Genomic DNA, 57671 nt, shown 5'->3' with positions numbered 1-57671 from the left:
TTTAATGTAATTATCGATTACAGTGCTTTTTACAATGTAAGATAATAAAACAGGGAGTATCACATAATACATTAATAGTACTTTAAAAATTGATGTACCCAAATCAAGGGTTCTATCCCAAAAACTGTCTATAATAAATAAATGACTGATTATACCTGTCAAATAGAGCATGGAGGATTGAAAATAAACAAAATCGTTCCTGATTTTGTTTATAAAAATCGTCTTTAACTGTTTTTCCAGTTTTTTAGAGTCCTCTTTAAAATCTCGAAAGAAAAAGAAAAATCCCAAATGGTAACGAATCTGCTTTTGAAGTATTACACGTAATAGATTCTCCAACGAAATCTGTGAATCAAGCTTTTCAAGAAATTGTTTTATTTCTTTTCTATTGTTATTTTTTCCAGCAAGATAATCAACCACTAAATCAATTTTGCTCATTTCAAAGAAATAATCCAGTAGCGGTTTTAAAATGGGTAGCAGTAGCTTTTGGTCATTTTCAGTCATAGTTGTACTATTTTATTTGGAATTTTTTTGAGCATGTAATGGCCACGGAGAGCATTATATGCTCATGAATGTGGGTTTTACAACTCCAAACCAATTTTTCGCATCACGCTATAGTCTATACTTATTTTAAGTTATTTTTACTGGTGTAGTGAACCTTGGTAAAACCTGACCTTTGTCGAGTAACACATTTTATGAATTGAGTGAGTTTTATTTATAAAAGGAATTTGTTTTTTACAAATTAGTATTTATTACAATGGATTTGATTAAACTCGAGTAAATGATTCGGAGAAGAGAATGGTCTTACAGTTTGATACCATCATTTTGGGTGGGGGTAAAGGTGGAAAAACGCTGGCCATGGATTTATCAAAAGAGGGTCAACGAGTAGCAATGGTAGAGAACAATCAAATTGGTGGTACTTGCATTAATGTAGCATGCATACCTACCAAGACACTTGTCCAGTCAGCCAAAATTGCTCATTACTGTCACAAAGCGAAGGATTATGGTTTAAATGTGACATTGGGTCCAATTGATTTTAAATCAGTTCGAACACGTAAAGATGTTGTAGTTCAAAGTATGCGTGAAGCCAATTTAAAGCAATTTTTAGATTCAGGCATGAGTCTCATGTTAGGACATGGCTGTTTTATTGGACCTAAAATGATTGAGGTTGCTCTTTCCTCGCCGCAGGATGGCCAAAAAACTCTGCAAATAACAGCTGATAAAATTATTATTAATACAGGCGCTCTGCCGTTTATTCCTCCAATTAGCGGACTCGATAAAATAAACTATTTCACCAATGATAGCTTAATGAAAGTAGACACAGTTCCAAAGCATTTAGTAGTCATTGGTGGTGGTTATATTGGTTTAGAGTTTGCTCAAATGTTTCGCCGCTTCGGTGCTGAAGTTACGGTAATCGAAGCCAGTAGTGAATTTCTTAATCGCGAGGACAAAGATATTGCTGAACAAGTTTTTCAGACCTTATCCAGCGAAGGCATTCAATTGGCTATCGATACAAAGATTAATGCTATACGCCAAGAGGATGCTGAAGTTATTATTGAAACAAGCCGACAAGGTAAATCAGAGTTTATCCGTGGTACAGCTATTTTAGTTGCAGTTGGACGTATAGCAAATACCGCAGGATTGAATTTGGACAAAACAGGTGTTGAGCTTGATGAACGCGGGTTTGTCAAAGTAAACGAGTACCTGGAAACAACTGCTGCAGGGATTTGGGCTTTGGGAGATATAAAAGGAGGAGCACAGTTTACCCATTTATCTCTCGATGATTATCGACTGGTGAAGTACAACTTACAAAACCCACAGAATAAACACTCTTCCAAAGACAGGCTTATTCCTTATACTGTTTTTCTCGATCCAGAGTTAGCACGCATCGGGCTTACTGAAGCTCAGGCTAAAGCGCAAGGCCACAAAATTAAAATAGCCAAAATTCCAGCGGCTGTTATTCCACGCGCCAAGACTCAGGGAGAAACAACAGGTGTTTTGAAGGCAGTAATTGACGCTGAAACTGATTTAATTTTGGGAGTTTCAATTTTCTGCGCAGAGGCTGGAGAAATATTAGGTGTCGTCCAATTAGCAATGGCATTAGAGATGCCTTATCAAAAATTGCGTGATGTGATGTTTGCCCATCCTACTTTAGTTGAGGGAATTAATCTGTGGTTTGCTCAGATTTAGATACTAATGGTGTAGAGGTAGAATCGAATCGCTGACGCGAGTATTTTCAGTTACCCAATTAAAAAATAAGCATAGCATCGCCAAGATTATCCGCTATGTCGAAGTGCGCCGTGATTTTTGTGATGGAGTTCTTATTCCATCACCATGATTTAACCATGCTTATACGAAGTAGAGTGATCTTCATCAAGCGGCTGCTCAACCTCTTCCTGAATCAGTTCTGTTGACATTCTTACCTTGGCTGCTTCACCAATACCAGTGTTATTGATTATGGTTTCCTCAGGAATATCGTCTTGTTTTGTCCACAATTTACCAGAAGCTTCCCGCAATATTTCAGAGGGTGCCTTAACTTTCATATCATGAAACGCAGTAGAATATGAGTTATTGGGGTTGGCAACAATATCTAGCTTTGAATTCTCAGAGCTTGATTGTTTTTGTTCCTTCTTTTTTAGTCTTGAAACGGAATCACTTGTAAACATACTTGATAATATGTTTCTTAAAAACCTACCAATCCCTTCTTTTATTATTTCGCCAATGGTATTTAAAAATGAACCAATTTTTGAGAGCATATTTTCAATGAATGAAGGTTCCTTTTGTTTTATTGATGAAGATTTTTTCTCGTGTTTTTCTTGTTTTTGCGGCTGTTCTTCTCTCGCCTTTTTAATTTGTGATGGTTGAATCAACGAGTCTTTATTTTTAGCCGTGAATTGTCCTAATTCATCCATCATGGTTTTCTTTTTACTATAAGCATCACCTGCTTTGTCAAGATATCTAAATATATTCAGATTCATCTCTTGTTCTGCTTCTGTTCGTACATAAAAGAAATGAGCTTCAGGCAATCCTCTGGCGCCAACTTCTGGATGGAATTGTGTGGTTATAATTGGAACACCAAACTCTGATTCTGCCGCTTCAATGGATTCATTATCACTTGCAATACCTGTTTGTTGAAATCCGGTTCCCAGTTTACTAACTACTTGTTCATGTGCGCCAAAAAACTCAGTTTCATAATGAGGTGGGGTAGAGTTTTCTTCTAATCCTTTTTCTACATCATTCAAATTATTTCTTATAATTTGTAATTCATCTTTTAGTTGATCTAATTTTCCCAATTCTTCTACAAACTCTCTTAAATCAAATAACTCTTCTTTTACTTTTAATCCTGTTAGTTTTAATAAAGTTTGCACTTTCGATTTATCTAATGCTTCCAATTTTCCTAATTCATCTAATTTCCCTGTTTCTTTTAATACGTTTAATTTTTCTAATGTTTTTACTTTTTCTGACAATTTATTAAATTCATCCCTCATTTCATCAAAAGTCTTCCTGATTTTGTCCATGTCTTTCTGAAACTTTTTCCCACCAATAATTTGAGCTATCAATGAATTCTTATTCAGTTTTATTGTGTCATAATTCATGACTTGCTGTTTATCTAATTTGTCAGAGTGTAAGTCTGATACTTCTCCACCACCATATACTGCAACGACTTGATGTCCACCACATACACCCAAAATAGGCATACCTTTTTCTGTTGCTACGTGTACTAATGCGAGTTCGGCAATCGTTCTGGAAAAATCATATGTTTGGTCAGGATCTCTTGTTTGGTTAAAAAGCTCAGGATCAATCATGGCACTGTTACCTGATAATGCTAGAACGTCGACATCTTTAAGAAGCTCTATTGCTTTTGCTTTGGCATGTGCAAATAATATTTGTCGACCTTCTTCAGTGGAATACAACTTATCGAATTTTTCTTTAGGTATGTCTTCCATCATTTTTCTATAGTCGCCGTCAATGACTTCGGAACCTACCTGTGTAAATGATTCTTTCAAGGAAATAACACTACTTCCACCAACAATAGGGCTATAGGTAACAATTACTCTTGTCATGATCATAATTATTTACAATTAAACAGATTACATTATAAATGATCATTATTAAGGATTCCTTACCCATTCGTTAAAGAGATGTGATTAATAAAATATTTTGAATTTATTGATTTGGATCGTGTTTATTTAAAATTGTATATTGTTTTTTGAATCTAGGTTTACAGCGCTTACTGAATTGATAAATTTAATTTTTATCCATAAATCGGCAATTCTTATAGAATCTTAACAATTTTTTAACAATTACTTAACAATTCCTTAACATTTGTCTGCCATAATGCCTTCAGTTTAAACATGAGAACAAAATATAGGAGGTCTTGTCACTTATTTGAACTGATTAATGCAGTCCGTATTATCAGGCAGGAGCATCCCTCTACTGAATAATGCATCGATTCATATAAATAGTTTCAACATACAAGTTCGTTAATAATATAATTACTGAGGAGTCACGAGTCATGGCGTTATCAGAAATCGTTATCAATGATATGGTTCAATCTCAAACTAAAGCAGTCATTAGCGAATCAAATTACCACATTCTTCGTCAATATCTTCTGGAAAGAAAGCCCTTATTGAGAGGGCTCAATTCAATTAATGCACTGCTTTCTGAGCACTGTGATACAGATAAGCAAGTAATGATAAATCACTTAACTCAATTGGCTTGTGAATCCCAAAAAGAGTACGATCTTGAAGAAGCAATGAGTGATGAGCAAGAGAGAAGTAATGAAAATTCTCTGATGATCCGCTATAGGGAAGATCTGTCAGCTTTAGAAAACACATTGGAGCAGCTAGACACAAAATGCTTTCAGCAACAACGCCAATACAATCAAGTAAGTAGACAATTTAATGAGCTTAAAGTAAATCTTACTCAGATTAATCAAAACATTGATAAAATCCGCTATGAACGACAATTGCTTAATCAACATCAGAGTAGTCCATACTCAGATACTAACGTTCATACCCATCCTGTAACTACCCCCAGGTTGTATCCTGATCTTTCTCCATTTCAGGAACAACTCACTCAGGACAGATTCCTGCAGGAAGAAAATAGACTTATTGAGGAGCGTCAAAGACTGATGCATCTTATCAATTCAAAAGAATCTGAGAAAACCAGAGAAGAACATAGTTTAACCAGATTTCTTAAGGAGAAAAAAGAGGTTGAAGGACGTTACAGCGAAGTAAAACATCAAATAGACATCGTGCTACCGCATAATGAACAACAACGCCAAATCAGGAATCAAGAGCGTCTCGCCAGAGATAATGCCAGAAAAAGCTATGATCCGCATCTTTTGCAATTAACTCCTAAAAACCTGGAAGCGTTAAAACAACAAATCGAAACCCAAGCCCGTGAGCTGGATGCGCAACGTAACCAGTTAATAAGCGATGCGACTGAAATGAGTTATAAAATTTATTTAACTCAATTGGAACAAGCTTTGCAGGAATCGGAAAATGGTCCTCAAATTACGTTCAATGAAAATAATGCATTAAAGATGATTTTAGCCATGATGAAAAATATGGAAGAAATGGCGGAAAAGGAGAAAATTATTACTGGCTCACTTAATAGTGAACGGAAACATCTTCATTCTCTGCAAAGAAGCCTGGTGGAGTGTACCCGGCAATTAGAGCGCTATCTAACCTCAGAACCTCATTTGGTGAAACAAAACAAGGAGTTTAATGAGGAAAATGCCAAGTTACAGCTATATAGTGAATCAGCAGCTGGTTATAGAACAAAAGCACTCTATACGTCTCTTTTTAGTATTGGAAGTAGTTTAATAAGTATCGGAATATTGAATACCTTTATCATTAGCCCCATATTTTTTGCTATTCCCGGCGCTCTTGCTACGCTTGGTGTTGTTTCCCTGGTTATTGCTGTAGTCTCTCATTGCCAGAAATACTTTAATGATGCGCAAATGGAAAAAAATAATCAGAAGATTGAGAAAAATGAATTAGTGCTGCTGAAGCAATGGAAAAAGGCTAACGAATTAAGTTTAACTACCATTCCAAGTCTGAACACTAAAATAGAAAAATCTGAGAAAGATCTGGTTGAACTTGAGCAAAAATTACAAGATCAGCAACATGAAATGAGCCTGGTCTTGAATAAAGCCCAGAATGTCTCCAGAACTTACAGTGGGGGCAGCAACTTTTTTGGTAATACTACTGGAAAAGTGCTCTATTTTCCTTCAGCACCTTTTCAAGAGGAATCTCAACTCTACCCAGAGATTCACGATAAGCAAGTGAATTACGGCTACTAATCTAAAATGACTGGTCTTCAACTTGGTTTCAATTTGAAGACCAGTGTCTCTAGTCATCAAGATATTGTTGTTGACTTATATATATCCAGGAAACTCATAATTTATTAATTAAAATAACCATTTTTTAAGTCCGTTTCAAAATCATCAGGCCAATGTGTGCGGTATAATCCGTATCGTTTCTTTATGGTATTCCTTTCTATGGTTATCCATACCTGGATGCCTACTATTTGGTTTGGGTCATAGCTTGAACCATTTTCTACTGTTATTTTGAATTCATGTTCAGATAATCCATTTCTATGCAAAATGTTTTTAATATCTTCTTTTATTACGTCTTTTTCATTATACATGATGCTATTCCTCACACTCCTACTTAAAGGTAAGTATAGTCTGTCAATTCTTATAATTTTTTTGAAGTGGGTTATTGTAAATGAAATATCAATATGGACTCCCCTACCGGCATATTGTGCTATATTTTTACAGTAACAAGTCATTAAAGAGAAAATGACAATGAACGTCACAGAAAAGATAATCCAGGAGCACCTTCTTGAAGGAAAAATGGAACCCGGAAATGAAATCGCTTTAAAAATGGATCAAACATTGTGCCAGGATGCAACAGGAACTTTAGTGATGCTTGAATTGGAATCCTTTGGTTTGGAACGAACTAAAGCTGAAATTTCTGTTCAATATGTTGATCACAACTTAATTCAGGAAGATAACAAAAACCCAGATGATCATCTCTTTCTTGCAAGTGCGGCAAAGCGTTTTGGAATTTATTTTAGCCGACCTGGAAATGGAATTAGTCATGCGGTACATATGCAACATTTTGGTAAACCAGGCAACACATTAACCGGGTCAGATAGTCATACCTGCGCTGCTGGATCTCTGGGAATGATTGCCATTGGTTCTGGTGGCTTAGAAGTTGCAATGGCTATTGCAGGTTATCCGCTTTACATAAAAATGCCTAAAATTTTAGGTATTCATTTAACCGGAAAATTATCCAGGTGGGTGAGTGCCAAAGACATCATCCTGGAAATGTTGCGTCGTTATGATGTCAAAGGCGGAGTAGGTTATGTCATTGAATATTATGGGGATGGCTTAAAGCATTTAAGCGCAATGGATCGCCATGTAATCGCCAATATGGGTGCAGAATTAGGAGCGACAACGACAGTATTTCCTTCAGATGAAATCACAAAAGAATTTTTGCGATCTCAAGGGCGCGAAAAAGATTGGCTGGAAATAAAATCAGATAAGAATGACTCTTATGATAAATATGATGAAATTGATTTATCTAAACTTGAGCCACTCATTGCAAAACCAACTAGCCCAGGCAATGTTGTACCGGTTGACAAAGTGGCTGGCGAAGAAATTTATCAGGCTTATATCGGTTCATCAGCTAACCCAGGCTACCGTGATTTTGCAATAGCTGCCGAGATGGTGAAGGGGCGAACTGTTCACTCCAATGTTTCATTTGATATTAATCCAACGTCTCGAACTATTTTAGAAGAGTTAATTCGAGATGGCCATTTAGGGAACCTGGTTCATGCAGGTGCTCGTATTCATCAGGCGGGATGTAATGGGTGTATAGGTATGGGACAAGCTCCAGCTACTGATAAAAACAGTTTACGAACCGTACCAAGAAATTTTCCGGGTCGTTCAGGAACTAATGAAGATAAAGTTTTTCTTTGCAGTCCTGAAACAGCGGCAGCCTCTGCATTAACTGGTGTCATTACAGATCCCCGAACTTTGGATATACCCTATCCCGATATAAAGTTGCCACAAAAAAGAATTTTGAATCCTGCAAATTTTGAAAAACCTTTACCATTGGAAGAAGCCAAAAAAATCAAATTGATAAAAGGACCGAATATTGTTTCATTACCTGAATTTGAGCCAATGCCCAATTCATTGAACATTCCTGTATTACTCAAAGTAGAAGACAATATTTCCACTGATGAAATTTCACCAGCAGGAGCAAAAGTTCTTCCATTTCGCAGTAACATTCCGCAAATTAGCCAGTTTACTTATATACACGTCGACCCTGATTATGTGAGTCGTACCAAAAAATATACTGAAGGTCATGTGATTATCGGTGGAGAAAACTATGGTCAAGGCTCCAGTCGAGAGCATGCTGCTTTAGCCCCTCGTTATTTAGGTTTAAGAGTTGTTATTGCAAAGAGTTTTGCTCGTATTCATTGGCAAAATTTAATTAATTTTGGAATTTTACCGTTGGTTTTTAAAAATCCAAATGACTATGATGCAATTCACTTAAATGATGTGGTGGAAATCAGTGATTTACCGGATATCCTTGACAAAAAATCTTTCAAAATAAAAATAAATGACAAAGAATTGGAAGTACAACAAACCGTGTCCAAACGCCAAAAAGAATTACTTATCAATGGGGGCTTAATTAATTGGGTTAAAAAGGATCTGAAAAAGAAGAAAAAATAAATAATCTGTCTTGTTAAATCTCTAATCCAAGCCACTGTTGGTAATTGAAAAATGTATCCCATCCTATGCGAGTTTGTTTTAGTATATGGCCTATAAATGAAGTTGATTATTAAAGCTATCCTTCCTTCAGGTAAAGGCCATAATTGTTCTGCAGTAAATAGTATCCAAATCTCTGAAGAGGAATGGTCAGCCTTCCTTGACACCCTTTTCAATACGTTCGCCAATTTGCTGGTCGATGTTTTTCCAGTATTTGAAAGCTCTTTCCAGGACCGCTTCGGTGACGCCGTTTTTCAAGTGACCGACGACATTGCTGACTAGCCTGTTACGGGCTTCATCATTCATTACCTTGCGTACAAGTGTATTTGCCTGTCCGAAGTCATTGTCATCCTTGCGGAGTGTATAGGCCTGACGTACAAAATCTCCATGTACTTCCCATGTTGCCAATTCGGGGTTTCTCGAGCTGTCTGCCTTTGGACCTTCCTTGGAGTTGGGTGCGTAAACAGGATCCGAGACATTCTCAACGCGCATTGCACCGTCCTTACTATAGCTGTGAACAGGGCATTTGGGTTTATTAACTGGTATCTGCTTATAGTTCACACCCAATCTTGCACGATGAGCATCAGCGTAGGAGAACACTCTTGCAAGAAGCATCTTGTCAGGACTGATCCCGGTTCCGGGTACCATGTTGTTAGGCTCAAATGCAGCCTGCTCGATTTCAGTGTGATAATCAGTCGGATTGCGATTTAGAAGCAGCTTGCCTACTTTGACTAGAGGATAGTCCGCGTGTGGCCATACCTTTGTGAGGTCAAATGGGTTGATATGGTATGTCTCAGCCTCTTTGAACGGCATAATCTGCATGTACAGTGTCCATCCTGGATAGTCGCCGCGCTCTATTGCTTCGTACAGATCACGGGTATGGTAGTCACCGTCTGTGCCTGCCAGGTGATCTGCTTCTTGCTGTGTCAGAAATTCAATTCCCTGGTCTGTCTTGAAGTGATACTTTACCCAGAATTTCTCACCACGGGCATTCACCCACATGTAAGTATGACTTGAATAACCATTCATGTGGCGCCAGGTTTTGGGGATACCGCGGTCGCCCATCAGCCAGGTCACTTGATGCGCAGACTCTGGTGAAAGAGTCCAGAAATCCCACTGCATATCATGGTCACGCAGGTTGTTATTGGCTCGACGCTTCTGGGAGCGGATAAAGTGCTGGAATTTCATTGGATCGCGCACAAAGAAAACAGGAGTATTATTCCCGACCAAGTCGAAGTTACCCTCGCTAGTATAGAACTTCACTGCGAATCCGCGTGGGTCGCGCCAGGTGTCGGGGCTTCCACGCTCACCCGCCACAGTTGAAAAACGGATAACGACATCCGTCTTTGTTCCAGGCTGGAACACTGCTGCTTTGGTGTATTGACTTACGTTTTCCGTTACTTCAAAGTGTCCGAATGCTCCGCCGCCTTTTGCGTGTGGTTGACGTTCAGGGATTTTTTCACGGTTAAAATTGGCCATCTGCTCGATCAAGTAGTGATCATGTAAAACGATTGGGCCGTTTGCTCCAATGGTCAGAGAGTATTCATCACTTGGTACTGGTATTCCCGAATCAGTTGTTGAGAATTTTTGATTATTGTCCTTGTCCGCCATTCAACTATCTCCCTTAATATTGAAGTCATGAATAGTTATTTTAAGAATAACTGGTGTGACTTATTGTTACTAATTATATCTGTGTAACTTCAGATTACCAGTTTTATAGTAAGTGTCTTGGGGCAAGATCCAATGAGATCACCAAAAAGTAGTAGAACAGGCAGGCACTAATTTAGAAAAAATCCTTTTATCTATGATGAAAAATGGGGTTTCATTAGGCCTCTTGCATAACCTGAATATTTTGCTTTAGTGCAAGGCGTAAAGGTTTCGAGGAGCGGAGTTTACATAGAGTAAAAGAGCACCGCAGAAATCTTTACAACACAGCAATAAAATAAAAGAGGCAGGTTATGCAAGAGGTCTATTATACACCTGAAATCAGGTAGAGCAGACTTCGTATATCCCAAAAAGATCAACTAATAAGGGGAGTAGTTGGTTTGTTGATCATTTAATGCTGCCATCAGATTATCCCTATAAGCTTGAATAAGTCTCGATAAACGTTGCATCTCTTCCTGTCCAGTCTTTTGCGATATAGAGCCTTCCTTCAATTGGCGTACTACCAATTCGCTTTGTGCATTTAAATTTTGAATGATCTTCTGTAATTCTTGAGGTGTTATATGAGGATTTGATTGTTTAAAAAACATAATGGACTCTATTTGAAGTCAATGCAGGTATACTACCTCTAGTTCCTTTCAAGATCAATCTGCCTTCGCTCACCATGTGCTATTGGGAAACGTCCCTGAAATTTTTATTTCCTAATTTCAAACCGATTAATAGCAAACAAGAGTTGAATCAGAGATATGATCAAGATTTTCAAAGTTTTGTTGATCGCTTGATACATTAATCCAAGGTCACACCCAATAATATTCTTAAAGAATCTGATTGTAAATTTTTAGAGTCTGAGTTTTGCGATACAATAAAAACTTGGATTTGGCTGTGTTTCATTTAAGGCTATGCTTGTTCACTTCTGTTTCGTCTGAGTTGTCGGTTTTAGCTTGTAGCCTTTCGGTAAGTAGTAACTGCCAGTCCTCTATAAATTCTTTTATCACATTATTATCTAATTTATGTTGATTAAACTCAAAGGGTAAATAATGAACAAGACCTTCATCCGAGTCATAATAACAGCTTCGCAGTGATGTAGGAATTTCACTGGCAAGGTAAATCTTTTTAAGATAAGAATCCAATATAAAGGCTTCTTTATTCCATTCAGTATAATCATCGGAAGGGGTGTCTAAATCACGATTAATGACCAGGAATATATGATTGTTTTTTTGCCCTTTAACTCTAAAGAGTTCACTTTTAACGTTTTTTTCTAACAAAAATTGCGTATAAAACGCAAATTCATAACAATTACCAGCTCCTTGCGCTTTAATTGCGATATTAAGAATTTTCAATAATAACTTTTCTTTTATTTTATTCCAATCACTCAATTTTGAGTACATAAATTGATTAACTGCTTTACGCGAGCTCTCTACAGATTTAGCATTTTGTTCATATCCTGGAAGTGCTGAAGTCGTTGTTATTATCTCATGTACATCATCTATTGTTGAAATACAAAGTTGTAATAGTTCGGCTAATATTTGCTTTGATGCTAACTCACTAATAACTATATGCTCTTTCTTTCGGGGAGCATCAGACATTAAAAGTGAAACCATTCGACAATTAGATGAATACATAATAATTTTTTTTAAAAACCAAGTGATTTATATTAACACAATTCGATGTATTTTGAAGCATGAGGGGGTGAGGTCATGCAGATGATGGAGATTTGGTTGTCTTACATGGGAAATTTTAAAAATAGCAATAGTTAATTCTTCATGCCGTCATTAATAAATCCTTAATAATAAAATATTAGCCAGCTAAAAAGATTATATTAGTAATTACAAGTCTCTTGCTTTTCTAGTATTTCTATTTTATTTTCAAATACTCATAAAATAATGAGTATCTCCATGAACCATAAAAAGTATCTAGTTCAGATATCACTGTTACTTCTTTTGTTGTTCTCTTTTTTTTCTCAAGCTGCTGAAACGGTATCACAAGCGGATTCCGATGCAGCGAGAATACAAATGCTGGAAAAAGCGCTCGCTCCTGAAACGCCCAAAGCAGTGGCCAGTCTATTTGCCAAAGCTAATAAAACACGAAATGGTGCAGTGCAATTTATGATGTTTTCTGACCCATTAAAAACCAAATATAAAAATGAATGGCCTTATTGGGTATCGGGAACGTCTAGCCCTTGGATCACTTCCTACACGATAGATACAATTGCTCAAAAAACCAATGTCTGGCAATTCAAAATCACTTACCAATGGGCTACAGCGTCAGGGCCTTTTCAACCCCCTATGCTACAAATTATAACTGTTGAACCGGTTTCTAAAGGCAGCAATTCGTCACAAAAATTTTGGATTACTCATTTGGAATAGCGGATCCCCATCAAGTCTGTGTTTACTGAATTACACCTAGAACTTATATTTAGTGATCCTTATTTTTTTACAATTTAGAAGCTATACTAATTTATAAGGGTTTTATCTTTTAGGTTTCAATCCTGTGTTCGAGTTACTAGAAAAACCTAGTAAATACGAGAAAGATAAAAATAAGAAGTTATTTGATAGGTTCAACAAAAAATTAGAGGAATATAATTCCTTAGTTAACCAAAATGCGCCTGACAATTTAAAGATAGCCTTATTACAAGAAATTGATTTTTTTCTGCAAAATTTACAACTTAAAATAGCTGATCCGAATCTAAGGATTTCAGATACCCCGTGTTTAAGAGAAATAATGGCATGGGATATGTCTAAGGCATTAGAGCAGTTAAATATTTCAAGTCTCCCCGGGTTACCTAGAGAAAAGCAATTGTTTGATAAAACAACAGATGCTGGCTCATTGATGACAGAAAAAGAATGGCTAGAAGCTTTAAAAGATTACAAAGTGGAAATAGTTAAGGCTGTAGGCATGGATTTAAAAAATCACACACAACTAACTGATAATATTGACAAGTATTATTCTTTAAAACAGATTCAAACAAAATTGCTAACTGCTATTAATGAACAAGAACTTGATAAAGACGAACTGGAGACCTTCAGAAAGCTATCACTGCAAATCAATACCGAGCTCAGTAAGATAATTAAGCATTCACCCGAACTTAATAAAAGATATGAAGAACATGCCTTTTTAGCTGATGACCTAAGAGAGCAGGTAAAAAAACTTCTTACCAGTAAAGAAGAACTGGCTTTAGCTTTAGAAAAATACGGTAAAGAAGGCAGAGTTAATGAGGAGGATCTGAGACAGAATTTAGAAAAAATACGTGATGGGGAAAAGGAGCTAATTAACATAATAGTACAATTCGGGATGGAAGTAGCCTTGCCTGGTCACTATCAAAGCACCCTCCTGAGTAAAGCAAACAATATGACCTGGAAAATAACGGATAAACGAACAAATGAAGACTTCACTATACGAATAGAAAAACCACTGAGGTATCCATTGCTGGTCAATAAATTAAGTCAATCGGATGTTAATGAATATTTTTCTCAAGATTATACAACCTATTTTTCAACGAATAATATTGTTGTTTCAGAATATGCCGTAAAAAAAGATATGCGTTCCAATCGAAAGGATAGTATTGGTGCTTCAAATAACGACCTCATCAAAGGAGCCACTAAAGATTTAGGGCAAATTGTAGATTTGTCTAAAAAGTTACTGGAAAACGGTGCGATGCATTCTGATATAAAATTATCGAACTTCCTATTGCATGGTGATGGAAGCATGTTCATAACTGATAAAAAAGCACTAATTCCAATAAGCCCTGATGGGAAAATAAACACCAGGGACATCAATACAACAATGGATTATGCGCCACCTGAATATCGTCAAATTGTAGAGAAAGATATTATAGAAGATAAGGATATTAATGCTGAGCAATTTATGAGTTATCAAATTGGATTGGCTTTATACGAGCATTTGGTTTTCCCGGAAGCCGAGGATAAGCCTGGAGTAAAGTTCTGGACGGAACAACCATTAGACTTTAGCGCAGAAGTATTTAAATCCCCATTGGGTTTAAAAATGCAACAATTAATTGAGAAAGCGACGAAAGAGAACCCTGAAGAAAGAATAGGGTTAAAAGATTTTCATAGAGAACTGGAGAAAATTAAACTGCAATCTCAGCAAGAGCAATTACAAGAACAATTAGAAACGAGCATAAACAATTTAGCAGAGTACAAAAAAGATTACGAACAAAGATATAAGAAAAAATATGGCGAAACACAAGAGCCTGAAAGCATTAAGGGCCAAAAAATAAATTTGGCGACAACGTTATTTTCCATAATTCAGTCATCCAATAGTTACTTGGAAAAAGCTAAAGCATTAGAAGATTTTATTAAGGCAGCTCCTCAAGAATTAAAACATAAAAATATTCTTCATAGGCTTATGGGTGGTAGTGAATTTACATTGGTAAAAATGGCCAAAGAGATGCTCGACGTAGTTACCAAATTGCATGAAGCTGAGGCTTCTCTAAGCACCTTAGAAAAACAAGAGAAAGAGGTGAGTGTGCAGCAAGAACCAGAATTTTTAACACCAGAGCAGGATTTGCTTCTAAGTCTCGATGAAATTTCACCGGAAGATTTAGAAAAATATCCTGTTCATGGAAATGAACAACCTGTTTCAGATTCAAGTCTAGGGCATGATAGTAAACCTGAAGAACCTCCAATCGAAAAGCACGAGGAGACCGATAAAAGCTTAATTCTTAATCTAAGTGACGATGAGATAAGTCAATTTAAACAAAAATGTAAATGCTTTAAAGAAAGATTGACCGTTCATAAAAAAGGTAAGGAACTTGAAGAGGTTGATGAGACAGAGAACCTGAGACAGTCGAGATTATAGAAAAATATATCCAAATTAGCCTAAAATAGAAATGAGTCAAATATCATTAATAATTAATAGGTTATTGTCATATAACATGTAAATGCTCAAGCAGAATTATCATGCTCTCTTGTTCTCGGGATCCAGTAATAATAGTCCTCTTCCATAACCTGTTTCTTTAGTTTTATTGCTGCGTTGCAAACGTTTCTGCCGTGTTAAACTCCGCTCCTCAAAACGTTTGCGCCTTGCCTTAAAGCGAAATAATCAGGTTATGCAAGAGGTCTAATGGAAGCTTCATAGATGACTCGAATAAGCTTCAGAACATGGAAAAAAGAAAGGCTACCGCTAATACAAATAGCCTGAAATATGCAATCTACCATTTTGAATTGAATTGACGACTTGTTTCATTGTGATCATCGTCTTTAAAATTTAAGCTCATATCTAATAATTCCTCAGTATACTGCCAAAGCATAGCAGATAAATTTTTATCGTTTGAACTTTGAGAGCCATTTACTAACGCCGGATAACCGGTCAACTCAAACAAACCACCAGGTCCAAAAAACTCGCCTCCAACAATATCTGGATCAAGGCATGCCTTTACAGAACATTGGGCTCCCTCCTTTGCCGTTTGCCCAATTAATTTTTCTCCAGTAGAGAAAAAAAGATATTGCAGGCTAAAAAAATTATTTTTTTTGAGCATATTTGTTTGAACTGATCCAGGGTGCACCGCAATACTTTTTATCGAGGAGCCAGTAGCCCGTAGGCGTCTATCGAGTTCTCGACTAAATAATAAATTAGCCAATTTGGAGTTAAAATACGCTTGGAAAGGGTTATAACTGGAAGAGGGGGGGAAATTATCTGGTTCATGATGTTGTAAAAAAGGGTCGTCAAATGAAATAATACCGGAATGATGACCATAGCTAGTTACAGTGATAACCCTGCCATTACCATTTTTTTCCAATAATGGTAATAAATGTTGAGTTAGGTAAAAATGTCCCAAATAATTTACCTGGAAGGTTGATTCAAAACCGTCTTCAGTAAGGACAAAAGGAGCGTTATTTATGCCAGCATTATTAATTAATAATGATATATCATTATATTGATTTATAATTTTTTCCGTAAATGTTCTAACTGAGGATAAGCTTCCAAGATCGAGGTATTCTATAATTAGTTGTGCTTCTGGTATTTGTTCCAGAATTTTTTTTTGAGCTTCTTGAGCGCCTGAGATATTAAGGCATGCCATCACGACAATATATCCAGCCTTTGCAAGTTCAATAGTGGTTTCATAACCAATCCCACTATTTGCTCCGGTTATTACAGCTATTTTCATTGAAATCCTCTCTGTTTAATCCTAAAAAAAAAATCAATATGTTATCTTTAAAATCACAATAAGTCGCGCTGCAATCTATAGGCTCCTACAAAACATGTCAATAAAGACAAACCAAAGTTGATCTTTAATAGAGCAAACAATCATGAAACAGACATTGGGAAAAATATATTCTTTTATTGAACTATTTGTCTGTGTAGACGTTTGCGTATCCACCAACCTATAAAAATTAATAGTACAAAAGTAACCGTTTGACTGAACCGAAAATAAGAGATAGCTTGTGAAGTATAGGTAGAGCAAATAATTTGAGGAATAAAATAAAAAAATCAGGTATTAGAGAAATCTGAAATTTAATAGGGAGGTATTTTTATGCATTACAACCTGGATGATATTCTTAAATACACTAGAGAAATTCAAATAGCCTGTAATCGAACAGGAGTACCGGCAATTCTCCCGGATAAAGAAAAAAATTGGCTTTTCAATAAAACTTATGTTGAAAAATCTCTTAACGATCTTAATCAAAAACCAAGTAAATACGCTTTCGAAAAATACGCTCAGGCAGTTTGGTTTGCAGCCAAATGGTATCAAGTACTGGATGAAAAATCAGATGAACATACCCAGTTCTTCAACGAGCATATAAAAATTCTTAAAAATGGAGTACGTAGTTTTCTTCCTGATACAAAAATTTTTTCTCCCCAACCTCAATATACATCGGATCACCTAACTCCAGCTGCAATCATTTTTTTTAATAGTGAAGCATTCAAGCAACTTAAAGCCTATAAAGAAATTCTAAAAAACGATAAGAGGAATCATTTTTTTGGTATTCTGGTTGTTAAAGAGAAATATCAAGTTTTAGAAGAATTAATTAAAAATTTAGAATGCCAAAAATCAATGGATGGAATTCAAACTGTTCTTGAACATTTTTATTGGGAAACTGTCAGTAATGGAAAGTCAAGATATGAAATTTTAAATACAGGGCAAGATATTATTACTTTTATTTTGGGAATTTTGGGTCTTAAAAACACAACCACAATCACTTTATTAAACCAGCTAAGTGAGTTGTCCGATAATATTAATGAAAATCCTCCAAATAGTAACACCTTGCAAACTATTACTTGTTAGATTTGCGGCTAGCAAGAAATGACATTTGGGAGCTATTGGTGCGGGCTCAGAGGCCAATTTTAAGGGAAGCAATGGCATGAATTACGATCAGATATTATTCATTATGCTTATAATAACAGCGCTTGCTTTTTTTGTCTCTGGCATTATCCGCTATGATCTTGTGGCTGCCATAACCCTATTACTTGCAGTTGTTCTTGGCTTAGTGCCGATGAAGGAAAGTTTTATTGGCTTTAGTCATACCGCAGTAATTACTGTAGGAACTCTTTTTATTATTAGTCGCGCTGTGGAAAATACCGGTGTTCTTGGTGAGATTGCTTATTATCTTCGGTTAAGGCGTAAAAATATCCCCAAACAAATTTTGGTATTGAGTTCTGCGGTGGTATCGCTTTCGGCATTTATTAACAACGTTGCTGCTGTAGCTCTTATGATTCCGGTGACCCTGAAAATCGCACGAATAAGGAATATTCCCCGCCGAGCTTTGCTTATGCCTTTATCATTTAGCTCTCTCTTAGGGGGATTAATTACTCTTATAGGTACTACACCAAATATTATTGTTTCCGATTTTCGTAAAGATAAGTTGGGCAGTGCATTTCATTTCCTTGATTTTGCTCCAGTAGGCATTGGCGTTGCCATAGTAGGTCTTGTTTTTATTGCTTGGATAGGGTGGCGGTTAATCTCATTAACCACGGATAAGGATAATAAACCCCTTTTGGAAAAATTCACCTTTGAGTTTCGGGTCAAATCAGATTCACCTTTGGTAAACAGCAAAATGACACACCTTATCAAAGAATATCAGGACAGAGCAGAATTACTTGTTGTTTTCAGAGACGATGAAGTTATACGAAAAAATTTGAAATATCTTACAGTTAAAACGGATGATCTCTTGATCGTAGAAACAGACAAATGGACATCTGGAGAACTAACTAGTCAATACAGATTAGTTAGGGAGCCACAATATCAAAAAATGGAATCCATGGATTATTTTCTAACCGAAATTGTTCTTTTACCGCAATCGTTTTTAGAAGCCAAACCGATCAAAGACTTAAATCTGATTGATGCCTATGGCATTGAAATTATTGCCATTTCAAGAAGAAATGCGACATTTACAGAAAGTCTGAGAGAAATTACTCCACAAACAGGTGATGTATTATTGGTGAAATCCGATAGTAAGCTTACTCAGGAAAGATTGCATGCTTTAAATTGTATTGCTGCCAGTGAAAATCGTATTCGTCCTTTCTCAAAAAAAGCAACTATCAAAGTTTTTGGTATATTTTTTCTAGCTATTGCTGCGGTAATTTCGGGTTTTGTACGAACAGATGTGGCATTTTTCACTGCTTCGATCGCAATGATATTGACTGGATGTTTAAGTCTGGATGGAGCTTATCAAAGCATTAATTTACCTATTCTTGTTTTAATCGCTACTTTAATCCCCGTAGGTCAGGCAATGGAAACAACGGGTACAGCCAAACTCATTGCTCAAGGTTTTTATTATTATGGTCATGCACTACCGATTACTATGAATTTATTCATTTTGATTGCTATCTGCATGTTGTTTGCAAATTTTATAAACACCGCCGCAGTGGCATTAATTTTTTCTCCCATTGCTTTAATGATTGCTTCAGACTGGAGTGCCTCTCCTGATCCCTTTCTGATGGCAGTGGCTGTAGGGTCTTCTTGTACATTCATTACGCCAGTGGGGCATCAGGCAAATACCCTTGTTCTCGGCCCTGGTAATTACCAATTCTCCGATTATTGGCGAATAGGTTTGCCTTTAACTTTTATACTGGCAGTTACTGCGACTTTGTTAATTCGTTTGTTTTGGCCCTTTTAGCTTAGTTGCCTCATCTTAGATTGAAAGTGCTGCTCCTATTTCCAGACTCTCTGTTGGCTTTGCTATAATAACAAAATATATTGATCAGTTTGTTGAGAAATAGGGATGTTGATTATGAAATTATTAATAAAAAATATTTTTTTCATTCTAATACTGTTTCACTTTTTATCTACCCTACATGCCAGCAGTACTGACCGTGATTCTAAAGTAATTCAATGGGCTCAACAAACGCTAATAGATACCTTATCTGTGAGCTACACTACACAACCTCAAGATTTTGCACTTATTCGTGAACGTTATTCTGTTAATGCCTGGAATGGACTAACGGAGTTTCTTGGCGGGGCTATGAAGACTATACGTACCGAACAACTAACTCTTAATCCTGTTCTTCAGGGAGATCCTCAAATTCTAGCAACTGGAAATTTCTCAGGCATACATTATTGGGTCTTTAGACAATCCGTAGTCATAGAGGAAATGAAAGTAGAATTGTCATTTACTTTGACGATCCTGGAAAGAGATCCCTTAACAGGATACCCATATGTAGTTCAAAGTTTAAGTATTTTTTCAGATAATTTATAACTGAGAGTAGTTATACTAGACTGCAATTCACCTTGTGATGCAGCATACTGGGCTTTTAATTCCTTATAAGCTGGATCATTTTCAATTTCTTTCTTAATTGGTGGATGTGAAAATTCCTTTTGACAGACATAAAATCCTCTGGTTGATTCGTCGAAAAACCAATTAGTTCATGGCTTCGCATTCATTTTTGAATGGTAATGCTTTCAATGACCACAGGCGTTATCGGTCTATCTTGTGGGTCTGTGGGCATCTTGCTAATCTTATCCGCAACCTCTTGTCCAGAAATCACTTGACCAAAAACGTTGTAGTTGCCTTGTAATTCAGGTGTTGGCGCTACAGTAATAAAAAATTGGCTGCCATTTGTATTTGGCCCAGCGTTGGCCATTGCAAGTACTCCTGGTTTGTTAAAACTGGCATTAGTATTTTCATTAACAAATGTGTAACCGGGTCCACCGGTCCCATTTCCAAGAGGGTCGCCGCCTTGAATCATGAAACCCGCAATAACTCGATGAAAGGTTAAGCCATTATAAAAAGGGCGCTTAACCATTTCGCCTGTTTTTACATCTTTAAATTCTTTTGTTCCTGTTGCTAAACCTACAAAATTTGCGACGGTTTCGGGCGCTTCTTTTGTAAACAATTCACAAGTGATGCTACCTTCCGAGGTTTTAATAATCGCAGTTTCTGCGTGTGTTGATACGAGGCCTGTTGTTAACAATAAACTGACGAGTAAAAGGGCTATTTTTTTCATGTGAAGCTCTCCGCTGGTCGCTATGAAATGGCTGAGACCAGTATAGCAGCATTATGCCGCATTAAAATGGTTTTCAGCAAACGTAGGTTATATTATGCGAGATGTGCTGCGATATGAATACAGTAAGCAGGGAAATTTAAAAGCTAATGGAGTAAAGATAAAAATATAGCAAATACAATGTTATTATATAAATAGGATATACAATAATAGGGATAGATGTATGTATTCAAAAGCTCTTTCACGACTTGATAAGGCCGCTTCATTTTGTTGTCTTGACTCAGAAGCCTTAGAAAAACTAAAACACCCTAAACTCTGTCTGGAAATATCCCTCCCCGTTCGTATGGATAACGGAGCATTAAAAATCTTTTCAGCCTATCGAGTTCATCATAATGACAGTCGCGGCCCTATGAAAGGAGGTATTCGGTTTCACCCCAAATTAAATTTAGATGAGGTGAAAACACTCGCACTATGGATGACAATAAAATGCGCTGTCGTCGACATTCCCTTTGGTGGTGCAAAAGGAGGAATAATCGTTGATCCAAAACAATTATCCCGCATGGAGTTGGAGCGGTTAAGTCGAAGCTATATTGAGTTAATAGCGGATTTTATCGGGCCAGACAAAGACATTCCTGCACCAGATATGTATACCAATGAGATGATCATGGGGTGGATGATGGATGAATATGCCACAATCGTTCGGCAAAATAGTCCTGCAGTGATCACAGGTAAACCTATTCCTTTGGGGGGGAGTCTTGGACGTGAGAGTGCGACAGGTCTGGGTGCCTATTATTGTATTAAGATTCTTGAAAGAAAGAAAAAATGGAAGTCTTCAGAAAAACGGGTTGCTATTCAAGGATTTGGTAATGTGGGACAGAATATAGCTAAGCTACTTTACGACAACGACTATAAAATTATTGCAATAAGTGATTCAAAAGGAGGAATTTATAATAACGAAGGTATTGATATACCTCGTATGATTGAAATAAAAAAACGTTCGATAGAAGTACAATCCTTATATTACAAAGAGTCTATTTGTGATCTCGCAAAGGAGACTACAATCACCAATGAGGAACTCTTGGAGCTTGATGTCGATTTACTTATCCCAGCCGCTTCACAAGATCAAATTACCCAAAAAAACGCAGCAAAAATTAAGGCACCTATCATTATTGAAATCGCTAATGGCCCAACAACCACAGAGGCTGATGCAATATTACAGAAAAATGGAATGTTAATTGTACCCGATATACTAGCTAATGCAGGTGGTGTAATCGTAAGCTATTTTGAGTGGGTACAGAATAAATCAGGTTATTATTGGAGTTTAGAAAAAGTTCAAGAAGAATTACATGATATTATATCTTGCGAATTCAATAATATTTGGCAGCTGATGGAAAATCACCAAACAGATATGCGACAAGCGGCTTACATCCATGCCCTGAATCGATACGACAAAGCAGTTAAAGCCCAAGGTACTCGTGGATATTTTCTAAATTATAAAACCATTTAACTTGCAGGAAAAGAAGCAGTGGTGCTTGGGTAAAAAATCCTCAAACGATTAAGCTCTGTACCTAGACATAGAAAAGGGGATGTCTTTAGTGCAAAACCTGGAGAAAATGTTCCAGAAAAGGAAAAAACAACCAAAATTCAACAACGAGCAAGAAAAGAAAACATTAAAAAGCTCAAAAAGCCAGACATTACTAATTATTAAGGAGAATAATTATGCCTTGGACACAATCAGATTATCCTGATGCAATGAAGAATTTGGATATCTCTTTACGCAATAAAGCCATTAAAATTGCAAATCAATGGTTATGAAGAGGGAAGAGCCATTGCAATCGCAATTGATAGAGCAGAAAAGAACAAAAAATCCAATTAACTTCTTGATTAGTCGACCTAATTTGCTTGCCTCAATTTGAGCAAATGGGGAGTTGTTGAACTCCTTTTGGTCACATTTTTTAAACCCATTAATACTGCACAAAAGAAGTAAATCAAAGCCAGTTTTTTCTAACTACCATTTTATTTAGGGGCCGCGAAATAAGAGCAGAAGAATTAAAATCACTAGTAGTAAGCCTACACCACTACTCGGATAATAACCCCATCCTCTACTATATGGCCATCTGGGGAGAACAGCTAATAAAACGAGTATTAATATGATAAGAAGTAGAAGATCCATAATTATTCCTTAATTCCCTTAATGAAAATCCGTATTCTTTTTTAAGTATGGCAGAAAAAAATAACGATCAATTTTTTTACAGTTTCTTTAACTCTTATTTTAATGGATTTTTTGACTTCTCTTTAGAAAAATCAAATGGGCAGTAACTTTTTCTGTTTCAGTTAATGTTCCAGTGTCCTTGATATAAGACCTTATAAGGAATGTTAAAATGGAAAATTGAGAGATTACTTACAAAAATGGTTAAAACAAGAATTAGTCAATGAAACTCAACTTTAAGTGAAGTTTAAATATTTTAAACAAGATAACCTATACAATGAATAACAGTAAGTAAGCTTATCAGACCAGTATGCGCTTGAAACCCTATGAAATATCAGTATATTAGGAATGATATTCTTAAGTCTAAGGTCTCTATGTTCCGAAAAACCGCCCCCTGTTTTTTTGCAGTCGTTATTGATGCTTTAGGTTTTGGACTCGTCTACCCGGTGATGACAGCAATATTTACTGCAGATCATAGCCCTGTATTAAGTGCTGATGCCAGTGTGGCAGTGAAGCATTTTTATTTGGGATTAAGTTATATGCTCTATCCCTTATGTATGTTTTTTGGTGCCTCATTTATGGGCGATTTATCGGATGTTTGGGGGCGAAAAAAGGTACTGCTCTTGTGTATGTTGGGAATAACTATCAGTTTTCTGTTAATGGGAATTGGCGTTGCTTTTTCTTGCTTAAGTATACTACTTATTGGTCGAGCACTTTCCGGTTTAATGGCGGGTAGCCAACCAATAGCTCAAGCTTCTATTGCCGATTTGAGCACACCTGAAACCAAGGCATTAAATATGAGTCTGATTTCCATGAGCTTTAGTTTTGGTTCTGTTCTTGGCCCCTTGCTAGGTGGGGTCATGTCGGATCAACAATTATTGTCTTGGTTTACTTTCACGACTCCATTTTTGATGGCCGCATTGCTTGCATTTATTGCCTGGATTTGGATAGAACTTGGATATCAAGATACTGTTTTAACTTTAGCTCATAAGAAAATATCCATTTTTCGCCCAGTGCAAATTTTTATTGAAGCATTTGAGCATCAATCAGTCCGTATTCTGGCATTGGTGTTTTTATTGATGCAAATGGGGTTTAGTCTTTATTTTCAATTTATCATTGTGCATATGAAGACCGTTTACCATTACGCCAACTGGCAGTTGGGTGCAGTGCAAGGCATGATTGGTTTGGGTTTTGCCATTGGCATACTGATTGCAATGCCTTTCTGTGTGAATCGATATAAAGTATACCACATTACTTTATTCACACTCGTTCTCACAGGATTGGGACAATTGTTGGTTTATTTTATTTCCAATCCTTTATTACAATGGCCTTTAGCGGTAGTGATTGCTACTTTTGATATTATGGCGTTTGCGTGTTTATTAACTTTATTTTCTAATGCTGTAGATACTCAATCGCAAGGATGGGTGATGGGAATCTCCGGAGCCGTGATGGCTTTTGCCTGGATGGTTACGGGCTTTGGTTCCAATTTATTATCTATCCTGTCGAGTGCTGGCTTAATTGCTATTGGTGGGATGTTACTCATCACTTCGGCGCTGCTTTTATTAAAAAATAAAGCCAAATAGTTAATACACCAATCGAAGATGAGTTATAACATTTGTTAATAAGATACAAAGGGGCAAGTTAGCTTATGCAAACAAAAGTTGATGAGACTATTAAATGTACCGGCAATTCAGATATTAGAAATGATAAAATCTGGTGTAAACCAGAATATGTGCACGTGCACACCAATTTGCAAAGCGCACAACGTCCTAAGATTGATATTGCTGAAATAATGGCTTGTAACGGGATATACGGTCTCTGAAAGCCTCAATACCCCTCTATTCAACGTATCCAGTTGAACGCCTTGTGTACTTTGATACGATTGTAACCCTGGAAACAGAAGTTCAATGTGGTGAGGAATTTGATTTATATAAATACGTTGAGTACGTTCATAAGGAAATATCCAAAACTGATTTTAAATCATTTGAACAACAAATTAGAGAAACTGTTCAAAGTGCTATCATTTATACTCTACATTCATTAATGAATTGAGTAACAAAATGAGCATTAAAATATGCAAATTTTGCACAGTAGCCATACATCGCTGTAGCAAACAAATAGAGTTGTTAATGTCAGTGTCTATGGAGCAATTTTTTAAATTAACTGGAACTGCCATACGGACGAGTAATAATTTCGAGAAAATGACCATCTGGATCTAAAAAATAGCAACCACGACCGCCATCATTGTGGTTAATTTGCTGTGGTTTTGTGCGTCCCGGATCTGCCCAATACATCAATTGCTGTTGTGAAATCCGATTAAAAATTTCATCAAACTCTGATTCACTGACAAGAAATGCAAAATGCCGGGGTTTAATTTCACTTGATGTTGTTCTAAAGTCCAGACTGACCTCGTTACTGGTTTTGACGACAATGAAAGGACCAAAAGAGGTGGGAGATGGAAGGCCAAGAATTTCAGCCAAGAATTTAGCAGATGTTTTGGCATCTTTCGCTTGAATGATAGTGTGATTCAGCTGAATATTCATAGGGTTTGCTCCTCACTTTGATATTTCTGCGTAGAAACTGAAGTAGAAACCAGTCAACTGATTTGTTTATGCTAGAATTAATCTAACTTAATTATATACGCTTTAACTTAACCTGCCAGAGCGACAAAAATATTTTTTTGATAGCCTGGCTACCGGGTTTATGCCGGATAGAGATTATATAAACACGTATTACAAGAGAGAAGATATGGATATACGAAAGCCTAAACAGGTTATACAGGAAATGATTTTGCCACAAGGTCATTTTCCAGGAAATTCACGTTATCCATTGCTGATTTATAAACAAGTTTTCTCTGCAATTAATGAGTCACCGGAAACGATTCAAAGTGTGTTAAAACAAAATAATTGGATTCACTCATGGGTTGATAGTATCTATGATTTTCATCATTATCACAGCAATACGCATGAGGTGTTGGGGATTCTTTCAGGAAATTGCCAAGTTCAGTTCGGTGGCGAACAAGGTTCAATTTATACTGTAAATCAAGGTGATGTGGTCATATTACCGGCAGGTGTTGCACATAAAAGCTTGAATATGAGCACTGATTTTCGATGTATTGGCGCTTATCCATTGGATGTTGGGTATGATATGAATTATGGCAATTCAGAAGAATATGTTAAGGCGTTCGAAAGCATTAAACGGGTTGAATTGCCAAAAAAAGATCCGGTTTTTGGTGAGAGAGGATTGCTTTTCCAGTATTGGAAATAGCATTTTTTGAATTTTTTTACACAAAACAGTCATACTCTTGTTTCATCGATATCAAAACAATGGCCAGTTTTTTTCTATTTCCTTCTTCTGCCGATAAATTGGACTCATGAGTATGATTTCCAAAACGCTCAATTTGGAAAGAAAAGGGATTGAATAAGTTGGGCCGAACGACTTAACTTGTTTGCTTACGCGGCAACCACACTTACTTTTTAATCTTTGACGTGAAGGCAGTTCGTTTTTTATAAAATGCCGCAGTGTGTCTTATAAGTTCTATACTAATTAATATAGAATCAAATTGAAGATGAAAGGCTATGGAAGACGAATCCAATGTCAAGAAAGAATTAAAAAAGGAAAAAGAACAGCTTAATCAACAATGGCTTGAGAATTTATTGCAGAACCCGCGCTGGGGGCCTTCCGTTGTTAAGTTAGCTATGGCAAGAAAAAAAGAAAGTCGGAATAAACGTGGTGAAGTATTTAATTGTTTTGTGCTGAACAGACCACAAAATGAGTTTGAGGAGGATGAATACCTGAAATTCTTGGATAAGCTAAAAAATAACATTGAAGACTTTACAGGGACGACCCGATTTCAAATTGCTCTTTTTACTGCAGACAACCACCACTGGACAGCATTTGATTTTTTGATCGTTGACGGAAAACTTCATGTTTTTTGTTTAGATGCTGCTAATGATAGTGCTGGAGATGCAGCACTTGATGAAATCATGAGCCGATTCCCTGATTGTGATGCTTACCGGTTAGAGCCTGATAGAGATCCAAAAGCGAAGAGCTCAAAACATTTTCGTTTGATTCAAACCGATCGAGAAAATTGCTCACGAATGACCATTGAACATATTGTACTCTTATCAAAAAAGAAATTCTTATTTAATGAACATTTTGTAAATTACAAACTGGTTAATGGAGTAAAACTGATTAATCCTGATACCCTATTCAGGCAATCTCCTGATCTTTATCGTGTGACTCAAATTGATTCTATTTTAGATAGTCTAATGATTGCTTCCCCAAAAGAAGCACAGCAATTAGTTAGTAAGAAAGGTTTGAATGTAGAACAATACAGAGATTTGCACGACAACACATCCAATAAACAATCCAAGTCCTCAAAAAATACAACTATTGATTATAAGAGACAGAAAGTAGAGAAAAAGCTTTTAGCTTTTATGGACGATAGTGAAGAGAAGCATCTAAAAGATATTATCGAGAACTCAGAAAAACAATGGTCTGAATTTTTAGAGATGTCTCAGACAGAACGCACAAAATTTTTATTGGGCGGCATCAGGGAGAGACCTTTTAAAGAAATTGTTGAAAATATTCTAAGTAAAGACATAAAAGATCAGCTGGACCATAAAAAATACATTGAAAACGACGTTATTAAAAAAAATTCTTTCACTCTTTTTAGAGGCATTGATAAGCATTTTGAAATCAGGAGAATTAAAGCAGAGATTAAAGAACTGGAAAATGCCTTGAAAATAGTAAATAAATTGCCTAATGATACAAACCCCGATGAAGTACTCTTACATTTAAAAAAACAAAAATTATCCCCTGTGGTAAAAAGAGAACTAGAGGACGCGAGGGAAATTTATACAAAATCAGACACGGAAAAATCCAGTCTCATGTTCCATAAAGTGTAATAGTTTCAGATTATCTGTCCTGATTCTTTTAAGGCCAAGACCGATTTATACGCCTTGGTCTTGAGTCAGTATATAGTGGGCATGAGGTATGAAATGTTTCGCTATCTTTTTATCCTTTGCTAAAGTTAAAAGATATATGTTACATGGGAGAGATAAATGCCAATTTTATTGTTGAGCCCTATGGAACCACGCTTATTAATCCAGCTGAACAGGTTGTCAAAGCTTTAGACGGTGAAGTTATTTCTAATATAGAAATTATCTCGACAATTGTTCCCAATACTTTTTTTAAGTCGATAGATCATGTTAAAGGAATGATGCATAAACATAAAGTCGATTATGTGCTTATGATGGGGGAATATATTGGACGTGCCATGGTTACATTTGAACGTTTTGCGCATAGGTTGATTGATTCCTCCCGTTACCAACTAGCTGATAATGATGGGATTAGTTTTGATAATAAGGAAACGATAGAACATGGCCCTGTTGCTTACCAAAGCAATTTACCGCTTAAAGTAATTGTAGAAACACTGAGGCATCATGGTATTCCAGCCGATATTTCAGATACTGCCGCCACATTTGTATGCAATCACTTATATTACGGGATTCTGCATGAGATAAGTGTTAGGGAGTTACCCATTACAGCAGGATGGGCTCATTTACCTATGTTGCCAAGTACTGCAGCACTTCAGGAAAATTTAGGTAAACCCAGCATGTCTGTAGAAACGTCGACAACAGCTATTAAATTTGCTATTCAAGCTATTGCTGAAAATCCTGTAGATATCAAATTAAGCCTTGCTGCAGGTTTGCAAATTTAGCAGGATCAATGCGAGGCTTAGTAAGAAAAAGGAAAAATATATGGTGAATAACAATAATGTAAATGATCAATTTGCCCCCTTTTATTATTTTATCAAAATGAAAGTATATGGTCTCATTGTTTAACTATAGAACGAAAAATGTTAGAATCGGCATTTTAAGAAAATCATTTAAGAACCTTTTATGCCTTCATTAGTATCTGGTATTTTCCAGACTGCAATGCAGATTGCAGAAGTCAATATGTCATATCCTCCTAAAACGTTTAAAGAGATGAAACAGGCTCAAAAAGAGCGTTCAGAAGCCATCACCAATTTAATGGGATCAGGTTATTTCTATGGTCAGGACAATATACAAGCACGAGCCCACCATTGGCGTACGCAGATTTATCATTTAATCCATCTTTTATCGATGCCTGAGCATCAGCAACAAATAGAAACAATCTGTAACAACAGTTTTGATGTTAATAATAGAGAAGATCTGAAAATCATAATTAAGAAACTATACAATGGATTGGAAACACACGCTCAGAAAATGAACCATAGAGGGACACCGGAAATATTGCAACAAGAAGAAAATCTGAAACTGGATGCATTCATTCAACTTCTAAATAATGACCAGGATCTTTTGTTTACCAAAGTAAACAAAAAAGAAGAAAATCAGTTAGTTTCTTCCGAAAATTTCAATGAAAAGGCGATACTCTTTACAGATAAAGATATTATCAATGTGATCAAAGAGCAATCGAGGCAAGGTCGTATTGCTATAGTCAATAATGCTGCTAACGCATTTCGTGATGGTGCCTCCAAATATAATCGAGGTTCCCTTGAAGAGCTTCTCTCTCGCTTTATTGACGTCGATTTGAAGATGGCGTTACATTTTGATGACGTACATCAGCGTAATATAAATGATGGGGTTTATGCATTTGATGCAAAAAATTATAGACCCAAAAGTATCGATGTCAAAAGCTATCAACGACGATATTTACGAATGGTGTTGAATATCTGCTATGAATACCTTGATAAAGGAGAGGCGTATTTCTCGTCAGAAACTTTTTATGAGAATTTGTTTCAATCTGAAAATGGTATTTACCATGATTTACAAAGTAATGCGTATGAAGTTCCCTCGAATGGTGTATTTGTAACCAAACATTGGTTTAGCGATACCAGTATGCTAAAAAATCCTGAACAACTGATTGATCATGCTCAAAATAACAAAGAAAGAATGCCGATCACGATCGTTAGCTATGCAGCACCAGATAGGCGCTATCTTAAAACTTCTCCATTGGATGCTTATGCCACATCCAATATCGAATGGCAAAATCCATGGAAAGAAGGTCAGATGGGAAGCTTATTAGATAATGGTATTAAAGCGCAATTTGAAGAAGCAGTCAGAATGTATAAAAAAGGGCAAGCATCGGCACTAGTGTTTGTGATGCCAGGATGTGGTGCGTTTAATAATCCTGAAAAGTCAACAGCCGCACATTTTATCAGCCTGATTAATTATTATGCGGAAGTCTATCAAATAAATGACAAAGGAATCCCTTGTATTATTGATGAGCGTAATAATAGCCTTTTGAAAAAAATACAGGAAGCCAATTTAATTTATGGACTAGTTTTGGGGGAGTTGACGGCCGAGATTAACAAGATACAAAACAAAGCAGTTCAGAAAAAGGCGATCGCTGTTAAAGAGAGTATTGTAGAGATTATAAGTCAGGGAGTTAGTTTAGAGGATAGGGAGGTTCTTATTGAAAGACTTGCTGCAACAACCGAGTTGTTAAAAAAACCTAACAACGAGTTGTTAATTCAAGACTATGTTTTGAGGGCAAGAAGTTTTCAGGAAAGTCACACCAATAATGGGTTGTTACTTCCAGGCTATACCATGGTAAGTCTTGGGGTTGTGCTGCTAGGATTTGCTGTAGCTTTAGGTTCAATACCGGGTGTTGCTTGTTGTGTCGGGGGGGCTTTGTTTGGTGTAATGGGTATATGGTATAGCTGTTCTGATTCAAGTAATAGATTTGCTTTTTTTAAGAATAGAGGCAAACAGTTTGCTGATAGTCTGGAGCAGAGCCCGATTATGGAGGAACGAACAAAACTTGACATGTAGATTTGGACGGGTACTGCTCTAAAGGCTCGTTAACTTAATCGTTATCGGGTTAAGTGGCTAGGCTTATTATGAGAGCTGTTCATTTTTTCCTGAAGTACGAGCAGTATATCTTCATTAGCAGGCTTTTCATTTCTCATAGTGAGAAACTCTTCAAGACCTATTTCAGAGTATTTACTAAAGCGTAGCGAACTCATCGGAATTTCGTTGGCTTCCGTAAAGTCATTTTCCTGCTTAATACAATAATTTAGACATAATTTATCCACATGAAATAACAAATCAGTTAAGACTAAAGGAAGGATACAAAATCCGTCTGAATCGACTATCTCTCTGGGGTAATCTTTGCAACTTTGAGCGAGCTTATATAAGTAGAAGGGATTTGTCATTCTGACCAAAGATTTTCTTAAAAGTAATTCTTTAGGGGGCCATTCACTTATCTCATCAACTTGATAGCACCTGGCATCACGGTTCAATAATGCTGTAATTAAATGCTCTTCTCTTAAAAAACAGGCGTAATGCAGCAGTGAAAAGCCACGCATATCTGGAAGATGAATATTGACATCCTCCTTTTCAATTAAAGCATATGCTACATCAACTAAACCTGTTTTTAATGCCAGCATGGCAGGTGTATTTCCTAATGACAGTTGATTTAACATTTTTTTGTTCGTATCAGGAGATTGAATAATTTCCATGCACTTATCTATATCTCTCTGTAATATTGCTTCATGCAGTTCATTATTATCAATATCTTCTTGAATTTTGGACTTATAAAATCGGTACATCTTTCTTCCTATTTCAAAAAATTAATATTTAAGGATTGGAACAGAATAATAAAAAATGTTAATCGTTTGAATCAACGAGGACTGACTCGATTGAAATCATAATCTAAATGTAACATCTCTTTAAACCAGAATAATGTGAGTGATAGCTGTAAATTACACCACATGCTGTTTGTATCATCTTATAGCTTATCAATAATATGAACAATAGGGTTAGAATTACAACAGCAAGCAACGTGGTCAAGTCTTTCCTTTTTTTTATCCCATTTTTTGGAAAAAATTCCTGTTCATATAAAACTCAATAGATATGCATTTATTGTTTTCATACTTGGAAAAAGGAAAGACTTGACCCTGTGCTACTGAGCTACTTTTGTGTAATAAATCATCTTCAGGGCAGCTCCCCTATTTTAAAAGAGTATTCCAATACGCAGAGGAACGGAGATAATGTGGCCTGTATTACCTATCTTTACGGCTAAGACCTCAGGGCTAACACGAGTCTGGACTGGGAATATTAATCCAGCTCCTTTTAAAGGAGTAGAAACTTTTATACCGATGTCTATAAATGCGTATAATTTATTTTGCAGCGCATGAGCAATTCCAACATTAAAATCTGCCATACCACCAACATTTTTTTTATAATAAGGGGCAGAAAGTTTTCCTTGGCCAAATTCAGTATTTATATTATTCAGCGTATCTACGGCCGTATTAACTTGAGGATATATTGCAATGCCAATATCAAAACCAAGATAGGTCAAAAAAGGTTTCTCTGAAGAAGGCGTATAGTATTTTAAACCAGTGTAAAGTTCATTAGTATATAAATCTTCTAACTTTAAATTACGTGTTATACCATTATTGGTACTAATATCGGATTTAGCACCACTATCAGTATAAGAATAACCGATAACATAATATACTTTTGGTAAAAATGATTGTTCAAACGAAAGGGATAGCCCATAAGGGTTATGAAATTGTTTATCATGAATACGGTTATTAATTTGCGAAAATGTATCGGTTTTAATAACAGTAAAAGGGGCATTAGAGAAATAATAATAAGGATAAATATCGAACGAAGCTCTAAAAAGATAAGGAGGAAAACAAAATGCTGGTTCGAAAAAGAACAGTAGACCTAATGTTAAATATTTTGAATATTTATTAGCAGTAAAGCGAATTATCTTCATGAATTAAGTTCCTGGCGCAATCAAACGTTCCTATGGTTGCAGTCGAAAGGCAACATCGTTAAACTCGTACGCGGCGATATAACAACCAATTAACTAACTTCGTATAGATAAATTAATATTGACCGCTCGGTTGGCACTGGCAGATAGCTCATTATTAATCTGATGGGTAGCCTCAATCAGATTCAAAATTCATTAAATACTCCATTTGTTGTTTTTTAGATTTCTACAAATCCAGCTTAATTCTAGCATGTTATTTTATTGTAAAAAATCATCCTTTTATTGATGGAAACAAACGAATTGGGGCGTTCCTGTTTATTGGGTTCTTGCAATGGAATAAACATCACTAAAAAAATGGAGAGCCAAAAACTAATGATAAAGAGGCTACGGGGTCAAGTTTTTCTTTTTCTTGATCCCATTGCCGGGATAGTATGGAATATTTTTCATGAAAATGGTCTGGGTGGTAATGAAAAGGTGTGGTTTCTTACTATGTTTGATACTTTTAAAAAGCGGTAAATAGGTGGTTTTGTTTATGATTTTTATTTGTATAAAATACATTGTGTAGTAAAATTATCTATTGATTTTAATAGTGAGATTAACTAATGCCAGAAGGTAATAAAATAGAAATTGCTGCTGATGAATTTGATAATTGGATGAAAAGTTCCAAGCATCCCGATTTTCCGGATAATAAACATTTATGGTGCTACTTATACCAAGCGGAAGGATTTCGTTATATTAAAACCTATGAGGAGTTTTGTGAGTTGTCCAGGCTAGTACAGAGGAAAGATTATAAAACCAGCTCTCCTCCTTGTATGCCTATTGATTTTGCTAGAGCAATTTTGTACGCAAATTCTTATTCATTTGGAAATGAAATGCCTGTAATAACAGAAGATACCAAGAATGAGTTAGCAAAAGAACTCCTGGAATCGCAAAAGAAAGCAGATGAATTCGCAAAGAGTAAATTATCCGATGAAAAAAGTCCTGATCTGACACTTAGTTTATTTAATTATTTGGTCGCCAACAATTTATCAGAGAGACTTAAGGAAAGAAGAAGCTTCTTGGAATCGTTAAAGACGACTAAAGTTGATAATGTATCGGTTACAACAATTAAGGGAAGTTTCTTTTCAGCTACTACTGATATGAAAGTATCCGGAGAAGCCGACTTGGATGATAAAAAAAATATGGAAATCTAAACAATGGCTGACGCCACCACTCCTAAACCAAATCATCTAAATAGCGCAAAGAACATAAACGTTAGGAGATGAATTTGATGGCAATAATGTTACTGTTTATCAGTTAGCCGATTTTGCAGATACCTGTCAGTTTCCAAGATCGTTAGTTGCTAAACGTTTAAAATATTTGATTGGAAAATTAACAACTGCTTTGTCAGAGGAAAGCAAACTTGATTTGGTTGATGATGAAGAAGAAGCCTATTTAAAAGATATCAAGAAAATGTTATTAAGAGATGCAAACATTTATTAGTGCAGAGTGACCAAATTACTTCAATCAAGCTCTAGTGTCTCTACTCATTAGTTTCTAGTACATCATTTGATGAGGTTCCATATGAATAAACAAAAGTGTCATGGTCAGGCCTTTCCATTTTCCAATTTGAAGTAAAATAACAAGGTTCGAGAATTAGTAAAGTAGTAGATGGTTTGGATGGGGTAAAAGAGGAAGATTTGACCCCGTTGCCTATTGTTTCTGATCAGTAAATAAGTTCACACTACTGACAGAAACTGTCAGCTATGTCAGTAAACTACGTTCGATACTATCAATGAGACCACTCAAATCAAAAACAACGACTAACAGGAGTTATTTAAATGTCATTAAAGCAGCCAAGAGTGAAGTATGTTGAAAGTTTTACAGTAATAGGTTTTTCAGTTCGAACTAAAAATAGTATTGAGTTCGATGAAAAAGTGGCGAAATTGTCTAAATTGTGGCAGCAATTTTATTCAAGCAATCTTGCAATTGATGAAGCTGTTTTTGGTGTTTATTCAGATTATGAATCTGATGTAAATGGTTTCTATACCGTTACTGCTGGTGTTATTGGTGAGAATGTGAACAAAGAATCGAGCATTGTAAAAATCAAATCTGGAAAATATCTTGTCTTTAAGGGTAAGGGAGAAATGCCCAAAGCTATCATTGATGTATGGGAGACAGTATGGGATTATTTCACAGTAGATAGTTTATATAAACGTTGTTTTATGACGGATTTTGAGACTTATAGCAACGTTAACGAAGTAGCTGTTTTTATCGGTATTGAATAATCCAGCTGATATTTCCTTACAGATCTCATAAACCAGTCTCACATAATATTATGTTTATCTATTTATTAAGCTTAGGTCTAGTAGCTATTTTAACTTTTTGAAGCAAGATTGCTACGGTTCCGAATTTAAAAATCTCACTAAAGCAGAAGGGTTATCGTTTAAGCAAAAAGTTTAATCAAACAGCTGGTCAAAATAAAAAGTAAAAATAGTTCGAGTCAAGACTGTTTTTTTATTTTTTATTTGTATAAGATAGTTAGGTCTAAGTTATTTTTTCTTATCCCTTGTCTGTGGATATCTTATTGTACCCAATAATGAATGATTTATCAGCACACTATAAGAACCCTTATTGTATATGATTTATATCATTTTTTAATACCTATATTTTCATTCAAGTTATCCACATTTTCTGTGGATAAGTCTGTTTATAGTTTGTCAAACTTCTTGTAGGATTAGAAGTTAATCCGATGATTCATCTTTTACCAAGATGTTTTTCATCAATGTACAAATGTCAATGCATCAGAGTCTTGTTTGAGGAATATACCGATATTATAGAACCTTTGTCTTTAGATGAAGCTTACCTTGATGGACAGAGTCTACCAATTGCAAAGTCACGCAGTACTGAAAAGAATAAATTTTAAGTTATTTCAATGATGAAATACCGCCTTAAGCAATTAAAATCCGAGGACGAGGAGCAACCTGAGCACCCACCCTCGGCTAGTGTTTAAAGTCCAGAAAGGGATTGTAAGTCAGTATTAATAATGGTTAATTTAGTGATATAGAGTTCCGCTAGCTGCGAGTTAGCAGCGACTTTTGATAACTTGCCCCAGACAATATGTGCTTCATGTTTATCGCTTGGGTTAAACATCCATGGCTCAGAATATCTATCCTTCAGAAAGGCAATGGCCATATTATTTAAATCAATAATAGCCTCAATTAACACTCTTTTTGCATCTTGAGAATCTTGATACACCGATGCCATACCGAGAACAAAGTTGTAATAGATACTGGCTATATCATGAGGATCAGCATCCTTTAAGAGGTCAACGGTTATTTTTTCTGAGGGCCAGCGAATGATAGGAACTTCATAAAACCCATATAATTCTCTAATAATGGGTAAAGGATCTGTAATACTATCCCCCATGCTTTCATTATCAATTAAAGAGAATATATTGGTTTCAAGATTATAAAACGTATTTTCAGGGTGAAAATCATCATGAATAACGGTCACTAAATCTCTTGGTGTGATAAATTGATCACGCCCAATAATCGTTTTATGTAATTCACTCGTCTGTTGCCCTATTCGATAAAAAACATCTTTTAAGGTGTTAATATCTTTATGTTGTAGCAATTCATAAGTCATTATCTTAAATAATTCCTTTCCTTGAGCTGCTTCTAAAATTGCAAAGTAATAAGTCTTCCAATCATTCTTCACTTCATATGAATTGATGATTTTACTTAATGTAACAGTAGCTGCTTGTGGATTATTTTGAATATCAGGAATTTTTGAGTAATTTTGTAAAGCAAACAATGCCTCTGCCTCTTTTTCCGTTCCCAATCCTTTGATAACAAACTTCAATTGATTATTGATAAACATCAAATATATAAAATGGTTAGTCGCCCCTGCATTTAATTTTTTGACTGTTATCTCTTTTTCATCAAAACCATTTTCTGCAGCAAATCGTTTAGCGACATAAAGCGCAACATCTTGATCCCAGGCTTTAGTCACCTTTGAGGCCATATTCCCGAAGTCATAACGCTCAATTCCTGCTGCACTGGCATTAGCTAATAAACAGAAAGATAGGACTAGAGCAATAAAAACAAGATTAAAAAAACGTAAGGATTTGGACTTAAGGATGAAGGAGTGCAATTTATTTATCCAGTGCGTTAAAATCAAGCACATTGTATATGGTTTGCATTTGCAAATCAATGAGTTGAAAAACCACCATTGCTTGACTACGTCAGTATTTCAAGACCTAAAGAACGAAGTCAAATAAGATTGCATAATAAACATACACACCTTATTGAATACAATGTGAATATAAAGTATACTACATGTATCTTTTATTCTATCTATGTTTGCATGACTGACAACCTATTTATCCACAAAGAAACCAGATTGATAAATGTTTATTTGAGTGCAGCTCTAAAATTAGCTGATGCGAAACATACACTCAAAGATCATTCCGTAAATTTGCTACAAATCACAGGGCTACAATCAAATCATGATGTGATTAAATTTTTGAAATCACCGGCTGGAAAAGTCATTTTAGGTATGTGTAAAGAATTAGTATTGAAACAGCATGCTCAAATGGAAGAGAATTCACGTCTGCAAACGAAATTACACTTTAGGGAACTTCGACAATTAGTGATGTTGTTACTTTCCTTGCAGAAAGAAAAAGAATATAAAGCTCGAATATACTTATATGAAATAGCTAATCAAAACCAAATTAAAAGACCAAAAGAATATTATCATACAGAAATTGATACATATAACTTCATGATCCAATCTTTGAATGAAAAAATCGTAAATAAAAACAAAGAATTAAAACATATTGAAAATAGATTGGAAGAAAACCGACGACATATTGAGCTTCTAGATCAAAGAATTGAGCATTTTTCAGCTGTATTTGCTGATCCCCAAAACAATTTTCATAACATATATAATAACTTGGAAAATACTGATTCGACTTGCCTGGATGAATTAAATGCTAGATTAGACAACATCAATTGTGAAATTGCAAAATTAGTTGCGAGTTCAAACTCAGGTAACAATCAGCAGGATCACCTGCAACTTGAAGGATTAAAGCACGCTAAAGCACATATCAAAGAACAATATGATTTATTTCATGGTTTGTATGCTTTAAAAAATGGTTATCAACTTGAGTGCCGTGAAAATTTACCACCCATATTGCGATTATCCAGATTGGGCAATCAATCATTTGAATTAGATCAGTTACTCCATGCATTCGACGAGAATGGAGAAGCTTGCTCCAATCATCAACAAGCATGTTACCTTCCCCAGGTGAGCAAACACTTATTCATCGGACAGGACAAGCAATTCCATTATGCAAAAAAATTAGATTTTTATCGCCAATCACCGCAATTTATACAAGCACTGGCAAATAATCAAATCTATTTCTTTGATAAGAATCATCAAGTAACTATGGATATCAATCAGGCGTTATATTTTAACTTCATTCCTCGAGACCATCAAATACGTGAGGAACAGGGAACCTATTATGTATATGATGGAAATGATCGATTAGTTAGTAATTTAAATGATTACGCCCAAAATCACTCTGCCGCCCGCTTTGGCCGTAATCAGGATAAATTACGTCCCCACTATCATGTAGTGGACAGCGAATTAAAACATTATAAACAAACGGCCTTAAAGTTAAATAATCAATTAAATCAAAGAAAAGACTTGTTAGCCCAACAACGAGATTTGTTAATATCTTGCAAAGAAAAAGTTGTCGAATGTAGAAATCAAGAACAAAATAAATTAAAGCAATGCAACAACTCAGTTGCCAAGTTATCAATATCAAGTACTCTAGTACCTACTTTATTCAATACATCACCTACTATCCCGTCATCCCCTGAATCTAAAAAAACTGAAGATACATTAGATGGCTCTGTTACGAGTAATACTTTAAAAGTATAGAGTTATCCTTTGGGCGGTGTTCTTTTTTTGGATTGCCCAGATTAGGTTGTATTTAGTGATGCGAAATTGCATGCTTCTCATAAATTGAACTTAAATTTTTCTATATGCTTCTTATTCGTTTAGGGATGAGCTAAGCTTCACAGCAACTTACAATACGTCCGGTTATGCGTATTGAAATACCTGAATGGTCAAAAGCGGTTGTAGCCTGGGTGAAACGAAGTGAAACCCGGGTTCAGGCCTTTTATGCCTACACCCAGGCTACGCTCGCTGTCAATAAAAACAATGGAATTGCACCACTTCTTTGAAGGCCTACGCTTGCTTAAATGTGTCTAAATTTTTAATGGCCTTTGTAATTTATCCAGCGGTTGTATAGCCTGGGTGAAACGAAGTGAAACCCGGGTTCAGGCCTTTTGTGCCTACACCCAGGCTACGCTCGCTATAAGATTGAGATCACATAGATAGCGTAGCCCGTATTAGACGAAGTCGTAATACGGGGTATTCTCAAAGATCCATCCCGTATTACGCTACGCTAATACGGGCTACGCTCGCTAATCCTTATATGTTTTAATAATTTTTAATTGCACCAACACAGTTTTTATTAAAAAGACCTTCATCTAAAATGTGTGTAGAGGTTACCGAATATCTTTTATTTTTAAGATCTAAAATAATAATTCCTTCATGAGATGAAGCCTTCCAAACAGCAATGTCTTTATCTTTAATTATTACAATATAGTTAGTTATTACCGATGGTTTATTTTCATGCATGAGGTCATTTTTTGATGTATTTGAGCATGTTATTAATGTGCTATTTTTAGTACAAATGTAAGTTATAAGTGTTCCATGCTTTGATTGCACATCGAAACCATTTGATCTCATCACCATACAATCAGTATCTTGTAACCAAATCTCATTCATTGCAAAAGCTATTATGGAATGAGTAAAAAGTATAATTGCGAGTAGCATCTTCATGATGTACTCTCCTTAGCCTATAAAAGGCTTATATATTGTTTAATTATAGACCCATCTAGCTTCTGATATTTTAATATTGGGCTAAAAATTCAAGATAGTTGTTACGCTTTTACATAAAAAATTAAAATTTGACAAACTGACATAATCCTACATGATTTGGGTTTACACCTGTGAAACCAAACCACGTGATTCACTTCATTTTACCCATATTGATATAGTAATATACAAATGTTAATCATAACTTTTGATATGTCTAAAAGATTTAGATAAGAGAAGGGATAATTTACCAAAAGCCCCATTATGTACAAAATGTAATAGTCAAAAATCTAGGCTAGAAACTAACTTGTTAGCAATTTTCCCTTTTGGTACTAATCATTCAGATGCACTAGAAAACTTAAATACAAATGTTCCTAAACGACTTGAAAAAAACATCAAATTATACAGAAATTTGCAAACATCAACGAAACCAGAGTCTACCAAAAATGAAAATGGTATTATAGTACCAACAACAGTAATTGAATTTGATATTAATAAGTTGTTTGTTTTGTTCAACTACATAACAAAGGCCTTAGCGGTTGTATAGCCTAGGTGAAACGAAGTGAAACCCGGGTTCAGGCCTTTTGTGCCTACACCCAGGCTACGCTCGCTATAAGATTGAGATCACATAGATAGCGTAGCCCGTATTAGACGAAGTCGTAATACGGGGTATTCTCAAAGATCCATCCCGTATTACGCTACGCTAATACGGGCTACGCTCGCTAAAATGGATCTATTAATTTAGATTAGGATTTGTTTGAGATGAAAAAAATAATTATTTATTTTTTAATGCTTCTTGGTACTCCTGTAGTTGTATCTGTCAGTTTACCAAATTTAACACACAAAAAGGAATTTACAGTGAATGTTCTTGAAAGAAACAAACAGAATGTTGTTGAATTTTACGATCTAATGTTCAACAAAAATAAGCCAGCTGAAGCTATAGATAAATATGTAGGGGATACATATATTCAACATAATCCGCATGTGAAAGATGGTAAAGATGGTTTCATTGAATATTTTAGGAGAATGGCGAAGGAGTATCCTGGTAAGAAAGTCACATTTAAGAAAGTCATTGCAGAAAATAACTTTGTTGTTTTGCACTGCTTGCAAGAGTGGCCAGGAGATAAGGATTATGCTGGTATTGATATTTTTAGGTTATCTGAAAGTGGTAAAATTTTAGAGCATTGGGATGTTTTGCAGGTAATCCCCTCTAGTTCTAAAAATGAAAACTCAATGTTTTAGGTGGTCTGAATTTTATAATTGCAGATTATAATAATCTAAGGAACAGATAACTTTGTGGTTGTATGTGCCCTACAAAATCCTCACACTGGATTTTAAGGAGTTTGGGAAAATTCTAATGGTGGCCAGAGGCAGAATCGAACTGCCGACACGAGGATTTTCAGTCCTCTGCTCTACCGACTGAGCTATCTGGCCACTCAAGGCTTGCTATTAAACTCCGAGATGGGTTTTGAGTCAAGTGTTGATTAGGTTTTTTTTGAAAATAATTTTTCTTGATAGGCGATTGCGATTTGTGCTCCTAACAAAGCATTGCTTTTTATCAGTTCAATATTGGCTTCCAAACTTTTACCAGCGGTTAATTCCGTGATGCGTTTTAACAGGAAAGGAGTCAGTGCCTGCCCTTTAATGTGTTTTGCCTCTTTATTCGCTTGTTTAATGTAGGGCGCAATTTCATCGTCTGATAATTCAGCTGACTCCGGGATAGGGTTTGCTATCACAATTCCATTTTTCATGTTCAGTTGGCGTTGAAGGAACATGAGCTTAGCCACTTCTTTAGCAGAATCTAATCGATGTGGGACGGGTATTCCACTGGATCGGCTATAAAATGCAGGAAATTCATCCGTGCCATAGCCTATGACAGGTACACCAAATGTTTCCAGAACTTCAAGGGTCTTTGGGAGGTCAAGAATGGATTTTGCCCCTGAACAAACTACGGTGACCGGAGTGGTGGACAGCTCTATCAGATCGGCTGAAATGTCAAAACTGATGGTGACATCCTGATGAACACCGCCAATCCCACCAGTGACAAATAATGGCAGGTTGGCAATCTGCGCGCAAAACATGGTGGCTGCTACCGTAGTGCTGGCTGTCATTTTACGGGACAAAATGAAGGAAATATCTCTGCGAGATGCTTTGATTACTTCTTTTGAGGAAGCCAAATGCTCCATAGTCTTGTTCGTTAAACCAATGTGAATTTTTCCTTGATGAAGTGCAATAGTGGCAGGAATGGCTCCTTGTTTGCGAATAATATTCTCAACTTCAATGGCGGTAGTTAAGTTATTGGGGTAGGGCATTCCATGAGAAATAATCGTCGATTCCAGGGCAACAATGGGCATTTGGTTATTGATGGCATCAAGCACTTCTTCGTTAAATTCCAACAAATCATGAAACATAAATGAATCCTTTATTTTATTTCTATATAGCCAGAAGGTTTTTCCGAACCATCACCAAAAAAGTATTTTTGCATTTCTTCTTTCAAAAATTCACGTGCCTTGGCTTCCATTAAATTCAGACGATATTCATTGATTAACATGGTTTGATGGGACAGCCACATATTCCATGCTTGTTTTGATACGGCATTAAAAATTTTTTCCCCTAGCTCACCAGGAAAGGGCGGTTTTTCCAAGCCTTCTGCTTCCTGTTTTAATTTGCAGCAAAATACCGTTTTTCCCATGGATAACCTCTTTCTTTTAATAAAAGAAACATTATCCTAGAAAAAACAGTTGCAATCTACAGAGCTTTCATTTTAATCAGCACGACTTTTTATCTGGGCTTGTAAAATATGTTGGGAAAGCAGTTGTTCTTGTTCATTCGTCAAGTTACAAAAAGCTACTGCAGTGCGGTAATGAGTTTCACTTTGGTATTGGCTATAGACTACTATGGCATCGACTATAATAGGTATCATTTTAGGTTTTGTGTAAATGATAATTTTTATGTTGGATTTTTCTTTAATCTGCTCTGTCGTCTTAAATGCCATGCCACCTAAGCTGATGTTTACCTTTCGTAATTGAATTTTACTGGCCATTAACATTTGTCGTGACAGATAGTCAATTTTTGCATTTAAAAGGTTAAGATAATGAGCTAAAGCAGGCTCTTTAACTGCTATGGCTTGGGTTAGTTCAGCCAGTTCATAATCAATACTTTGAAAATATTGAGATGCTTCCATGTATTTTTGCCCATGCTCACCCAATAACTGATTGGTTATTTCCGTATCAGAACAAAATTCTCCTGGTGCAATAATCCGATAATCAAAATAAACATGATCATCGATACGAAAATGCTGACGCCTTTCATGTACTGGCATAATCACTCCATTGTTCTATGTTGATACCTGTCTATTTCCTTATAGAATCAACCAGACTTATTTCGTTTTTTGTAACTCTTGTTATCTATAAATATAGACAGAGTTTTACACTATTGGTAAAGATCTGGTGTAATTTTTTATCTTGGAAAAAAATAAAGCAAAAGAATTTAAAATTTGACAAGTAATTGTCTTTTTTGAATAAAGATAAATTGAACAGAACAAAAAATGAAATGAAGTGACATAACTGTCTTCGGGTTATAAATTAAGCCACCCTCAATATTACAGAATGGCTTAATCCAATAATTGAAAACAGAGTTCAATTATTATTGAACTCTGGGAGCTTCCCAAACTATGTCAGATAGCTTAGGTTTTTGTCCTTTATGTCCATGACCATGGCTACCGTCTCCTCGGAAAAGAGTAGTTCTAACACTATCTATTCTGCACATTTGTTTTTTCTTCTGTGGAGGGGTTTCAACTATGGGAGCTTCTTCCCCTTTTGAAGATTCAGATTTTTTAGCATCAAAGAAGTGCACAGAATGCTTGGATGGGATGGTCTTCTTGGCATCTTTGCCTTTTTCTTCTTCCTTCTGTGCATTGGCATCCGGGGTTGAATCTTTTACTGGAGGTTTTGCATCAACTGTCGGCCCGCTTTTTTGTGCTTCATTTTTTTTGATTCCACCATCATTGTCTTTATCTTGAGGTTTTTTCTCAGTAACTTCTGGAGCTTCTATAATATTAACGGTTCCACAATTTTCAACATCCAAATCGAATTCACTATCGTTTTCAGATGATTCATTACTGCTATGAGGGAGTATTTCTTTAAGATTAGCATAAATATATGCCTCAAGATGCTCCCCTTCTTTTTCACCTATGCTTTCAAAATCCTTGGAAGGCACAAACTCAAGTTGGGGGAAGTGCAACTGAAATTCTTCACCCTTTAAATCTACAGGAATTTTGATAGATGGAGTTTCTTGTTCTCTGCTTTCCCTTTCTTTTTTAATGTTAGCAAGAATGCAATCTACTATTTTATTATCTTTAGAGATTTCAATATTTTTAAGTTCCTCAATAGGTAAAAATAACAGTTGAGGGAAATGAGACTGAAGTTTTTTACCTTTCTCGGTTAATGGTATTTTAATTGAGGAAACTTCTGTTATTCTATCCACTCTGTAATACCCGAAAGTCAACCAATGCAGTGCTTTTCTATACCAGGGAGCTTGTTCCCAATCTTTATTTAACAACTTCTCGTCAATTAAAGCCGGGAATTGTTGAGTAAAATAAGATTTTGAAGATTCTTTAAAACATTTTATTGCTAATTGTTTTGCCAGCTCTGTTAACTGAGGTATTTCAGGTTGTCTTTCAAAGAGTTTAATAAAAATAGGATTGGCTTGCTTTAAGAGTTCATTTTTGCTTAAAGAGCTGCTTAATAATTGATTAATTTCATCAGTCTCTTTTTGAATTTCTGATTCGATTAAAGCGGAAAGATTGCTATAGTAAGGTTTAGAAACTTCATTATAACACCTGATTGCTAATTTTTCAGCCAAGCGTGTTAACCGTGTTTCTTTAGGATCACTTTTGGAAAGTTTAGTAAAAATAGGATTAGCTCGTTTCAGTAATTTTTCGCCTTTCAACTGACCATTTAATAATTCGTTAAAGGCATTAACGTCTTTCTCAATCCCTAATTGAGAGGAGGGGAGAACTTCTTCGACTTTATTATAAAAATGATCAGGTGGCAAATTACGGTAGTTCAGTAAACGCTGGAATTGTTTAATGGTCATTCGTTTACCTGAATCACGCCGGGTTAATTCCTGTACCAGGAGAGAAAGATTGATAATCTGTTTGGACGGTGATTTGAAATAGGATGCTGCATCGCGATCCGGATTTCTAAAGTCTTCCGGAAGATGATCCAATTGAGTTAAAATCAGGAACTGTTTTAAAGCCATTCCCAGTTCAAAGGCCATAAATTGAGGCATATTCATGCGCTTCCACATGGCATTGCGATTATACCCTACAGGGTTATCATTTTTATCAAATGTAAGACATTTTAAAAATTCATCAGGAGCAAATAATGGGCTGGTGAGAATTTCACTGGCTAAAGGCTCTTGATTAGTGGTTAGAGTTTTTCTATCACTAACGAGGGTTCTGTAACTATTAACCAGAAAATTACTTAATTTAATATCGGGATGATAAGTATGAGTATCCTCTAATTTGGAGCAAAAATCAGTTAATTGAGTAAAATAATAACCAATTTGCGGTGCAATATTGCGTTGATCGCCACCTCTTAACTTTTTGGCAATTTCTTCCAAATTATTTTGATTAGCAAATTGACTCAGAATGACAGGCTTGAATTCGGTAGAACCATTTTCAGTTTTGAATTTCATCATAAAAACTGAATAATCTTCAATAAAATATTTTGAAACGGCATAGGAATGTAGTTCTTGCTCCCAGCCTAATTCATGTCGGTCTTCTACACGGAATACGAAGGGAGCCTCCCATTCGCTCATTGTGAATTTAAAATTGAAATTATTCACATGAGTTCCAAGTTCTTTTGTCTTGTATGAGGGAACAACCGCTAAATTGTCTATGGATTCTCCTTTAATCGCTTTTATTTTTGGGGCAACTAGCCTCAGAATTTCCTCTTGCTTTTCTATAACAGATTTTACTTTTGTGTCGTTAAGAGCGAACTGATTTAAGAGAAAATTAATTTGAATAAATCGTTCGGTACATTTTTCAAACTCAGATTCCTTGAGCAGCTTATCGCGCTCTTGCATGAGTTGGTATATATCCAATTCAGTGCTTTCTATTTTAGGTGCCTTTTTTATCTGTTCTGCTATAGCTTTGGCAAACTGCATTCCTTTTAAAAAGAAAGAGGCATCAGGATTGATGGAAAATTCAGCCAGCTCTTTTAACCACCCGCTTTCGCCATGGTCATTAATCCAATCGTATAAATCGTCATTCAGCGTGGTTTTATTTAGTAAGTAATTGATTTTTTGCAAATAAAATAATCTTTGAACCTTGTCATCTTTAGACACATTATTGTATGAAATCACAAGAGGGGTTAAATCCTTAAATGACTGGGGTGGTAAATTCAAAGGCATGGGGTACTCCAAAGCAATAAAATTGAACAAAATAGTAATAAAATCGCCCATTTTAGCACTTTTTTTGCACAGACAGCAAGTGTATTTTATGAGCAGAAAGAAACTATACGGAACTACAGGGTTGGTAGTTGTCAGTAGGTGTTGGCACCACTGCCAATAATATGAAATTTAAACTTTTCTTTATTAGCCTATTTTTCTTAAGACTTGGATGAGGTTCTTGAGGATAAAAATATCATTGTCCTCTATCTTCAGCAGAGCATTTTATGCTTTAATAGTAATCATTTATCTAAATATAAATTGTAAGGCTTGCTATGACTTTTGTAGTAACAGAAAGTTGTATACGGTGTAAGTATACCGATTGTGTGGAGGTATGCCCGGTTGATTGCTTTTATGAGGGGCCCAATTTTCTGGTGATTCATCCTGATGAATGCATTGATTGTGCGCTTTGTGAACCTGAATGTCCTGTTAATGCTATTGTTTCTGAAGATGATTTGACAGACGAGCAACAGCAATTTAAAGAATTAAATGCCGAGCTTTCTAAAGTTTGGCCAAATATCACTGCTAAAAAAGAAGCTCCTTCTGATGCCAAAGATTGGGAAGAGGTTAAGGACAAACTCCAACATTTACAAAAAGAGTGGAAGAAATAACCTCACTCGCTGAAACCTGTCGGCGAATTCTCAGTGAAAAAGGAAGATTATCTACCGCTATCCCAGGCTTTGTGGCACGAGCACCACAAGCTGATTTGGCTGTTGCTATTGCTCAGGCCATTGTTGATAAATCTACTTTAGTAGCAGAAGCAGGCACAGGGACAGGTAAGACATTTGCTTATCTGTTACCTTGTCTGCTAAGTGGCAAAAAAGCGCTCATCTCTACAGCGACCAAAACCCTCCAGGATCAATTGTTTCAAAAGGATCTGCCAACTTTAGTCAGAGCGTTGGGCTTATCAGCTCGTATCCAGAATTTAAAGGGTCGTTCCAACTATATTTGTCAATATCGAGTCAATAAGTACGCTGAAGAAGGACAATTTCAAAGCGCTCAATGCGCACACGAAGTATTGCATGTCAGAGACAAATTGTCGCAAATGAAGGATGGTGTTCGTTCTGAACTACCTGAAATTAGTGAAGACTCACAAGCATGGAATTATGTGACTTCCACCACTGATAATTGTCTCGGTGCGGAATGCCCAAATCATGAAACCTGTTTTTTAATCAAAGCACGTAAGCGAGCGATGGAAGCAGATATCGTGGTTATTAATCATCATCTTTTCTTTGCAGATTCACAATTAAAAAAGGAAGGTTTTGGTGAATTGCTACCCGGCGTAGACGTCGTGATATTTGATGAAGCACATCAGCTTGCTGATATTGCTTCCAATTTCAATGGACAACGCATAGGCACTCGTCAATTTCGAGATTTATTAGATGATATCATTGGTGAATGGCCAATTATGGATTTGGTTAATCAACCTCTAAAATCATTAAGTCATAAAACAGATAAGCTGATTGAGCAATTGTTACATGGTTTGCCGTCTGGTGACGATCGAATAAGTTGGGAAGATGTCAAACGTAACAAAGCATTTATGGAAGCATGGAGTAATTGGCTAGCTTTAAAGGATGAGTTAGTTCAATGTTTCGAAACAGAAAGTGTTTCAGAAGTTCCTGGATTGAGGAGGTGTAAAGAACGGCTTCTTGAATTGGAAGCAATTTTTCTTTCTTTTACTCAGGAGAATAATAAAAAAATTCGATGGCTAGAACGTTTTAAACACACGCTCGTTTTTCATGCAACACCTCATGATGTTGCTGAATCATTTAGCGAATTATTGACGCGCCAAAGTTGTACTTATGTTTTTACGTCTGCCACCCTGACTATGGCATTGTCATTTGATAGTTTTTGTAAACCGTTGGGACTCGATAACGCAATAACATTACTATTACCCAGCCCATTTGATTACCAGAACCAGGCTTTGCTCTATTTGCCCCGTGGCTTACCTGATCCTAAAGATTCTGGTTACTATGACGCTTTGCTCCAAAAAGCTTTGCCGGTGATAGAGGCTTGTGGTGGTCGTTGTTTTTTTCTGTTTACCAGCCATAAAGCGTTAAAACTAGTTGCTCAAATGCTGATCAACACTTTAAAATATCCACTTTTAGTTCAAGGTGATGAAGCGAAACCTATTCTTCTGTCCAGATTTAGGCAATTAGGAAATGCTGTTCTATTAGGTACTGCGACTTTTTGGGAAGGTGTGGATGTAAAAGGCGAAGCACTTTCCTGTGTGATTATAGATAAATTGCCTTTTGCCAGCCCATTTGATCCCGTGACTCGTGGTAGAATGGCCTATTTAAAGAGTAAGGGACTGTCTGGTTTTGATGAATTGTCCCTGCCAAATGCTGTGATTGCATTGAAACAAGGAGTAGGGCGCTTAATTCGTGATATTACGGATAAAGGCTTATTAATGATCGCAGATCCACGTTTGACAGGTAGAGAGTATGGTCGAACGATTCTGGCCAGTTTGCCTCAATTGCCAAGAACCCGTGACGAACAAAAAGTATTGTATTTTATTAAAGAGTTGGCTTTGGATTATGAAACTGTTAGCGATTGATACATCAACCGAACTGGCCAGTGTTGCCATCCTTACTGGTGATGAAATGATTTGTAAAGAGCAGGATAGTCAAAGAGTCCATGCGCAGCTCATTTTACCCATGATTGATGAATTAACAGCGCAAGCTGAATTGCGTTTTAACCAGTTAGATGGAATCATTTTCGGTTGTGGTCCAGGGAGTTTTACCGGGTTGCGTATTGCATGCAGTGTTGCGAAAGGATTGGCTTATGCCAATGATTTGGCTCTCATTCCTGTAGGTAGCCTGGCATCGATCGCATGGACTGTCCGAGAAATAAAAGGGGATATGAACTTACCTGTTTTGTCTGTTCTGGATGCTCGCATGCATGAAATGTATTGGGGTTGTTATTTGGAACAGCAATTACTGGCCTCTGATAAGATTAATGCTGTGAAAGATATTGACTTGCCTGATAGTAAATCGTTTGTTTTGGCAGGTGTTGGTATTGATTTGTATTGGAATGATTTTTCAGATCAAATAAAATCTCAAATCAGAGAAACATTAACTGTTTTCCCGACGGCATCTGCTATGATACGTTTAGCCCAGAAAGCTGGAATTGAACCTGTCTCTGTAGCACAAGCACAACCAATATATGTGCGCAATCAGGTAACTCAAGGAGATTCACGTGGATAAAAGATTATTGGAAATACTGGTTTGTCCTTTGTGTAAAGGGAAATTGCTCTTTAAAAAACAGGAACTCATCTGCAAATTTGATAGACTTGCTTTTCCGGTTCGCGATGATATTCCTGTCATGCTAGAGCAGGAAGCGCGTTTGATTCCATTGGAAGAGAAAGACAAATTATGAGCCCTGGTTTCCATGTGATTATACCGGCAAGGTATCATTCGACCCGTTTTCCAGGAAAATTGCTTCAAGAGATTAATGGTACTACAGTGATTGAACGGGTTTATAAGCAAGCTCTTCTTGCACAACCAAAAACAGTAACTATTGCTACCGATCATGAAGAGATTGCGAACCATGCCATCCAATTTGGTGCTCAAGTGGTGATGACATTGCCTACACATCAAACGGGAACTGATCGTATTGCAGAGGTCGTTGCCAAGGAGAATTTTGCAGCAGATGATATTATTGTGAATGTGCAGGGGGATGAGCCATTTATTTCTCCACAATTGATTCAACAGGTCGCCCATTCCTTAACTTACACGAAAGCGCCAGTAGCCACATTATGTTGGCCCATTAATAGTTTTGAAATGTTGAACAATCCAAATGTGGTTAAAGTAGTACGTACCCAAGATAATCATGCCCTGTATTTTTCGAGAAGTGCAATTCCTTTTCATCGGGATGACAAAATTTCTTATTCACACACGTTTCGGCATATTGGCTTGTATGCCTATCGTGCTGCCTTTTTACTGGAGTTTGTCAGTTGGCCGCCATGCGCATTGGAGCAAATTGAAGCGTTGGAGCAGTTACGAGTATTATGGGCAGGTTTTGCTATAAAAGTGGATGAAGCGTGTATAGAGCCTTTGCAGGATATTAATACAAAAGAAGACTTGCTTTTGGCTCAGCAGTATTTCATTGATTCTAGTGTATAACTGATTGTAATTTATGGGTTTTTCTCTGAGAAAATGGTTTTTGATCCATAGCCTGTATTTTATCCGATCCCTTAGGGGCGCGACCTGAAAGATCTTCACAAAAATGTACAATTTTAGTAACGACTCTGCTATCCCAGTACACTCTATCATCCCTCTACATCCAGTCATCCCTGCGAAGGCAGGGATCCATCCATCAAAATAGTTCGTAACTCAAATTAATCCACTGAGGATTGTTTGACTCAATTAAGTTAATTTTCCATTGTCTTTTCCATCTTTTTATTTGTTTTTCTCTAGTAATTGCTTCATAAACATTAGAGTGAACTTCAAAATAAACCAGTTCATGTACATGATATTTTTTAGTAAATCCATCGACTAAATTTTCCCTATGCTCATAGATACGTTGAGTCAAATTGCTGGTAAAGCCAACATATAAAGTTCCATATTTTTTGCTGGCAAGAATATAAACATAATATTGTTTTTCCATATGATGTAGAGTTTTTTGCGAAGTTGGCAGGATAGAATACCCTAATGAAACTTAGGATGTACATTGCAAAATGGATCCCTGCCTTCGCAGGGATGACAGAATCTAAGGGATAACAGAATCTAAGGGATAACAGAGGCATTACTAAAATTGTACAAATTCGTGGGGATTTATCGGGTCGCGGCTCGGTTTTTTATCATAATTGAGCATCGTCTTTAAATGCGTTTACTACTCAAAGGAATTAAGTCTTTTTGTAATATTTTTGAAAATTTAATGATTATACTGTTCAAATATTATAATTTCGTGGTTAAATAATGAGCTTTTGACCTACTGAACAATAACTTTATTGTTATTTTAATGAGGAAAAAGTGAATGAAATTATTTAAACATATCAGTTGGTTTTTATTGTTTGGATTGGCATTAAATGCCAATGCTTATTACACTGCTCAAGGTCATATTTATGACAAAGATGGTAATCAAGTTGCCATTAATGGGGTATCTTGGTCAGGATTTCAGGACACCAATGTTTTCCAAGGTTTGCAGAGTAACCCCTTCTATAATATCACGATGCCGCAATCCAAAACTCGTAACGGTTTGATGGATTTATTGACTCATCCAGGTGATATGGCTGATTCAGGCGTTAACAGCAGCACAGCAGTACAGTTTAAGACGGTACGCTTACCAATGCAGCCTGGAGTACTTTATGATGAAACAGGTGAAGTGGATTTAGGTAAGTGGCTCTCAGATAAAGGACACCCTGAAGCTGGTAATGGTCTTTTTTGTAAGACCTGGCAGTCTAATGGCCAGGCCTGCGAAAAAGCGATGAGTCCGAAGCAAGCGTTTTGGACAGTACTCGCTGAAATGAAAAAACATCAAATTAATGTGATGATTGATTTCCATCATCGCTATGGTTATGGGGATGGAATGAGAGACGGTACTGTTTATGACATGACTCAGTATGCGAAGGATTTGACTCTGCTTTCCCGGGAAATTAAACAACGTGGTCTGGACAATGTCATCGGTATTGATGTTTTTAATGAACCTTATCAGTTAAGTTGGTTTAAGAGCAGAAATGGACAGGTATCATGGACAAAAGTGATAGCCACTGCTGCCAAGGCAGTGCATCAGACCAATCCTGATCTGTTGTTATTTGTTGAAGGGCCAGGAGGTGGTAATGATGATATGGATAACCCTACAATCTGTGTTCCAACAGCGAATATTAGAGAGGATTCAGGTTATTCACATTGGCGTGACCCGGAGCGTTGTGGTGACAATCAGGACGTTGTTTCTTTCAAGGGTAACTGGGGGGAAGACTTTAAGCCTTTGCTGAATAAGGATTTGGCTAGAAAAAACATAGCTCAATTTGATGTACAAAAATTTAGTAATGAATTACGACAAGCAGCTACTGGCATTGACACAAAAATAATCAGTTGGTTACTAGGTGATGATACCATGGGGAATAACGGTCATCTTGTTTTTTCTCCTCACGTTTACCCCAGAGAAGTGGCTGGTTGGGAGACCGCTCCAGGTGATGCCAGTGATCTGCGCTTTGACTGGAGTTGGGGTTTTCTATACAAGGCAGGGTACCCAATAGTTTTAGGCGAAGCCTCCTGGAAATCCTTTGAAGGAAAAAACTTTTTTACACAAGCATTGATGCCATACCTCACCCAAAGTGGTATCGGAACAAATAACGTGTATTTCTGGGCTATTGGTTATCTAGGTGACACTGTGAGTGTTATTGATCCGAATACAGGTAAATTAAATCTCGATGTGCAATACACATTGAAACCTTATTTTAATTAAATTCATCGAATAACTTACAGGAATGGCCCGTATTATGGTATCGCCTAATACGGGCTTTTTGCTTTCAGGTCATTATGAGTTATTTTAAACTAATGATTTCAAACAGGGACATTAAGCGCTTTGGATTTGGTGTATCTTTTACGCAAATAAATTAAGACCGCAGGCAGCAACATTAAGAATATGCCAAGTGAAAAGACCATACGGTAATGGGTTGTTCCTCCAATATTAATGCTTTCAGTTGGAGGAATAAAACCTACCCATAAAGTCACGGTGCAACCTATTAATCCTAAAAAACATGTGAGGTAATAGCCTGGCTTGCCTCCTGGAATAGCAAAGGGTCTTTCCAGATGCGAGAACTTGTTTTTCAGGTGCCAGGCCGCAATGAACATCATGACATACATCATCATGTAAAGCTCAGTACTTAGAGCAGTAAACAACCAATAAATGGCATTCACTGTAGGAAATAAAAGGAAACCGCTGCATAACAAAGTGACTAGAACAGCCTGTAACAACAAAATTCGTGAAGGCATCCCATGTTTATTTTCCTGGCATAATGCAGAAGGTAAAAAATCATGTTTGGCTGCCATAAGTAATCCTTTGGCAGGTGAGATAATCCAGTTGATCATACTGCCTAATGTTCCTAGTAATAACATGAGTATTAAGACAGGCATTAGCCAATTCAAATTATAAACTTGTAAGAAATTGCTAAAGGCCCTCATCACTCCGTCTACCAGGCTTATTTTGTCTTTAGGTAAGATGAAGGCAATGGCCAGTGAACCCAAAATCATGGTGAACAAAATCAGAATGACCGAAAAGAACATGGCTTTTGGAAAGTTGGTTTGCGGATTATTCACATTACGTACATGAACAGCAGCAAGCTCCATACCAAGAAAAGAGGTCATGATCGCTGTCAGGGAAACCCAGGATTGGGTGTTTTTCCACTGGGGCAGTAAATTAGAAAGGCTTAGATCAATAGCGATAGGGTGGCCATGGATTAGCCAAATAAAGGCCAGAAGGATAATGAATCCCATAGGAACTATCATTCCAACTATGGCACAGAACCCGGCAAATGCGGCAGAAGCCCGTAATCCTGATAAACCTATCAAAGTTAAAGACCAAAAAATAATCAAAATAACGCTAATAAGATAATATTTGTTTTGTGCCAGTTCTGGGTTAATTAGATAGGATATTGTTCCGGCAATGAATGATAAAATAGTTGGATACCAGACTAAGGTATTTATCCATTGCAACCAAATCGCGAAAAAGGCAACGTTTTCCCCAAAGGCGTGTTTAACCCAACTGTAAATGCCGCCTTCTTCTTCAGACCAGGTTGAAGAGAGTTCGGCCGAAACCAGGGCAACTGGAATTAAAAAGATAATCGCTGAGAAAATGAAGAAGAAGATAAGGGTAGAACCAAAAAGCGCTGTGCCTGGCAAATTTCTAATGCTGTCAATTGCTCCTGTTATTAGTAACACTAAAGCAAGCACCGATATTTTTTCAGAGGACCAGGATTTCATTGATTTTTCTATTTGATAAAAAGATATACATTATAAAGTAAATCAAAGCTGGGAGTAACTTTTTTTTTAAATTTTGTGTTTATATCCATCTCGGCATGTGGGTGATTGAGGCACTGATTTTTGCTGAGTTTCCCATTCCTCTGATGTGTATAAATGCATACTTAATGCATGTAACCCCAGATCAAATTCTTCTTTTAGAAGTTGATTAATTAATTTATGGCGATTAATACGGGTTAAATCATCAAAACGTTTTGAAACGGCTATTATTTTAAAATGCGTTTCACCACCCTGAGGAACGTGATGATTCATAGATTCATCTTCAATACTTAAAAACACAGGGGATAAAGCGGGGATTAATGTTTCCACAATACGTTTTTTACGTGACATGATTAACTCAATTCTATTTTATAGAAAATATTAAGTATATCCATCTGGAGAATGATTGTCATATTGTTTTGTAATAATTGTCAAAATATAACAAAAATTGTCATTTTATTGTTATTTTACAACAAATAGTTCTTTTAAAAATATCCTGGATGTCGATTTAATTAATTTTATGGATAGTCGAAATGGCTTCTTATCTTTTGAAAGTATGTACAAAATATTAAAGACTTGGAATACTTGTCAGTAATTGGCATTATGCTTGCATCATGCTAATTGTTAGTTAACTATGGAGATGGTCATGAGACAAAAGGGTTTTACATTAATTGAATTGATGATAGTCGTAGCGATTATTGGTATTTTGGCTGCAATCGCTATCCCAGCTTATCAAGATTATACTATACGGGCTCGTGTTACTGAGGGTTTGACTTTAGCAGATTCTGCAAAGCTAGCCGTGTCTGAAACTGCTATTACCAACAACGCATTACCAGCTACTCAAGCAGCAACAGGATATGTATCTCCAGCTGCAACGACTAATGTGACTTCTATAGCAATAGGTGCAAACGGTGTTATCACCATTACTTATACTGCTGCGGCAGGGGGTGGTACGATTCTTATGACACCTACATTACAAGCTAACGGGGATGTTACTTGGGATTGTACTGGTGGTACCTTATTGGATAAATATAGGCCAGCCAGTTGTAGATAATAGTATGTCCTTAATGAAAACCGCCCTTTGTGGCGGTTTTTATTTGTACTCGAGATTAGACCTCTTGCATAACCTGCCTCTTTTATTTTATTGCTGTGTTGTAAAGATTTCTGCGGTGCTCATTTACTCTATGTAAACTCCGTTCCTCGAAACCTTTACGCCTTGCACTAAAGTAAAATATTCAGGTTATGCAACAGGTCTATTCAAAAAATCCTCATATTTATACTGTTGGTCGAATCCATTTTCTCTTGAGTTCATCCAACTTCCTGCAATAAAAACACTTTTTTAAGAAGATGTCCCATAGCTAAGTGAAAACAAATAACAGGAATTACGTCCCAATCTATTCGTTTACAAAGGTTTTTAATCTGATCATTTAATTGGTTTATACCTTGGAATGTTTCGTAAGTTCTATAAGACATACCCAAATAAGTTGGCACTGTATTTGCGTTGTATATTTTGAAGCTTTATTTGGAAAGAATATGAAAGCGAAGGGATTTTCTTTAATAGAATTAATGATAGTTGTAGCAATTATTGGTATTCTAGCCGCAATATCTATTCCTGCCTATCAGGATTATACCATTAGAGCAAAAGTAGTAGAGGGGATCAATATGGCTTCTTCTGCTCAATTGGCAGTCGTTGAAACGAGTTTGATTGGTGGTGCTTTGCCTACTACTCAGGCTGATACAGGCTATGTCACTCCGGCAGCGACAGTTAATGTGGCATCCATAGTGATTGGGGCGCTGGGGGTGATTACAATCACTTATACCCCAAGTGCCGGAAATGGGACTATTATTCTAGTCCCCACCATGGATGCCACCAACAGAATACTCACCTGGGACTGCACTGGCGGTACTCTGAATAGTAAATATCGTCCTGCTTCTTGTCGTCCTTAGAGTCTTTTGACAAATCAAAGTACTCTAATTTCATTAAATTTTTTTATCCACTAACTGATTTTTTAACCGGACATAATCTGGTAAACCATTCTTGTAATCTGGATAAGCTTCACCCTGAATTAATGGCGATAGATAGCGTTTGCATGCGTCTGTAATTCCCATACCATCCTCAGCTATGTATTCGGCTGGCATGGATTTTTCCTGATTGGCAACTTCAGAGAGTGGCACTTGTCCAATAGACCATTGATATGGTTCATCCTGTTCACGAATGACGATAGGCATAACGGCATTGTATCCTTTGACAGCATATTCAACAGCAGCCTTCCCTAAAGCATAGGCTTGGTCCAAATCAACCTGCGAGGCGATGTGCCTTGCAGCACGCTGAAGGTAGTCTGCAACTGCCCAATGATATTTAAAACCTAATTCTGACTTAATCAATTGGGCAATAACTGGTGCAACACCCCCAAGCTGGGCATGCCCAAATGCATCACGTAATCCCGCATCACTCAAAAATTGACCTTCTTTATTACGGATCCCTTCTGAGACAACGATCACACAATAACCATAAGAATTCACGCAGTCTTTTACTTTTGTCAGAAAGCGAGTTGGTTCGAAGGGAACTTCAGGTAATAGAATAATATGAGGGGGTTCTCCAGGATTTTGGCCTGCTAAACCACTGGCTGCAGCAATCCAGCCCGCATGCCTTCCCATCACTTCAAGAATAAAAACTTTGGTGGAGGAAGCGGCCATGGATGCTACATCAAAACCAGCTTCTTTAGTTGAAATAGCTATGTATTTTGCAACCGATCCAAATCCGGGGCAATTGTCTGTAAAAGGAAGGTCATTATCTACTGTCTTTGGAATTCCTATACAAGTGATGGGATAGCCCATGGTTTTACCTAACTGTGAGACTTTATGTGCAGTATCTTGTGAATCACCACCCCCATTATAGAAAAAATAGCCTATATTGTGCGCTTTGAAAACAGTTATCAAGCGTTGGTATTCTTCTCCATTGTCCTTTAATTTGTAGCGACATGATCCAAATGCTCCTGAAGGAGTATGCATTAACTTGGCAATGTCTTTTTCACTTTCCAATGAGGTGTCTATTAATTCTTCATTTAAAGCACCGATAATACCATTTTTAGCGGCATATACTTTACCAATGTGCTCTGGAAATAATTTGGCGGTTTGAATTACCCCGCAAGCTGAGGCATTAATTACGGCTGTTACACCACCTGACTGGGCATAGATTGCATTTTTAACTGACATTTTTTCTCCATACGATAGAATGATCTATTTGATTGGCAGGGATTTTACTTCGGCTTTTACACAAGAAAATTTTCATGGGTTAATTTCATCAAATGTTATTGTGAATACTGATTTTCATATTCACTAATTACTGCATCAATACTTTGTATTAAATCGGTAAAAGACTCGTTTAAATTATCAATATTAGTAGTGCGTCTGGCAAGTTTTTCTAATTGCGATACCCTTTTCTGCAAAGTGGGCACACCACAAAAACAACAGGCACCATGTAATTTAT

At 36.5% G+C, this 57671-nt stretch carries 52 protein-coding genes, 1 tRNA gene and 1 pseudogene (2 of these 54 cut by a window edge); 30 read left to right on the top strand and 24 right to left on the bottom strand.

Going from position 1 to position 57671, the window contains the following annotated elements; translation table 11 throughout:
- On the bottom strand, positions 1-501 hold the 5' portion of the coding sequence (locus tag ACZ5EK_RS10310; protein ID WP_464429424.1) for a hypothetical protein. It extends 255 nt beyond the left edge of the window; 501 of the gene's 756 nt are visible here — the first part of the coding sequence; the start codon lies at positions 499-501; its stop codon lies beyond the left edge, outside the window.
- A 294-nt stretch (positions 502-795) separates the two neighbouring features.
- Here ACZ5EK_RS10310 and ACZ5EK_RS10305 point away from each other — a divergent pair, with 294 nt between their 5' ends.
- Positions 796-2187, top strand: coding sequence for a mercuric reductase (locus ACZ5EK_RS10305; RefSeq protein ID WP_464429422.1), 1392 nt, complete (start codon positions 796-798; stop codon positions 2185-2187).
- Positions 2188-2336: 149 nt separating this feature from the next.
- On the opposite strand, the gene ACZ5EK_RS10300 is transcribed toward ACZ5EK_RS10305, so the two are convergent.
- Positions 2337-4061, bottom strand: coding sequence for a gamma-glutamyl-gamma-aminobutyrate hydrolase family protein (locus tag ACZ5EK_RS10300; protein WP_464429420.1), 1725 nt, complete (start codon positions 4059-4061; stop codon positions 2337-2339).
- A gap of 452 nt (positions 4062-4513) precedes the next feature.
- On the opposite strand from ACZ5EK_RS10300, the gene ACZ5EK_RS10295 reads away from it, so the two are divergent.
- Positions 4514-6307: a type IV secretion protein Dot gene (locus tag ACZ5EK_RS10295; RefSeq protein WP_464429419.1), complete on the top strand. Its 1794-nt coding sequence runs from the start codon at positions 4514-4516 to the stop codon at positions 6305-6307.
- 104 nt (positions 6308-6411) lie between these two features.
- Here the strand turns inward: ACZ5EK_RS10295 and ACZ5EK_RS10290 are convergent, their stop codons facing one another.
- Entirely contained in the window at positions 6412-6654 is a 243-nt protein-coding gene (locus ACZ5EK_RS10290) for a hypothetical protein (RefSeq protein ID WP_464429418.1), read from the bottom strand.
- 160 nt (positions 6655-6814) lie between these two features.
- Between ACZ5EK_RS10290 and ACZ5EK_RS10285 the strand changes: the two genes are divergently transcribed.
- Positions 6815-8752: an aconitate hydratase gene (locus tag ACZ5EK_RS10285; protein ID WP_464429416.1), complete on the top strand. Its 1938-nt coding sequence runs from the start codon at positions 6815-6817 to the stop codon at positions 8750-8752.
- A gap of 186 nt (positions 8753-8938) precedes the next feature.
- Here ACZ5EK_RS10285 and ACZ5EK_RS10280 read toward each other — a convergent pair whose 3' ends face one another.
- The 3 genes from ACZ5EK_RS10280 to ACZ5EK_RS10270 form a co-directional block, all read right to left on the bottom strand.
- Positions 8939-10399, bottom strand: a complete 1461-nt coding sequence (locus ACZ5EK_RS10280) for a catalase (protein WP_464429414.1) — start codon at positions 10397-10399, stop codon at positions 8939-8941.
- A 413-nt stretch (positions 10400-10812) separates the two neighbouring features.
- Positions 10813-11040: a hypothetical protein gene (locus tag ACZ5EK_RS10275; RefSeq protein WP_464429413.1), complete on the bottom strand. Its 228-nt coding sequence runs from the start codon at positions 11038-11040 to the stop codon at positions 10813-10815.
- Positions 11041-11337: 297 nt separating this feature from the next.
- Positions 11338-12036: a hypothetical protein gene (locus ACZ5EK_RS10270; protein ID WP_464429411.1), complete on the bottom strand. Its 699-nt coding sequence runs from the start codon at positions 12034-12036 to the stop codon at positions 11338-11340.
- A 309-nt stretch (positions 12037-12345) separates the two neighbouring features.
- On the opposite strand from ACZ5EK_RS10270, the gene ACZ5EK_RS10265 reads away from it, so the two are divergent.
- Positions 12346-12816: a hypothetical protein gene (locus ACZ5EK_RS10265; RefSeq protein WP_464429410.1), complete on the top strand. Its 471-nt coding sequence runs from the start codon at positions 12346-12348 to the stop codon at positions 12814-12816.
- Positions 12817-12940: 124 nt separating this feature from the next.
- Complete coding sequence (locus tag ACZ5EK_RS10260) at positions 12941-15268, top strand: hypothetical protein (protein WP_464429409.1); 2328 nt, start codon at positions 12941-12943, stop codon at positions 15266-15268.
- A 352-nt stretch (positions 15269-15620) separates the two neighbouring features.
- Here ACZ5EK_RS10260 and ACZ5EK_RS10255 read toward each other — a convergent pair whose 3' ends face one another.
- Positions 15621-16577: an SDR family oxidoreductase gene (locus ACZ5EK_RS10255; RefSeq protein ID WP_464429408.1), complete on the bottom strand. Its 957-nt coding sequence runs from the start codon at positions 16575-16577 to the stop codon at positions 15621-15623.
- A gap of 366 nt (positions 16578-16943) precedes the next feature.
- On the opposite strand from ACZ5EK_RS10255, the gene ACZ5EK_RS10250 reads away from it, so the two are divergent.
- The 3 genes from ACZ5EK_RS10250 to ACZ5EK_RS10240 all read left to right on the top strand — a co-directional run bounded on the left by ACZ5EK_RS10250 (position 16944) and on the right by ACZ5EK_RS10240 (position 20106).
- Complete coding sequence (locus tag ACZ5EK_RS10250) at positions 16944-17696, top strand: hypothetical protein (RefSeq protein WP_464429406.1); 753 nt, start codon at positions 16944-16946, stop codon at positions 17694-17696.
- Between the two features lie 76 nt (positions 17697-17772).
- Positions 17773-19527, top strand: a complete 1755-nt coding sequence (locus ACZ5EK_RS10245; RefSeq protein WP_464429405.1) for an SLC13 family permease — start codon at positions 17773-17775, stop codon at positions 19525-19527.
- Between the two features lie 114 nt (positions 19528-19641).
- The gene (locus ACZ5EK_RS10240) at positions 19642-20106 is read left to right on the top strand and encodes a hypothetical protein (RefSeq protein WP_464429403.1); all 465 of its coding nucleotides are present in this window, start codon (positions 19642-19644) and stop codon (positions 20104-20106) included.
- Positions 20107-20287: 181 nt separating this feature from the next.
- Here the strand turns inward: ACZ5EK_RS10240 and ACZ5EK_RS10235 are convergent, their stop codons facing one another.
- Positions 20288-20854 carry a peptidylprolyl isomerase gene (locus tag ACZ5EK_RS10235; protein WP_464429402.1) on the bottom strand — a complete coding sequence of 189 codons (567 nt, stop codon included), beginning with the start codon at positions 20852-20854 and terminating at the stop codon, positions 20288-20290.
- Between the two features lie 220 nt (positions 20855-21074).
- Here ACZ5EK_RS10235 and ACZ5EK_RS10230 point away from each other — a divergent pair, with 220 nt between their 5' ends.
- Complete coding sequence (locus ACZ5EK_RS10230) at positions 21075-22358, top strand: Glu/Leu/Phe/Val family dehydrogenase (RefSeq protein WP_464429401.1); 1284 nt, start codon at positions 21075-21077, stop codon at positions 22356-22358.
- Positions 22359-22871: 513 nt separating this feature from the next.
- Here ACZ5EK_RS10230 and ACZ5EK_RS10225 read toward each other — a convergent pair.
- Positions 22872-23024 (bottom strand): DUF3309 family protein, encoded by a 153-nt coding sequence (locus tag ACZ5EK_RS10225; protein ID WP_464429400.1) that lies wholly within the window; start codon positions 23022-23024, stop codon positions 22872-22874.
- Between the two features lie 410 nt (positions 23025-23434).
- Between ACZ5EK_RS10225 and ACZ5EK_RS10220 the strand changes: the two genes are divergently transcribed.
- Positions 23435-24643, top strand: coding sequence for an MFS transporter (locus ACZ5EK_RS10220; protein WP_464429398.1), 1209 nt, complete (start codon positions 23435-23437; stop codon positions 24641-24643).
- A 283-nt stretch (positions 24644-24926) separates the two neighbouring features.
- On the top strand, positions 24927-25112 hold the full coding sequence (locus tag ACZ5EK_RS10215) for a hypothetical protein (protein WP_464429396.1): 186 nt from the start codon (positions 24927-24929) through the stop codon (positions 25110-25112).
- Between the two features lie 107 nt (positions 25113-25219).
- Here the strand turns inward: ACZ5EK_RS10215 and ACZ5EK_RS10210 are convergent, their stop codons facing one another.
- Entirely contained in the window at positions 25220-25603 is a 384-nt protein-coding gene (locus ACZ5EK_RS10210; protein WP_464429395.1) for a VOC family protein, read from the bottom strand.
- Between the two features lie 205 nt (positions 25604-25808).
- Here ACZ5EK_RS10210 and ACZ5EK_RS10205 point away from each other — a divergent pair, with 205 nt between their 5' ends.
- The 4 genes from ACZ5EK_RS10205 to ACZ5EK_RS10190 all read left to right on the top strand — a co-directional run bounded on the left by ACZ5EK_RS10205 (position 25809) and on the right by ACZ5EK_RS10190 (position 30883).
- A complete protein-coding gene (locus ACZ5EK_RS10205) occupies positions 25809-26327 on the top strand; it encodes a cupin domain-containing protein (protein WP_464429393.1) in 519 nt (172 codons plus the stop codon).
- 311 nt (positions 26328-26638) lie between these two features.
- A complete protein-coding gene (locus ACZ5EK_RS10200) occupies positions 26639-27970 on the top strand; it encodes a Dot/Icm T4SS effector Lem17 (RefSeq protein ID WP_464429392.1) in 1332 nt (443 codons plus the stop codon).
- A 143-nt stretch (positions 27971-28113) separates the two neighbouring features.
- Positions 28114-28785 carry a pyroglutamyl-peptidase I gene (gene pcp, locus ACZ5EK_RS10195; protein WP_464429390.1) on the top strand — a complete coding sequence of 224 codons (672 nt, stop codon included), beginning with the start codon at positions 28114-28116 and terminating at the stop codon, positions 28783-28785.
- 181 nt (positions 28786-28966) lie between these two features.
- Positions 28967-30883, top strand: a complete 1917-nt coding sequence (locus ACZ5EK_RS10190; RefSeq protein ID WP_464429389.1) for a hypothetical protein — start codon at positions 28967-28969, stop codon at positions 30881-30883.
- Positions 30884-30924: 41 nt separating this feature from the next.
- On the opposite strand, the gene ACZ5EK_RS10185 is transcribed toward ACZ5EK_RS10190, so the two are convergent.
- Both ACZ5EK_RS10185 and ACZ5EK_RS10180 read right to left on the bottom strand, forming a co-directional pair.
- Positions 30925-31662 carry an ankyrin repeat domain-containing protein gene (locus tag ACZ5EK_RS10185; RefSeq protein WP_464429387.1) on the bottom strand — a complete coding sequence of 246 codons (738 nt, stop codon included), beginning with the start codon at positions 31660-31662 and terminating at the stop codon, positions 30925-30927.
- Between the two features lie 404 nt (positions 31663-32066).
- Positions 32067-32837: a hypothetical protein gene (locus ACZ5EK_RS10180; protein ID WP_464429385.1), complete on the bottom strand. Its 771-nt coding sequence runs from the start codon at positions 32835-32837 to the stop codon at positions 32067-32069.
- A gap of 191 nt (positions 32838-33028) precedes the next feature.
- Between ACZ5EK_RS10180 and ACZ5EK_RS10175 the strand changes: the two genes are divergently transcribed.
- The 4 genes and pseudogenes from ACZ5EK_RS10175 to ACZ5EK_RS10160 all read left to right on the top strand — a co-directional run bounded on the left by ACZ5EK_RS10175 (position 33029) and on the right by ACZ5EK_RS10160 (position 35101).
- Entirely contained in the window at positions 33029-33184 is a 156-nt protein-coding gene (locus ACZ5EK_RS10175; RefSeq protein ID WP_464432486.1) for a Fic family protein, read from the top strand.
- A 252-nt stretch (positions 33185-33436) separates the two neighbouring features.
- Positions 33437-34027 (top strand): hypothetical protein, encoded by a 591-nt coding sequence (locus tag ACZ5EK_RS10170; protein ID WP_464429384.1) that lies wholly within the window; start codon positions 33437-33439, stop codon positions 34025-34027.
- Positions 34028-34088: 61 nt separating this feature from the next.
- Positions 34089-34351, top strand: a pseudogene (locus tag ACZ5EK_RS10165) (HipA domain-containing protein); the annotation flags it as partial.
- Positions 34352-34654: 303 nt separating this feature from the next.
- On the top strand, positions 34655-35101 hold the full coding sequence (locus ACZ5EK_RS10160) for a GyrI-like domain-containing protein (protein WP_464429383.1): 447 nt from the start codon (positions 34655-34657) through the stop codon (positions 35099-35101).
- 721 nt (positions 35102-35822) lie between these two features.
- Here the strand turns inward: ACZ5EK_RS10160 and ACZ5EK_RS10155 are convergent.
- A complete protein-coding gene (locus tag ACZ5EK_RS10155) occupies positions 35823-36968 on the bottom strand; it encodes a serine kinase (protein ID WP_464429382.1) in 1146 nt (381 codons plus the stop codon).
- A gap of 213 nt (positions 36969-37181) precedes the next feature.
- Between ACZ5EK_RS10155 and ACZ5EK_RS10150 the strand changes: the two genes are divergently transcribed.
- The gene (locus tag ACZ5EK_RS10150; protein WP_464429381.1) at positions 37182-38762 is read left to right on the top strand and encodes a hypothetical protein; all 1581 of its coding nucleotides are present in this window, start codon (positions 37182-37184) and stop codon (positions 38760-38762) included.
- A 164-nt stretch (positions 38763-38926) separates the two neighbouring features.
- The gene (locus tag ACZ5EK_RS10145; protein WP_464429379.1) at positions 38927-39067 is read left to right on the top strand and encodes a hypothetical protein; all 141 of its coding nucleotides are present in this window, start codon (positions 38927-38929) and stop codon (positions 39065-39067) included.
- A gap of 259 nt (positions 39068-39326) precedes the next feature.
- Here the strand turns inward: ACZ5EK_RS10145 and ACZ5EK_RS10140 are convergent, their stop codons facing one another.
- Positions 39327-39731: a hypothetical protein gene (locus ACZ5EK_RS10140; RefSeq protein ID WP_464429378.1), complete on the bottom strand. Its 405-nt coding sequence runs from the start codon at positions 39729-39731 to the stop codon at positions 39327-39329.
- 798 nt (positions 39732-40529) lie between these two features.
- On the opposite strand from ACZ5EK_RS10140, the gene ACZ5EK_RS10135 reads away from it, so the two are divergent.
- Entirely contained in the window at positions 40530-41009 is a 480-nt protein-coding gene (locus ACZ5EK_RS10135; protein WP_464429377.1) for a nuclear transport factor 2 family protein, read from the top strand.
- A gap of 116 nt (positions 41010-41125) precedes the next feature.
- Here ACZ5EK_RS10135 and ACZ5EK_RS10130 read toward each other — a convergent pair.
- The 5 genes from ACZ5EK_RS10130 to ACZ5EK_RS10110 form a co-directional block, all read right to left on the bottom strand.
- Positions 41126-41201 (bottom strand) — tRNA-Phe (locus ACZ5EK_RS10130).
- A 50-nt stretch (positions 41202-41251) separates the two neighbouring features.
- A complete protein-coding gene (locus ACZ5EK_RS10125; RefSeq protein ID WP_464429376.1) occupies positions 41252-42178 on the bottom strand; it encodes a pseudouridine-5'-phosphate glycosidase in 927 nt (308 codons plus the stop codon).
- An 11-nt stretch (positions 42179-42189) separates the two neighbouring features.
- Positions 42190-42459: an oxidative damage protection protein gene (locus ACZ5EK_RS10120; protein WP_464429375.1), complete on the bottom strand. Its 270-nt coding sequence runs from the start codon at positions 42457-42459 to the stop codon at positions 42190-42192.
- Positions 42460-42531: 72 nt separating this feature from the next.
- Entirely contained in the window at positions 42532-43089 is a 558-nt protein-coding gene (locus ACZ5EK_RS10115; protein ID WP_464429373.1) for a PilZ domain-containing protein, read from the bottom strand.
- Between the two features lie 323 nt (positions 43090-43412).
- The gene (locus ACZ5EK_RS10110) at positions 43413-46235 is read right to left on the bottom strand and encodes a Dot/Icm T4SS effector kinase LegK7 (protein ID WP_464429372.1); all 2823 of its coding nucleotides are present in this window, start codon (positions 46233-46235) and stop codon (positions 43413-43415) included.
- Positions 46236-46495: 260 nt separating this feature from the next.
- Here ACZ5EK_RS10110 and fdxA point away from each other — a divergent pair, with 260 nt between their 5' ends.
- From fdxA to kdsB, 5 genes are read left to right on the top strand one after another with little or no spacing between them, the layout of a single operon-like run.
- On the top strand, positions 46496-46831 hold the full coding sequence (fdxA, locus tag ACZ5EK_RS10105; RefSeq protein WP_464424217.1) for a ferredoxin FdxA: 336 nt from the start codon (positions 46496-46498) through the stop codon (positions 46829-46831).
- Complete coding sequence (locus ACZ5EK_RS10100; RefSeq protein ID WP_464429371.1) at positions 46819-48777, top strand: ATP-dependent DNA helicase; 1959 nt, start codon at positions 46819-46821, stop codon at positions 48775-48777. The genes fdxA and ACZ5EK_RS10100 overlap by 13 nt, the downstream gene beginning before the upstream one ends.
- Positions 48755-49426, top strand: a complete 672-nt coding sequence (gene tsaB, locus ACZ5EK_RS10095; RefSeq protein ID WP_464432485.1) for a tRNA (adenosine(37)-N6)-threonylcarbamoyltransferase complex dimerization subunit type 1 TsaB — start codon at positions 48755-48757, stop codon at positions 49424-49426. Before ACZ5EK_RS10100 ends, tsaB begins: the two co-directional genes overlap by 23 nt.
- Entirely contained in the window at positions 49419-49598 is a 180-nt protein-coding gene (locus ACZ5EK_RS10090; RefSeq protein WP_464424214.1) for a Trm112 family protein, read from the top strand. The genes tsaB and ACZ5EK_RS10090 overlap by 8 nt, the downstream gene beginning before the upstream one ends.
- Positions 49595-50344, top strand: coding sequence for a 3-deoxy-manno-octulosonate cytidylyltransferase (gene kdsB, locus ACZ5EK_RS10085; protein ID WP_464429370.1), 750 nt, complete (start codon positions 49595-49597; stop codon positions 50342-50344). Before ACZ5EK_RS10090 ends, kdsB begins: the two co-directional genes overlap by 4 nt.
- A 193-nt stretch (positions 50345-50537) precedes the next feature.
- Here the strand turns inward: kdsB and ACZ5EK_RS10080 are convergent, their stop codons facing one another.
- Positions 50538-50828 carry a GIY-YIG nuclease family protein gene (locus ACZ5EK_RS10080; RefSeq protein ID WP_464429274.1) on the bottom strand — a complete coding sequence of 97 codons (291 nt, stop codon included), beginning with the start codon at positions 50826-50828 and terminating at the stop codon, positions 50538-50540.
- Positions 50829-51197: 369 nt separating this feature from the next.
- On the opposite strand from ACZ5EK_RS10080, the gene ACZ5EK_RS10075 reads away from it, so the two are divergent.
- Positions 51198-52628 (top strand): cellulase family glycosylhydrolase, encoded by a 1431-nt coding sequence (locus tag ACZ5EK_RS10075; RefSeq protein ID WP_464429369.1) that lies wholly within the window; start codon positions 51198-51200, stop codon positions 52626-52628.
- A gap of 98 nt (positions 52629-52726) precedes the next feature.
- Here ACZ5EK_RS10075 and ACZ5EK_RS10070 read toward each other — a convergent pair whose 3' ends face one another.
- On the bottom strand, positions 52727-54145 hold the full coding sequence (locus tag ACZ5EK_RS10070; protein ID WP_464429368.1) for an APC family permease: 1419 nt from the start codon (positions 54143-54145) through the stop codon (positions 52727-52729).
- A gap of 66 nt (positions 54146-54211) precedes the next feature.
- Positions 54212-54532 carry a BolA family protein gene (locus tag ACZ5EK_RS10065; RefSeq protein ID WP_464429367.1) on the bottom strand — a complete coding sequence of 107 codons (321 nt, stop codon included), beginning with the start codon at positions 54530-54532 and terminating at the stop codon, positions 54212-54214.
- A 295-nt stretch (positions 54533-54827) separates the two neighbouring features.
- Here ACZ5EK_RS10065 and ACZ5EK_RS10060 point away from each other — a divergent pair, with 295 nt between their 5' ends.
- The gene (locus ACZ5EK_RS10060) at positions 54828-55235 is read left to right on the top strand and encodes a pilin (protein WP_464424205.1); all 408 of its coding nucleotides are present in this window, start codon (positions 54828-54830) and stop codon (positions 55233-55235) included.
- A 479-nt stretch (positions 55236-55714) separates the two neighbouring features.
- Positions 55715-56128 (top strand): pilin, encoded by a 414-nt coding sequence (locus ACZ5EK_RS10055; RefSeq protein ID WP_464424204.1) that lies wholly within the window; start codon positions 55715-55717, stop codon positions 56126-56128.
- A gap of 33 nt (positions 56129-56161) precedes the next feature.
- Here the strand turns inward: ACZ5EK_RS10055 and ACZ5EK_RS10050 are convergent, their stop codons facing one another.
- Together ACZ5EK_RS10050 and letS are read right to left on the bottom strand one after the other, a co-directional pair.
- A complete protein-coding gene (locus tag ACZ5EK_RS10050) occupies positions 56162-57397 on the bottom strand; it encodes a 6-phosphofructokinase (protein WP_464429366.1) in 1236 nt (411 codons plus the stop codon).
- A gap of 95 nt (positions 57398-57492) precedes the next feature.
- Positions 57493-57671: the 3' portion of a two-component system sensor histidine kinase LetS gene (letS, locus tag ACZ5EK_RS10045; protein ID WP_464429365.1), read on the bottom strand. Its footprint extends 2554 nt past the window's final position; only the last 179 of its 2733 coding nucleotides appear in the window; its start codon lies off the right edge, out of view; the stop codon is at positions 57493-57495.

Source organism: Legionella sp. JM-2024, from assembly GCF_055389095.1.
Note: the sequence above shows the minus strand (reverse complement) of the source record. Positions and strands in the feature narration are given on the sequence as shown.

What these genes read in the sequence shown, in the direction of transcription:
- ACZ5EK_RS10305 (WP_464429422.1), top strand. Translation starts at nt 796, where the DNA reads ATGGTCTTACAGTTTGATACCATCATTTTGGGTGGGGGTAAAGGTGGA.
- ACZ5EK_RS10300 (WP_464429420.1), bottom strand. Translation starts at nt 4,061, where the DNA reads ATGACAAGAGTAATTGTTACCTATAGCCCTATTGTTGGTGGAAGTAGT.
- ACZ5EK_RS10295 (WP_464429419.1), top strand. Translation starts at nt 4,514, where the DNA reads ATGGCGTTATCAGAAATCGTTATCAATGATATGGTTCAATCTCAAACT.
- ACZ5EK_RS10290 (WP_464429418.1), bottom strand. Translation starts at nt 6,654, where the DNA reads ATGTATAATGAAAAAGACGTAATAAAAGAAGATATTAAAAACATTTTG.
- ACZ5EK_RS10285 (WP_464429416.1), top strand. Translation starts at nt 6,815, where the DNA reads ATGAACGTCACAGAAAAGATAATCCAGGAGCACCTTCTTGAAGGAAAA.
- ACZ5EK_RS10280 (WP_464429414.1), bottom strand. Translation starts at nt 10,399, where the DNA reads ATGGCGGACAAGGACAATAATCAAAAATTCTCAACAACTGATTCGGGA.
- ACZ5EK_RS10275 (WP_464429413.1), bottom strand. Translation starts at nt 11,040, where the DNA reads ATGTTTTTTAAACAATCAAATCCTCATATAACACCTCAAGAATTACAG.
- ACZ5EK_RS10270 (WP_464429411.1), bottom strand. Translation starts at nt 12,036, where the DNA reads ATGTCTGATGCTCCCCGAAAGAAAGAGCATATAGTTATTAGTGAGTTA.
- ACZ5EK_RS10265 (WP_464429410.1), top strand. Translation starts at nt 12,346, where the DNA reads ATGAACCATAAAAAGTATCTAGTTCAGATATCACTGTTACTTCTTTTG.
- ACZ5EK_RS10255 (WP_464429408.1), bottom strand. Translation starts at nt 16,577, where the DNA reads ATGAAAATAGCTGTAATAACCGGAGCAAATAGTGGGATTGGTTATGAA.
- ACZ5EK_RS10250 (WP_464429406.1), top strand. Translation starts at nt 16,944, where the DNA reads ATGCATTACAACCTGGATGATATTCTTAAATACACTAGAGAAATTCAA.
- ACZ5EK_RS10245 (WP_464429405.1), top strand. Translation starts at nt 17,773, where the DNA reads ATGAATTACGATCAGATATTATTCATTATGCTTATAATAACAGCGCTT.
- ACZ5EK_RS10240 (WP_464429403.1), top strand. Translation starts at nt 19,642, where the DNA reads ATGAAATTATTAATAAAAAATATTTTTTTCATTCTAATACTGTTTCAC.
- ACZ5EK_RS10235 (WP_464429402.1), bottom strand. Translation starts at nt 20,854, where the DNA reads ATGAAAAAAATAGCCCTTTTACTCGTCAGTTTATTGTTAACAACAGGC.
- ACZ5EK_RS10230 (WP_464429401.1), top strand. Translation starts at nt 21,075, where the DNA reads ATGTATTCAAAAGCTCTTTCACGACTTGATAAGGCCGCTTCATTTTGT.
- ACZ5EK_RS10225 (WP_464429400.1), bottom strand. Translation starts at nt 23,024, where the DNA reads ATGGATCTTCTACTTCTTATCATATTAATACTCGTTTTATTAGCTGTT.
- ACZ5EK_RS10220 (WP_464429398.1), top strand. Translation starts at nt 23,435, where the DNA reads ATGTTCCGAAAAACCGCCCCCTGTTTTTTTGCAGTCGTTATTGATGCT.
- ACZ5EK_RS10210 (WP_464429395.1), bottom strand. Translation starts at nt 25,603, where the DNA reads ATGAATATTCAGCTGAATCACACTATCATTCAAGCGAAAGATGCCAAA.
- ACZ5EK_RS10205 (WP_464429393.1), top strand. Translation starts at nt 25,809, where the DNA reads ATGGATATACGAAAGCCTAAACAGGTTATACAGGAAATGATTTTGCCA.
- ACZ5EK_RS10200 (WP_464429392.1), top strand. Translation starts at nt 26,639, where the DNA reads ATGGAAGACGAATCCAATGTCAAGAAAGAATTAAAAAAGGAAAAAGAA.
- pcp (WP_464429390.1), top strand. Translation starts at nt 28,114, where the DNA reads ATGGGAGAGATAAATGCCAATTTTATTGTTGAGCCCTATGGAACCACG.
- ACZ5EK_RS10190 (WP_464429389.1), top strand. Translation starts at nt 28,967, where the DNA reads ATGCCTTCATTAGTATCTGGTATTTTCCAGACTGCAATGCAGATTGCA.
- ACZ5EK_RS10185 (WP_464429387.1), bottom strand. Translation starts at nt 31,662, where the DNA reads ATGTACCGATTTTATAAGTCCAAAATTCAAGAAGATATTGATAATAAT.
- ACZ5EK_RS10180 (WP_464429385.1), bottom strand. Translation starts at nt 32,837, where the DNA reads ATGAAGATAATTCGCTTTACTGCTAATAAATATTCAAAATATTTAACA.
- ACZ5EK_RS10170 (WP_464429384.1), top strand. Translation starts at nt 33,437, where the DNA reads ATGCCAGAAGGTAATAAAATAGAAATTGCTGCTGATGAATTTGATAAT.
- ACZ5EK_RS10160 (WP_464429383.1), top strand. Translation starts at nt 34,655, where the DNA reads ATGTCATTAAAGCAGCCAAGAGTGAAGTATGTTGAAAGTTTTACAGTA.
- ACZ5EK_RS10150 (WP_464429381.1), top strand. Translation starts at nt 37,182, where the DNA reads ATGACTGACAACCTATTTATCCACAAAGAAACCAGATTGATAAATGTT.
- ACZ5EK_RS10145 (WP_464429379.1), top strand. Translation starts at nt 38,927, where the DNA reads ATGCGTATTGAAATACCTGAATGGTCAAAAGCGGTTGTAGCCTGGGTG.
- ACZ5EK_RS10140 (WP_464429378.1), bottom strand. Translation starts at nt 39,731, where the DNA reads ATGAAGATGCTACTCGCAATTATACTTTTTACTCATTCCATAATAGCT.
- ACZ5EK_RS10135 (WP_464429377.1), top strand. Translation starts at nt 40,530, where the DNA reads ATGAAAAAAATAATTATTTATTTTTTAATGCTTCTTGGTACTCCTGTA.
- ACZ5EK_RS10125 (WP_464429376.1), bottom strand. Translation starts at nt 42,178, where the DNA reads ATGTTTCATGATTTGTTGGAATTTAACGAAGAAGTGCTTGATGCCATC.
- ACZ5EK_RS10120 (WP_464429375.1), bottom strand. Translation starts at nt 42,459, where the DNA reads ATGGGAAAAACGGTATTTTGCTGCAAATTAAAACAGGAAGCAGAAGGC.
- ACZ5EK_RS10115 (WP_464429373.1), bottom strand. Translation starts at nt 43,089, where the DNA reads ATGCCAGTACATGAAAGGCGTCAGCATTTTCGTATCGATGATCATGTT.
- ACZ5EK_RS10110 (WP_464429372.1), bottom strand. Translation starts at nt 46,235, where the DNA reads ATGGGCGATTTTATTACTATTTTGTTCAATTTTATTGCTTTGGAGTAC.
- fdxA (WP_464424217.1), top strand. Translation starts at nt 46,496, where the DNA reads ATGACTTTTGTAGTAACAGAAAGTTGTATACGGTGTAAGTATACCGAT.
- kdsB (WP_464429370.1), top strand. Translation starts at nt 49,595, where the DNA reads ATGAGCCCTGGTTTCCATGTGATTATACCGGCAAGGTATCATTCGACC.
- ACZ5EK_RS10080 (WP_464429274.1), bottom strand. Translation starts at nt 50,828, where the DNA reads ATGGAAAAACAATATTATGTTTATATTCTTGCCAGCAAAAAATATGGA.
- ACZ5EK_RS10075 (WP_464429369.1), top strand. Translation starts at nt 51,198, where the DNA reads ATGAAATTATTTAAACATATCAGTTGGTTTTTATTGTTTGGATTGGCA.
- ACZ5EK_RS10070 (WP_464429368.1), bottom strand. Translation starts at nt 54,145, where the DNA reads ATGAAATCCTGGTCCTCTGAAAAAATATCGGTGCTTGCTTTAGTGTTA.
- ACZ5EK_RS10065 (WP_464429367.1), bottom strand. Translation starts at nt 54,532, where the DNA reads ATGTCACGTAAAAAACGTATTGTGGAAACATTAATCCCCGCTTTATCC.
- ACZ5EK_RS10060 (WP_464424205.1), top strand. Translation starts at nt 54,828, where the DNA reads ATGAGACAAAAGGGTTTTACATTAATTGAATTGATGATAGTCGTAGCG.
- ACZ5EK_RS10055 (WP_464424204.1), top strand. Translation starts at nt 55,715, where the DNA reads ATGAAAGCGAAGGGATTTTCTTTAATAGAATTAATGATAGTTGTAGCA.
- ACZ5EK_RS10050 (WP_464429366.1), bottom strand. Translation starts at nt 57,397, where the DNA reads ATGTCAGTTAAAAATGCAATCTATGCCCAGTCAGGTGGTGTAACAGCC.